We start from the raw sequence: 57671 nt of genomic DNA on the forward strand, positions 1-57671 counted from the left end.
TTATAACTGGATTTCACGGATTTCACGTATTCTCTGGAGTTATTATAAACATTATTATTTTCTTTAATGTTGTTTTAGGAACTTATGAAAGACGTGGAAGTTATGAAATGGTTGAAAAAGTTGGTCTTTACTGGCACTTTGTAGATTTAGTTTGGGTATTTGTATTTACATTCTTCTACTTAGTTTAATTCAAAATAGATTTTTAAAATGGCACACGAACATAAATTAGCAATATTTCAAGGTTTAGTTAAGTTTAAATCTAATACGCAAAAAATTTGGGGGGTTTTAATTTTCCTAACTATTGTAACTATTATTGAAGTAGCATTAGGTATAGTTAAACCAGAGGCTTTAATGGCTAAGTTTTTAGGAATGAAAATGCTAAACTGGATTTTTATTATACTAACTATAGTTAAGGCTTATTATATTACATGGGATTTTATGCACATGCGTGATGAAACCAAAGCGTTGAGGCGTATGGTGGTATGGACAGCAATTTTCTTGATTTTATATTTAATATATATATTACTACAAGAAGGTGGATACGTTTTTGATGTATATGATAATGGTTATATTAAAAAAGATTTTTAACTATTTAAATTAGTTAAATACAGATATAAAGGCGGTTTTTAAACCGCCTTTTTTTATTTTTGCACAAGATTTAATACTGTGATTTAATGGATTATAAAAAGGTAAGTAGATATGTAGTTTTAGGAATTTTATTCTTTCTACCAGTAACTTTTTTATTATTCTTATATCCTGCCACACACTATTATACGCCGTTAGATATTGTTAATGAATCCGTTTTAGATTTAGATAACTTTACATCAAATTCTGAAGAAAAAATACTTTTAAAGGATCATATATCAGTACTTGGTTTTTTTGGAAACCAACCTTTAGAAAGTAATACGGTAGCTCTTAATTTAAAAGAGTTGGTGTATGATAAGTTTAAAGGGTTTAAGCGTTTTCAAGTTGTTGTTTTAGTTCCAAAAGGTACTGAAGAGGCAGTTAAAAAGTTAAAAGCAGAAATTAGTTCTTATCAAGATTTAAAATTTTGGCATTTTGTTTTTGGAGAACCAAGCGATATAAAGCGTGTGTTTTTTAGCTTAAAAGCAAAAGGGGATTTATTATCTATATCAGGTAGTAATCAGGTTTACATTATTGATAAAGATTTAAACCAACGTGGACGATTGGATGACAGAACAGATAATGAATTAGAAAAAGATAAACCCGTTTATGGCTTATATGGTTATGATTGTATTGAAGTTGCAGAAGTAAAAAATAAAATGAGTGATGATTTACGGATTTTGCTTACTGAATACAGACAAAAACGTAAAGGTGAATTTAATTCTGACACGAGACGCGCAAGTGATTTAAAATCTGAAAATAATGAGTAAAAAAACAAATTATTCATACATAGGAATTGCATTTATTATTCTTGTTTTTGGAATTATTTTTATTCCTAGAATTGTTGATAGAATATCAAATGATGACATCACAAGACAAGAAAGTAGAAGTAATTTAAAAGAAGAAGTTTCTAAAAAATCAGATTTAGTTTTTATTCCAAATGGTGATACGTTTCGTAAAGTGCCAGAGTTTTCATTTGTAAACCAAAATGGAAAAATAATAACTAATAAAGACTATGAAGGGAAAGTGTATGTTATTGAATTCTTTTTTACAACATGCCCGACTATTTGCCCTAGAATGAATAGAAACCTCATTCAAATACAAAATGAATTTGAAGGCTTTGAAGATTTTGGTGTAGCATCTTTTACTATAAATCCAGATTATGATACTTCAGAAATTTTAAAAGATTATGCTGAAAAATACGGCGTGACAAATCCGAATTGGCATTTAATGACTGGAGATAAAGATGCGATATACAAACTTTCAAACGAAGGGTTTTATATTTATGCCGCTGCAAATCCAGATATTGAAGGAGGCTTTGAACATTCTGGTAATTTTGCTTTAATAGATAAAAACGGTTTTATTAGATCGAGAGTAGAAAATGGAAACCCAATAATATACTACAACGGTATTACTTCTGAATCTGAGAAAACTGATGAAGATGGTAAAGCCGAAGAAATTAGTGCCTTAAAAGAAGATATAAAAAAGTTACTTAATGAGTAATTCACAAAACACCTTAGACGATAAAAAATACAATAAGCTAATAGTTATTCTATCTATTGTAATACCAGTAGCTGTTGCTGCACTTTTTGGAATTAAAATTGATGCTGAATTACCAGTATTTTTGCCACCAATTTATGCAACTGTTAATGCTATTACAGCATTTGTTTTAATATTAGCTTTTATAGCTATTCAAAACAAAAAAATAAAATTGCATGAGCGATTAATGAAATTTGCAATTATCCTGTCTGTGTTATTTTTATTAATGTATATCGCTTATCATATGACAAGTGATTCAACTAAGTTTGGAGGTGAAGGAATCGCTAAATATTTGTACTATTTTATTTTAATAACACATATACTACTTTCAATTGCAGTTATTCCATTTGTATTAATTACTTATGTAAGAGCCATTACTAATAACATTGAAAAACATAAAAAAATAGCAAAAATTACATTTCCTTTATGGCTGTATGTTGCTATAACAGGTGTAGTGGTTTATATTATGATTTCACCTTATTATGTATAGCAAATGAAATCTAAAATAATCTGTTTTCTTTTTTCTTTTTTCTTTTTTCTAAACAGCAATGCACAGTGTGCTATGTGTCGTGCAGTTCTTGAGAGCGAAGAAGGACAAACTGCAGCAGAAGGTATAAACGATGGTATTGTATATTTAATGGCTATACCTTATATACTAGTGGCGGGGATTGGATACTTTATTTATCGTAAATACAAGACGTTAAAAAAGTAATAAAAAGTTTTTTGTCTTTCTTTTGTAACATTTCTTTGCAAGAGTAGTCTAACTTAAAAGAGGAATCAATTTATCAATCAATCAAGGCATGCTTAAAATCCATCAATTGCACAAATCCTATGCTATAGGAGACTCCAGTTTACATGTTTTAAAAGGAATAGATCTTAATGTTGAAGAAGGCGAAATGGTAGCTATCATGGGATCTTCAGGTTCAGGTAAGTCAACATTGTTAAATATTATTGGCATGTTAGATGAAGCAGACTCTGGCGAATATATTCTAGATGGTCTTCCAATTAAAAATCTTACTGAAAAGAAAGCTGCGGTTTACAGAAATAAATTTTTAGGATTTATTTTTCAATCTTTTAACTTGATAAATTACAAAACGGCTCTTGAAAATGTAGCACTTCCTCTGTATTATCAAGGTTTAAAACGTAAAGAGCGTCAAGAGAAAGCATTATTTCATTTAGGAAAAGTAAGTTTAGCAGATTGGGCTAAGCATTTACCAAAAGAACTTTCTGGAGGTCAAAAACAACGTGTGGCCATCGCAAGAGCATTAGCTGCTAATCCAAAATTATTACTTGCTGATGAGCCTACTGGGGCTTTAGATACAAAAACATCTTATGATATTATGGCTTTTATTCAACAACTTAATGATGAAGGCAAAACCATATTGATGGTAACGCATGAAGAGGATATTGCTAATATGTGTAAGCGTATTGTGCGTCTCCGAGATGGTGTTATTATGGAAGATAAAAAAGTTAATCAAGTAAGAGCAGAACAGTATGTTTGATATTGATCTTTGGCGAGAAATATTTCAAAGTATAAATATGAACAGAACCAGAAGTTTATTGTCTGGTTTTACTGTAGCATTTGCTATTCTATTATTTACCATACTTTTTGGGATTGCCAATGGGTTGCAAAACACATTTGCCGAAGCATTTGTTGATGATGCTAACAATTCCATTTTTATAAGGTCAGGTAGAACAACAAAAGCTCATAAGGGCCTTCAAGCAGGAAGACAAATTCAACTTAAAAATGAAGATCTTGATTATGTGAAAAATGATTTTGACGATAAAGTTGAATTCATTACTGCAAGAATTTATAAAAACTTTCAGGTTTCATATAAAGGTGAGCAGAATAACTATAATCTTAGAGCAGTTCACCCCGATCATCAATTTCTAGAAAAAACAAAAATAAAAGAAGGACGCTATATTAACCAAAACGATTTAAACAACAGAACGAAAACAGTTGTCATTGGTCGTTTAGTTGAAGAAGATTTATTTTTAAAAACAAGAGCTTTGGGGAAGTATATAAATTTAGGAGGGATTCAATTTAAAGTTATTGGTGTTTTTACAGATGATGGAGGGGATAATGAAGAACGTTTAATATACATGCCAGTCTCTACGGCGCAATACCTTTATGGGAATAACGATTATGTAGACCAGATTAACTTAACCTATAATCCTGAAATGGATTATGACCAAGCATTAGGTTTCAGTACACTATTAACAAAAAAACTAAAAAACCGTTTTTCGGTAGCAAGAAGTGACCAAAGGGCTATTCGTGTTCGTAATATGGCAGAAGGAACAAAAGCCATAAGTCAAATGACTGTTGGTTTAACGTTTATAATTTTAGTGATTGGTTTTGGGACTTTAATTGCGGGAATTGTAGGTGTTAGTAACATCATGATTTTTATTGTTAAAGAACGTACTAAAGAAATTGGTATTCGAAAGGCTTTAGGTGCATCTCCTAAATCTATAGTATCAATTATCTTGATAGAATCTATTCTAATAACAGCAATTGCTGGTTATGTTGGCCTATTAATAGGTGTTGGTGTTTTAGAAGCAGTAGGACCGAGTTTGAAAGAATATTTTATTAAAGATCCAGGAGTAAGTAATGGTTTGGTTATAGGAGCTACACTTACTTTAATTATAGCGGGAGCCATTGCTGGTTATTTACCAGCAAAAAAAGCATCAAGAATTAAACCTATTATAGCACTAAGAAACGATTAAGCATGTTTAAATTTTTATTTGACAGAGATACATGGCAAGAAGTTTTTGATAGCTTTAGTAAAAACAAACTAAGGTCTATATTAACTATGGTAGGCGTTTGGTGGGGTATTTTACTGCTGATTGGACTTTTAGGTTCTGCTCGTGGTTTAGAAAATTCATTTAATCGTTTATTTGGGAGTTTTGCAACAAATAGTGTATTTGTTTGGGGGCAAAGTACTAGTAAACCATTTAAAGGCTTTCAAGAAGGAAGACAAGTTAGACTGTCATTAACAGATGCAAAAAAGGTTGAAGAAAATGTTGAAGGTATTGAATTTTTGGTACCAAGAAATCAAAATCAAGCTAGTGTAGTTAGAAATTTTCTTTCTGGTAATTTTGGAATTAATGGTGATTATCCATTGTTGGATCAAGTACAAAAGAAAAAACTCATTCATGGACGCTTTATCAATCAAAATGACATAGATGATAACAAAAAAGTAGTCGTTATTTCTGAAGATGCCTATAAACAGCTTTTCGAAAAAGATGAAATGCCTATTGGAGAATATATTGAAATAAATAAAATTAACTTCAAAGTTGTAGGTATGTTCGAAAATGGTAATGTAAATATGGGGCCTACTTCAGATATGCATATTCCGTTTACAACATTTCAACAAATATATAATCAAGGGGATCAAATAGGTTGGATGATGATTACAGGAAAACCTGAATATGACATCAAACAAATTGAAGAAGACGCTAAATTATTGCTTAAAAATCTAAATAAAATTCACCCTAAAGATAAACGCGCTTTTGGAAGTTTTAATTTAGGAAATGAGTTTTCTAAAATAACTGGCTTCTTAATAGGTATGCAATTTTTAACATGGTTTGTAGGTATAGCAACATTAATTGCAGGTGTGTTTGCCATTGGGAATATTTTGCTAATTACAGTAAAAGAGCGTACCAAAGAAATAGGTGTTCGAAGAGCTTTAGGTGCTACACCATTTGAAATTAAAAGACAAATAGTAGTTGAAGCGGTTTTTCTAACCATAGTAGCAGGAATATTTGGGATTATATCTGGTGGCTGGATTTTAATAGGATTAGATGCTGCGTTTGGACAAGGAGATGATGCCACTATAGTTAACGCCTCTGTATCCATAGGAGTAGTATTTATAGCGCTAGTCATCCTAGTTGTTTTAGGGACATTAATAGGTTTAATACCAGCCTTTAAAGCTACTAGCGTAAAACCAATTGAAGCATTAAGAGAAGAATAAACAATCAAAAAAATGAATAAAACAGTAAAAATTATTTTAGTATTAGTTGCTATCATAGCATTAGCATTCGTGTTAAAGTATTTTAAAGATGCCAACTCAAAAGATGTTGTAGATTATAAGGTAGAAGAACCATTTTATAGTTCTATAAATACCAAGGCAGTTGCAACAGGGAAATTAAACCCAGAAGAAGAGATCGAATTAAAACCTCAAATTTCAGGTATCGTAGATAAGATTCTTGTTGAAGAAGGCGATAAAGTTAAAAAAGGAGATTTAATTGCTACGATTCGAGTAGTACCAAATGAGCAAAACTTAGTAGCTTCAAAGGGTAGAATATCTACAGCAAGATTATCTTATGATAATGCCAAAATTTTGTATGACAGAAATAAAACCTTATTTGAGAAAGGAGTTATTTCTCAGCAAGATTTTGAGAACAGTGAGTTATCTTTTAATCAAGCTAAAGAATCGTTAGGACAAGCACAAAACGATTATCAGATAATAAAAAGGGGTTCTATTTCTGGAGGAAGTTCTGCAAACACAAATATTATTGCACAAATACCTGGAACTATTTTAGAAATTCCTGTTCGTGAAGGTGATCAGGTAATTCAAAGTAACAACTTTAACGCAGGAACTACTATTGCTACTATTGCAGATATGAGTTTAATGATTTTTGAAGGAAAACTTGATGAAGCTGAAGTTGGAAAAGTTCAAGAAGGAAAAGAAATCAAAGTTATTTTAGGAGCTATAAATGATAAAGAATTCCCTGCTAAATTAACGTTTGTTGCACCTAAAGGCATTGAAGAAAATGGTGCAGTACAATTTACTATTAAAGCAGATGTTACCATTGATTCTGAAACTAATATTAGAGCTGGTTATAGTGCCAATGCTGAGATTGATATTGCAGCAAAAGATAGTGTTCTAGTAATAAGAGAAGCATTACTTCAATATAATAGAATTACAGAAAAACCTTTTGTTGAAATTATGACAGAAGATAATAAGTTTGAAAAAGAGAATGTAGAGTTAGGACTTTCTGATGGAATTAATGTAGAAATCACAGAGGGTGTTGAAGAAGGCGATAAAATAAAAGTGTGGAATAAAGCATCAAAAGATAACGAAGATGAAGAAGATTAATATGAAACTAGCTAGCTTATATTTAGTTCTATTTTGTTCTACATTGGCTTTTGCACAACAAAAAACATGGACATTACAGGAATGTGTAAACCATGCTTTGGAAAATAATATTACTGTAAGACAAAGCCAAAACACGTTATTAAGTAATGAGCAAGATATAATTGCAGCTAAAGGACAATTTTTACCTTCCATTAATGGTAGTTTAAGTCATAATCTATCACTTGGTAATGCAGAGTTATTTCAAGGTCAATTTGTAGACAGAACTGCCAATAGTTCAAATATTGGAGTTGGAGCAAATCAAACTATTTTTGATGGATTTAGACTAACTAATTTGTATAAACAGTCTCAATTAAGATTAGAAACTAATCAATTGGAGTTGCAAAGAATTAAAGATGATATTTCTTTAAATGTAGTTAATTCATACTTAAATGTACTTTTTAATAAAGAACAATTGCAAACGGCCTCAGCTCAGTATGCGTTTAGTAAAAAGCAGTTAGAGCAAGTGCAAGAATTAGTTGATGCCGGTGTTCAACCTAAAGCTAATATTTATGATGCTGAAGCTACTCTAAGTAGAGATGCACAACAAGTTACTTTAGCAGAAAATAACTATAATTTAGCGCTTTTAACATTATCTCAACTATTACAAATACCTTATGTTGGATTTGATGTTGAAATAATTGATATAGAGACCCCTTCTGAAGCTTTACTTTATAAAGATATTGGCCCAATTTTGAGTTATGCATTGGTAAACAGAAACGAAATTAAAGTTGCAGAAAAAAATGTTGAGAATGCTTCTGTAGGAACTGAAATATCTAAAAGTGGTTTTTATCCAACTGTAACTGCTGGTTACTCATATGGTACTAGTGCTTTTTTTACTAACTTAACAGATACCGAAAGTTCGTTTTTTACACAATTGAATGATCAAAGAGCTCATAATATTAGAATTAATGTAAACATTCCTATATTTTCTAGGTTTGGAAATAAGACAGCAGTTGCAAAGTCTAAGATTCAAGAAGAAAACAGCTTGCTGAATTTAGAACAAGCCAAATTAGATTTAGAATCTAATATTCAAAGAGCTTATACAGATGCACAGGCTGCTTTAAAAGCATATATTGCAGCTAAAAAGTCATTAGAATCTCAAACTTTAGCCTTTAACAATTCTAAAGAACGTTATGATATTGGAGCTATGACAGCTTTTGATTTAGAGCAAGCTAGAGTTCAATTAATAAATGCTGAATCATCATTGATTAATGCTAAATACGACTTTGTGTTTAAAACTAAAGTTTTAGATTTCTATATGGGGAAATCTCTAACTAATTAATAAGTAAATATAATTCTTAAAAAACCTGTTTGAATTTTAATATTCTTACAGGTTTTTTTATTTATCAAATTCAAAAAGAATGCATAATATCAAGATAAAACAATAGTTTTGTTTTTTATATGATTTATTACAAATGAGTATTTACATTTTAAACATAGAAACCGCAACAACTAATTGCTCAGTATCACTTTCTAAAGATGGAGAACTCATCGTTTTAAAAGAAGATAATGATAAAAGTTATTCGCATGCTGAAAGGCTTCATGTTTACATCGATGACGTTTTAAAAGAAGCCAAAATAAATGCTTCTGATATAGATGCTATTGCAGTGAGTAAAGGACCTGGTTCATATACAGGTTTAAGAATAGGGGTGTCTGCTGCTAAAGGTTTATGTTTCGCATTAAATAAACCATTAATTTCAATTCCAACTTTGGATGTTCTGGCTAATCAAGTTAAATCTGATGGTCTTATAGTTTCTATGCTTGATGCTAGACGCATGGAAGTGTACTCTGCTATTTACAATTCAAACTACAATCAAATACGAGACACTCAAGCTCAAATTTTGGATGAGACATCTTTTAGTGATTATTTAGATAGTGGGAAAGTCTATTTTATTGGTAATGGTGTAGAGAAAACGAAAGCCTTAATCAATCATGAAAATGCCGTTTTTGTAGAAGATAAATTGCCTTCCGCCAGAGAAATGTGTGCATTAGCATTTAATAAATATAAAATAAGCGACACCGAAGATGTCGCTTATTTTGAACCTTATTATTTAAAAGATTTTGTGGCTTTAAAACCTAAAAAATCTTAAGCATCTTTATGTATTTCTACACTGTGTGGGTAAGGAATCTCAATACCTGCAGCGTCAAGAGCTAATTTACATTTTTCGATAGTACCAAAGTAAACATCCCAATAATCAGCAACTGTTGCAAAAGGTCTTACTGCAAAATTAACAGAACTATCTGCAAGTTCAGATACGTTTACTGATGGTGCAGGATCTTTTAAAACTTGAGGGTTATCTGTTAATACTTTCATTAAAACATCTTTTGTCTTTTTAATATCAGCATCATAACTAACTCCGATAGTTAAATCTACACGAAGTTTTCCTTCCGTTGAATAATTAGTAATGTTACCGTTTGAAAGTGCACCGTTAGGTATAATAATCTCTTTATTAGTTGGCGAAACTATTTTAGTAGTGAAAATTTCTATTTCTTTAACAACACCAAGTTCTCCTTGAGCTTCAATTAAGTCACCAATTTTAATTGGTTTAAAAATCATGATTAAAACACCTCCGGCAAAATTACCAAGAGATCCTTGTAAAGCCATACCAATAGCTAAACCAGCTGCTGCTAAAATTGCAGCAAATGAAGTTGTTTCAACACCTAATTGTGATAAAATAGCTAAGAATAAAAGAATTTTTAAAATCCAACCAATTAAGTTAAGTAAAAACTTTTGTAAGCTTTCATCATAATTTTTCTTAGTCATTACTTTCGCAATGCCTTTATTAACTTTTTTGATTATCCATGAACCGATAATCCAAATAACTATTGCTCCAACTATTTTTAAGCCATAGTCAACTACAAACCCTTGAGCGATATCAACCCATTTGTCTAAATTCTCCATAATTTTTTTTGTGTTTTAATTTGTGCAAACTTAAAAACTAAAGGTTAGTTTTTAAGTTTTTAAATGATTAATTAATTTGTGAAAAAGCAAAAAATTAGTGCAATAATTGCAGGAACTGCTTGAAAATAAAACAATTTTATTTGCTTTGTAGAGTAAGACCCATAAATACCTGCTATAGTCACACAAACTAAAAAGAAAATAGCAAAATCCATATCTTTTTGAATAATTGAGAATATAAGACCTGCAGCTAAAAATCCATTATATAATCCTTGATTAGCAGCAAGTACCTTAGTGTCTTCAGCAAATTGTTCTGATTTTAAACCGAAAGCTTTGATACCTTTAGGCTTTGTCCATAAAAACATTTCTAGATATAAAAAGTATAAATGTTCAAGAGCTACAAAGGCTATTAATATAATCGTTAATAAACTCATTCTTTTAAAAATTTAATAGCATCCTTTACTTCCGAAACAGGAAGCTTACATGCTTTATTTACACACACATAAATAAGTGTGCTGTTAGGGTTATATCTACTTTCTAATAAAGGCATATTATTTTCGGAAGTACTTCCGGCAATAAGTTTATTAGGGATGTAAGTTTTATTTAAGTTGTTAATCTTTTGTTTTGCATCCTTACCAACAATTGCTACTTCATAATAAGGTTGAGCATAATTCAACATTAAATCAAACCAATTAGAATATCCAGAGGGGTATTCTTTCATTTCTGGTTTTATGTTGTTTAACATAGTCATTGCTGTTTTACTGAAATGTTCATTATCAAAATAATGCGATAGCTTAAACAGATTTTTTGCCATAATAGAATTACTTGCTGGTATTACGTTATCACGGTATTCAATACTTCTTGATACTAATGATGCATCTTCATTTGATGTAAAATAAAACATGATACTTGATTCGTCAAAGAAATGATCAAAAGCATAGTTTGCTAAATCTCTAGCTGTTGTTAACCATTTTTCATTTAAAGTGTTTTCATAAAGTGTTATAAATGCATCAATTGTAGTAGCATAATCCTCTAAATAGCCATTGATGCTACTTTTTCCATCTTTGTAATTATGATTTAAGCCACCATCTTCTCTTAATTGATTATTCAAAATGAAGTTTGCACTCTTTTCCGCTGAAGCAATGTAATCATCATTTCCAAAAACCCGATAAGCATCAGCATAACCTTTAAGCATTAATGCATTCCAAGAGGTTAAGGTTTTATCATCTAATCTAGGTTTTGCTCTTTTGTTACGTTCTTTTATTAAGATAGATTCCCATTTATTTTTCTTTTCAGTTAAAACACTTTCAGTGATGTTATGCTTTTTGATAATAGTATTGTCATCATCTTTTCTAATGAGTACATAATTGTCATGTTCCCAAAACCCGTAATTGTTTACATTGTAATAATCTGAAAATAAATCAAAATCATCTTTTAAAATCAATTTTAACTCATCTTTTGTCCATACGTAAAACGCACCTTCTTCAAGTTCGCCTTCTGGAGTATTACTATCTGCATCAAGCGAAGAATAAAAAGCACCATTGCTAGTTGTCATTTCTTTTTTAATATAATTTAAAGTTTGATGAACAACATCTTCATATAACTTATTTTTTGAAACGAGGTAAGCATCAGCATATAAACTAACTAATTGTCCATTATCATAAAGCATTTTTTCAAAGTGAGGGACATGCCATTTGGCATCAACTGAATATCTTGAAAATCCACCTCCAATCTGATCAAAAACACCACCGTAAGCCATCTTTTTAAGTGTCAAATTAACAAAGTCTAATAACTTAGCATCATTATTTTGATAGGCATATCTTAGTAGGAAATGATAGTTGTTTGGCATCATGAATTTTGGTGCTTGATTCATACCACCTTTATTATTATCAAATTGTTTAGACCAATTATTAATAGCTTCTTGAATGAATGGTTTTTCAAAAATGGGTTCGTCAGTATTCAATTGGACAACATCTAATGATTTAATGCCTTCTTCTAATTTAGTTGCATAATCTTGAAGTTTTTCAGGGTCTTCTGTATAGAGTTTAGAAATCTGATCTAAAGCATCCATCCACTGCTCTTTTTTAAAATATGTACCACCCCAAACTGGTCTTCCGTCTGGTAAAGTAATAACATTTAAAGGCCAACCACCACTGCCAGTCATAAGTTGTACGGCATTCATGTATACTTGGTCTACATCTGGTCGTTCTTCTCTATCTACCTTAATATTGATAAAATTTTTATTCATCACTTGTGCTACAAGGCTGTCTTCAAAACTTTCATGCTCCATAACATGACACCAATGGCAAGCGGCATAACCAACACTAATTAAGATGAGTTTGTTCTCCGTTTTTGCTTTCTCTAAAGTGGTTTTATTCCAAGGGTTCCAATCTACTGGATTGTGCGCGTGTTGTAATAGGTAAGGACTAGTTTCGTTAATAAGAGCATTTGTATATTGATGTTTCATGGTTTCAGAATTCTGACCTTTACATCCTATAATAAGAATAATAAGTATAAGTGGTAATAGTTGCTTCATGTCTCAAAGTTAGCGATTTTTAGGCATAAAAAAAGCATTCAAAAGTTGAATGCTTTTTAAAGTATTTTAAAGGTAGATTTATTCTACTTCAAAAGTTATTTTTAAGTTTACTCTAAAATCTGAAACTTCACCATCTTTTACACTTGCGCTTTGATCTTGAACGTATACAGAACGAATATTTTTAAGACTTTTTGAAGCGTGTTTTACTGCTTTTTTAGTTGCATCTTCCCAACTTTTATCTGAATTTGCTAAAACTTCAATTACTTTTAATACTGCCATGGTTTTATATTTTTTAATTAATAATTATAAAAACCTCAACTGAGGTATGATGTTTCTTAGACACTATTAAATTTGAAAAGTCACAGACAATTAGCCATTTATAGCCTCAACAGTTTCAACTTTTCCAGGAAGCATTTCTTTAAGCATATTTTCAATACCACTTTTTAAAGTATATGTTGATGATGGACAACCACTACAAGCTCCTTGTAATAGAACACTAACATTTTTATCGGCAGAATCATAAGAAATAAATTGAATGTTTCCTCCATCACTTGCAACAGCCGGCTTAACATACTCTTCTAAAATATTTACAATTTCTTTTGAAGTATCATCTAAAGCTTCAAAATTACTGTCTTTTTGAGCAGATGTTTTTTGCAATGTTTCAGCAGCTTCAGGTGTTACAACTTCTTTACCATTTTCAATATATTGTTTTATAAACTCTCTAATTTGAATGGTAATATCTTGCCACTCAGTAATATCATATTTTGTGATAGACACATAGTTTTCATCAATAAATACACTTTTTACAAAAGGGAAATGAAAAAGCTCAGTAGCAAGAGGAGAAAATTTAGCTTCCTCTATTGAAGTAAACTCATATAAAGCAGTAACTAATTTTTTATTAGAAACAAATTTCATTACTGAAGGGTTAGGAGTACTTTCGGCATAAACCGTTACCGCAACTTTTTTAGGCGCAGCAGTTTCTTCAACAACTATTCCGCCTTCATTTAAATAGCTTTCAATCTGTTCAGCTACTTCGTCTTGTACATCATTCCACTCTACAATATCATAACGTTCTACCGCTATAAAATTTCCAGAGATATAAACTTTTTTTACAAATGGTAAATAGAACAATTGTTGTGTTATGGGAGATGATTTTGCTTCATCAATATTATTAAATTCGAAACTTTGGTGTTTAGTGATAAACTGATTTACTTCGAATTTTACTATAGAATTATTGGATGTTTCTTGCACAGAAACCTTGAAAGTGTTCATTTCAGCTAATTTTTTACAAAAATACTAAAAGAAAACTTTAGATATCCATATATTTGAGTATTGTTGGCTTTATGGATAAGCCAGAAAGATAAAGTTTAACTTTATCTTTTTTATGTGTAATTTTTTAAGAATCAAGACGTTTGTATTAAAACCAAACCTACTTGGGAGAAAAGTTTATGAAATTAAAAAATATCATTTTAGTGGCAATTACGGTAGTATTCTCAAATATAGCTACTTCTCAAGAAGGATTGCCAATATATACAGATTACCTTACGGATAATTATTATTTAATTCATCCGTCAATGGCTGGAGTTGCAAATTGTGCAAAAATTAGAATGACTGGAAGGCAACAATGGTTTGGGCAAGATGATGCACCAAAGCTATTGACTATGAGTGTTAATGGGCGAGTAGGTGATTCCCAATCTGGTATTGGAGGTATACTTTATGCTGATAAAAATGGGTATCACTCTCAAAAAGGAGCTTATTTTACATATGCACATCACCTTATGTTTTCAAGAAGTGAAGTGGATTTGAATATGCTTTCTTTTGGTTTAAGTGCTGGTTTTGTTCAATATCAATTAGATGAGACTACTTTTTTAAATGGTGCTCCTATTCCAGATCCTATTATTAATGGAACAGTTCAAAATCAAACAAATTTTAATGTAGACTTAGGTTTTTCTTATCATTATCTAGATTTTTATGCGCATGTTACTGTTAAAAACCTTTTAGAGAACGCAGGAATTAATAGAGATACTCAAATAACAAGTAACTTAAGACGCTTTTTAATTTCTACAGGTTACGTTTTTAGTAAGTTTGGAAGTGAATGGAGTTATGAGCCTTCATTAATGTTTCAATACAGAGATTTAACAAAAGAATCTGCTATTGATGTTAATGCTAAAGTCTATAAGCAGATGGATTTTGGTAAAGTTTGGGGTGGATTGTCTTACAGGCAAAGTTTAGATGGTGCTGAGTTTTTAACAAGTTCAAATGCTGTAAGTAGCCAAAAACTACAACAAATAACACCTATTTTAGGAGTTAATTACAATAATTTTATGTTTGCTTATAATTACACATATCAAATGAATGATGTCGTGTTTACAAGTGGAGGTTTTCATCAAATTACATTAGGCTATAACTTTAATTGTAGGCGAGAGAAGTATGCTTGTAATTGTCCTGCAGTAAATTAAATATAAAAAAAGAGGCTCTATTTAGAGCCTCTTTTTTGTTTTACTCCCAAGTGTATTTTTTCTTTTTGGCTTGTTCTTTTATGGCTTTAGTCATAGCGTTTTCTAAATTATTGCTATGTACGCTTTTCTGTTTTGAAAGATAAGATTTGCGTTTAGTATTCAAAGCTGCAATCTCATTCTGAATTGCTTCACGTTCCTTACTTTTTTTAGTAACATAAGTTTTAATTTCAGTTTTGGTTTTGCCCTTTAACTCCATAGGTAGCGCCTCATCATCTATATCTTCAATAACAACTTCTTCTTGCTCCACAGCATCCACTAAGTCCCAACTCTTATTTTTATAAAGGTGAGAACTTTTACTAATTGTTCTTTTTACAGCATTTGCTTTACTATAGTCACTAGCATTCATATCTTGTTCTGCTTGCATTGCCATTTTTCGACTGCCACTTGACCCATAAGCAATGTAAGTTTTGTTTAATTTTTGATTTAAAATTAAGATTTCATCATCATATGGAGATGCAATGTGTACTGTTGCACGATTTTGGTTTATGGCCATATAATCTCCATTGGTTAATTTAGCACCATCTTTCCAATATGATGATATACCTTGATTGTAATCACCACAAAAAATGGTATTAACAGTCACATCTTTTTCATTTGCGTTTGATGAAGCATCTTTGTAATTAATTTCACCTTGAGTAAAAGGCTCGTTTCCAGCAATGAAAATAAGTTTTAAATCATCTGGATTTTTGCCCCAATTCAATTGATTTAATGAGGTTTGAATAACTTGACCACAGTATTCATTACCACCATTTGTTGTTAATGAAAAAAGTTCTTTAGAGATGTCATCTAAATCCTCGCTAAAAGCTAAAACTTGCCTAATAAAACCTTCACTTCCGTTTAATCTATCATTACCATATTCATATAAAGCAATTTGAAGATTAGGTTTTTTAGTACCACATTTTGCATAAGATAGTTCGTTTACAATGTCCCAGAGTTGTGCTTTGGCTTGGTCTATTAATCCATCCATACTATTACTAGTGTCTAGAAGTAAGGCAACTTTAATAAATTGTTTACTAGGTTCATGGTTAATAGTTTTAACTTCATTTAAAGCTAGATTCTGCTTTTTGTTTTTAGCATTGCAGGATATAAATCCAATTAAAGCAAAACTTAATAAGAGTGTTTTAAAATACGTTTTCATTAGATTTTTGTTTTTAGATTAATGATAATTTCATCAAATGCTATTAACTGCTTTTGATTAATACAGTAAAACTATAATCAACTTAATTCTTAAAAAAAGCAGAATGAGTGAAAAGATGCTTTTATTGAGTAAACAAACCTTTTAAATATGTGAAGTCGGTTTTTTTACATCAAAAATCAATGTTTTTATGAAATCATCATTTTAATAAACCAAGTAAAGTGCGTAAGTTTATCTACATAAAATAAAAATGAAGATAGTTATCAAATATTTACTTATGTTTTGCCTCTTTATAAGTGGTATGCTATTGGTTGCTCAAAACGATGATAACTTTATAAACCAAGATCCAAAATTTACCATTAGAGGCTCAGTCAAAGAAAGTGATACTAGAAACCCAATTCAAAATGTAAATATTGAGGTTAGCGGTGGGGGTTACACAACTACGGATATTTTTGGTAATTTTAAAATTGAAGTAAGGAAAGGTGATGAACTTATAATACGCCATAAGGATTTTGAAACAGTTTATCATATTATTCAGAATGATGATGACATTCAAGTAGAAGTAGAGCCTAATGAGGAAGAAAATTTCAAGCTTTCAAAATCTAAAAAAATATCTAATACCAGAAAACCGGAAACATTTAATGCTCTGATGGATTCCGCTAAAGCTTACTTAAGAAAAGATGCGAAAAAGAGTATTCAATTTATAGCTGATGCGCTTTCAGAAAGTAAATCTTCAAAAGAAAATAGTGGAGCTTATCAAGTTTTAGGAGATATTTATTCATACTGGAAACAACATGATTTAGCAGTTTCAAATTATAGAATTAGTCTTCAGAATTCTAACTCAAGTTCAGTTAAGTTAAAACTTGCTGATGCTTATATGAAAAACAAGAATTACCAAGAAAGTATCGAAACTTATAAAGATATTAATAGGAGAGATTTATCTAATTGGCAATTAACAGATTTATATGAAGGTTTAGGAGATGTTTATCTTTTGACCAAATCTTATAACCTTTCGATAGGCGCTTACGAAGATGGATTGAAAGTAGCCCAAAAGCATTTAATTACACCTAAAATTACCGATTTAAATTCAAAATTAGCTCAAGTTTATAATGCAAAAGGAGAACCTCAAAAGGCAGGAGCTTTTTTTAATAAATCTATGAGGTTAGCCAATACTGAAAATAAAAAACGAGCGGTTGAAGAGAAAATTAAAGTGGCCGATTTTGAAAGTGAAAAGAACAACTATGATGATGAAATTGAATTACGAAAAGAGGCATTAAATACTATTAATGAAATTGAAACTACTGATGCGAATATAGAAAATGAAAGCCCTTTAACGCCACAAAAACAAAATTACAAAATTGGTAATGCCTATGCATCTCAAAGAGATTATGGAAATGCGATTCCGTATTTGCAAAAGAGTATTGAAGAGGCAGATAGTAAGGAAGACTTAATCGTCCAAAAAGACGCTACCAGAAAGTTATCAGAAGTTTACAGGGATGCTGGACAGTTTGATAAAGCTTTATTGGCGTATCAGGATTATGTGGATTTGGTAGATAAATTGTATTCTAGAAAAGAACAAGAAATATCTCAAGCTGCACGATTTAGTAAAGATATTACCAGTAAGCAAAATCGTATTTTAAGTTTAGAAAGTGATAGAGCATTATCAGAAAGCAAATATCAACTATCAGAAGAACAAGCTAAGCGTCAAAAACTTATTATTTATTCGCTTATAGGAGGCTTATTTTTATTGTTGGTTGGTGCTTTTTTAATGTTTAAATACATCAAACAACAACGATTAGCAAATAACTTGTTGGCTCTAAAATCTTTAAGAAGTCAAATGAATCCGCATTTTATATTTAATGCACTTAATTCTGTAAATAGTTTTATAGCGTCAAATGATGAAAGAACAGCAAACAAATATTTAACAGATTTTTCATTGTTAATGCGTGCTGTTTTAGAGAATAGTGAAGAGGATTTTATTCCTTTAGAAAAAGAAATTAAACTTCTAGAACTGTATACTAAATTAGAACATTTTAGATTTCAAGATAAATTTGATTACACAATTAATGTAGATGAAAACATAAAGGTTGAAGATTTTGTAATACCACCAATGTTATTGCAACCTTATATTGAAAACGCTGTTTGGCATGGGTTACGTTATAAGAAAACCAAAGGGCATTTAGAGATAGGAATTGCCCAAACGAAACAGGATGAAATAAAAATAACGATTACTGATGATGGTATTGGACGAAAAAAATCAAAGTCTTTAAAAACTGAAAATCAGCAAAAGCAAAACTCAAAAGGTATGGGTAATATTAAAAAACGAGTATCTATTTTGAATGCTATGTACAAAGATAAGGTTGATGTTTTTATTGATGATTTTCAAGATGAAGAAGATACTGGTACAAAAGTGGTCGTAACGCTTAAAAAAGATTAAAAAATGAAGCTCCAAGCAATAATAGTCGAAGACGAAGAAACAAGTAGAGAAATCCTCAAAAATTATCTCAAAAAATATTGCCCTAATGTAACTGTTTTAGGCGAAGCATCAAATGTTGAAGAAGCTTTAGTTTTAATTAGAAATAACGATTTAGATCTTGTTTTTCTAGATGTAGAAATGCCTTATGGAAACGCTTTCGATTTATTAGATAAAGTTGGAGATATCAATTTTGAAACCATTTTTGTAACCGCTTACAATCATTATGCAATAGATGCGCTAAATGCTCATGCATCCTATTATCTAATGAAACCTATTTCTATAGACGAACTTATTAAAGCGGTAGATTATGTAACAGAAATAAAAACCAAAGAAGATATCCTTCAAGATCAAGTGCTAGTGCCTAAAACTAATCATGTTGAAGGTAAAATTACTATTCCGCAATTAGATGGTTTTGAGGTATTAAACACATCAGACATTTTATATTGTAAAGCCGACGATAATTATACAGAAATTTATTTAAACAATAATAAAAAGAAAATAGTTAGTAAAACTCTTAAATATTTTGAGGAAGCCTTAACACATTCTGGATTTGCTAGAATCCATAAATCTTATTTAGTGAATGTAAATGAAGTGGTTAAATATGTAAAAGGAAAAGGTGGAAGCGTCGTATTAAGTAACGGAAAACAAGTTATGGTTTCCGCTTCCAAAAAATCAGACTTATTATCCTATTTTAAATAAAAAAACATGCCAGTAATAAAACCAGTAAGAGGGAAATCCCCAGTAATTCCAGAAGATTGTTTCATAGCCGAAAATGCGACTATAGTAGGAGAGGTTACTATGGGAAACCAATGTAGTGTTTGGTTTAGTGCCGTAGTTCGTGGCGATGTAAACTTTATCAAAATGGGTAATAAAGTTAATGTACAAGATGGAGCCGTCATACATGGTACTTATCAAAAATCAGCTACTACCATTGGTAATAATGTGTCTATTGGGCACAATGCCTTGGTTCATGGATGCACAATTCACGATAATGTTTTGGTGGGTATGGGTAGCATCATTATGGATGGTAGCGTTGTAGAGAGCAATAGTATTATCGCTGCAGGTGCTGTAATTACTCAAAATACAGTAGTAAAATCTGGTAGTATTTATGCTGGTGTTCCTGCAAAAAAAGTAAAGGATATAAGTAAAGATCTCATTTCAGGAGAAATCAATCGTATTGCCGATGCTTATATTAAGTATTCAAGTTGGTTTAAAGAGTAGTATTTGGGCGCCTGCCTGCTGGCAGGCAGGTTTTCCTCTGCAATCCCTAACGCAAAGGCTAACAACTATTAAAAGTCCAAATAATTAACAGTAAACTTGTCTCCTAGAAGAGATGTCATAATCTCAGGATTTCCATTAGTAAAAAATCGAGAATTAGGCTTTGTCATTAAAGAGTTTGATAAATCATGTTTCTCTAAAACAGCTTTAGTTTGTCTCGCTACGGCTTCACCAGAATCTATAATTTTCACATGCTTTGGTAATAATTCCAAAAGTATAGGAATCAAATACGGATAGTGTGTACAACCTAAAACTAAATAATCAATATTAGCATCAATCATAGGCTTTAAATACACTTTTAAAAGCGATTTCATTTCATCTGAATATAATTTACCACTCTCAATCAATTCTACTATACCATTCCCAATTTGCTCAACAACATTAACGTCACTAGCAAAAAGATTTGATGTTTTAGAAAACAATTCACTACTCAGAGTCCCTTTTGTTGCTAAAATACCAATGGCGTTTGTTTTGGTTTGTAAAGCAGCAGGTTTAATAGCAGGTTCAATACCTATAAACGGAATATTGTAGTTTGCTCTTAAATAATCAATTGCATTGGTGGTAGCTGTGTTACAAGCCACAACAATAAGTTTGCAGTCTTTTTCTAGTAAGTATTCAGTGTTTTTAATGCTTAAATCTATAATAGCTTGTTTACCTTTTGGTCCATAAGGCGCATTTATACTATCAGCCAAATAAATAGTGTTTTCAGAAGGCATTAAACTATGGATTTCTTTCCATATAGATGTGCCTCCAACACCAGAATCAAAAATACCAATTGGTTGTTTACTCATAGAAGCACAATGTAGCTTTTAAATTGATTTTATAAAAATAAAAAAGCTGCCTTAAAAAAGACAGCTTTAAATATTTTAATGTAATTTTTTTATTAGATGCCTAATTGAGCTTTTACATCAGCTAAAATATCAGTTCCGTTAGCAACAATTAAAGTTGCTCTGTCTAAAACATACTCGTAACCTTTAGCTTTTGCTACTTCATTTATAGCATTCATTGCTGCTTCTTGAATTGGCTTAAATAATTCAGCTTCTTTTGCAGCTAAATCTTTTTGAGCATCAGCTCTAAATTGTTGAATACGTTGTTGTTTTTCTTGTAACTCAACCATTCTTTTTTGATTTTCTTCTGCTGTTTTTGTACTAGCTTCAGCATCATATTGTTTTACTGTATTTTGATATTCAGTAATTGAAGCTTCAATATCTGTTTGGTACGTTTTACCAAGTGCTTCAATATCAGCTTGAGCTTTTTTAGCTGCTGGCATTGCTGCAATTAATTCTTGTGTATTTATATGTGCAACTTTACTTTGTGCTTGTGTAAAGCTTACTGTTGCAATACATAGTACAGTTGCTAATAAGAGAGTTTTAAATTGTTTCATTTTAAATTGTATTAAGTGTGTTATAAATTATTAATTGTTTTTGTTTATACTGTCTTTCGCCTTTTGACGATCTTCTAAAATTTTCTTTTTCCTATCTTCTAAGGCCTTTTTTCTTGCGGCTCTTTCAGCTAATTTTTTTTGTCTGTTTTCTTCAATCAGTTGCGCTTTTGTTTTTGTTTCACCTTCAACTTTAGTTTCTGTTGGCTCTGAAGTGTTATCTTCACTTTTAGCTGCATCTGTTGTTTTATTTCTTTCGTCTAATTTGGCTTGTTTAGCCTTTTCTCTGTCTTCTATTATTTTTGCACGTCTTGCTTCTGCTTCTTTTTTCTTTGCTTCTCGTGCTGCTAAAATTTCTGCTCTACGTTTTTCAACGGCACTTTCTCTTGCTGCTTTCTTTTCTTCTAAAGCTTTTTCTCTAGCTTCTTGTTCTTCATTTATTTCTGGAAGTAACTCTTCCTCTTTTGCTGCTTTACGCTCAGCTTTTGTGCTAGCTTGTTTTCTTTTTGATGACCTTGTGATACTCCTCAATATTTGCTCACTAATATCTAGTGATTTATTAGAGTAAAGCATGGTAGTTTCTGTCTTGTCTAAAATAAGATCATACTTTCTACCTTCTGCCATATCTTGAACTGCTGCAAATATTTGATCTTGTATAGGCTGCATTAGTTGCTTCTTTTGGATAAATAAATCTCCATTTGGCCCAAAACGTTTTTGCTGATAATCTAGAATTTCGTTTTCTTCAAAAGTGATATCCTCTTCACGCTCATCAATTAACTCCTTTGTTAAAAGCGGTTTTTCATTATTTAAATCTTGTCGCTTTTGTTCAATAGCTGTTAGTTTAGATTGAATCTCATTTTTCCATTTTTGAGCTTTATCTTCTAACTGTGTAGTGGCTTCTTGATATTCAGGAACATTCTCTAAAATATATTCGGTATCAATGTAAGCAATTCTAACACCACGTTGAGCGTGCGAATAGAAACTTAGCATGAAAACTAGTGTCAATAAAAAAAGAACGTTATTCTTCATCTGTTTAATATTTTATAATTTATGACTCATAAATTCTAAAAACGACAGATGATTTTTTCTGCCTTTTTGAATTGTATCTTCAAAATTAACGAATTTTAATCTTAAAAATTTCAATTCTTGTGCAAATCATCAATGTGTTATTAGAAAATATCGTGCCAAAGTATTTTTTTTATCTAAAACTGTTGTCCAATTATGAAGTGTGTTTCCCAACCATGTTTAACAGTTTCTCCTGGTAAAGGATCAAAACCATGACCAAAATCAATACCTAATAAACCAAAGGCAGGCATAAAAATACGAATACCTAAACCTGCAGAACGATTAATATTGAATGGATTAAAATCTCTAAAACTTTCATAAGATGAACCACCTTCAATAAAACCTAAAGCATAAATTTTTGCTGAAGCTTTTAAAGTGATTGGATAACGAAGTTCTAAAGAAAATTTATTGTAAATACTTGAACCATCTTGTGAGGCTCTACCAGTAGTTTCGTCTAAGTGTGTAAGTGATTGATTAGGATAACCACGTAATTGAATAACTTCTCTACCATCTAAAGAGAAATTACCTAAACCATCACCACCCAAATAAAAACGTTCAAAAGGGATAACACCTCTAGCATTATTATATGCGCCTAAGAAACCAAATTCAATTTTAGGTCTTAAAACCAAGTTTTTTGTAATTTCGGTATACCACTCTCCAGAAAATTTTACCTTATAAAATTCTAACCAACTAAATCTTTGTTGGTCAGCATTTGCTAATTCTTCACTTTCTTCTTGTGTCCTCAACTGTCTTGGAATAGCATTGATTCTGTCGCTAATTTCTTTTAAAGGTTTGTAGTCAACACCATTTACTAATGAATATGGAAAAGAAAACTTAGCTGTAATTCCGAAATTAGAACCTCCAGTAGGGAAGATTGGATCTACACTTGTATTATTTCTACTTAAACCAAATGTGTATGATAAATTATTTGAGAATCCATCACCAAAATTAAATAAGCCCGTATTGTAATTGTTTAAATCATAACGTTGGTAACTTATAGCCTGAGATAAGGTAAAATAATCATCAGGAACAGATAATCGTTTTGCTAAACCAAACGTAATTCCAGTAATATTGAAACTTCTACTTTTATCAGCATTACGAGTAAGAGGGTTAAATAAAAACTGTTTTGTGTGTGATAAAGATGTTGAAAATTGTACTGGACGTTTTCCTCCTAGCCAAGGCTCAGAGAACGAAAAGCTATATGTTTGGAAAAAACGACTAGCTTGTAAGCGTAATGAAAGTTTTTGACCATCACCCATTGGAATAGGCTTATATGCTTCTTTATTAAATATATTTTTAATAGAGAAGTTATTAAAAGACAAACCTAGTGTACCAATGAATCCACCACCACCATAACCACCTTGAAGTTCAATTTGACTTGATCCAGTTTCTTTAACTGAATACTCCATGTCAATAGTTCCTTCAACAGGATTTGGATTATTAAAGTTAGGCGATATTTCTTGAGCATCAAAGAAACCTAATTGACCAAGTTCTCTAACAGTACGTACTACGTTTGCTTTACTATAGAGTTGTCCTGGTCTAGTACGAAGCTCTCTGTAAATAACGTGATCGTTTGTTTTATCATTTCCAACTACAGATACGGTGTTGAAATAAGCAGGTTTTCCTTCAGATATTCTAACTTCAATATCAATTATGTTATTATCAGCACTAACTTCTACTGGGTTAATACTTGAAAATAAATAGCCATTGTTTTGATATTGGTTTGTAATATCAACAGCATCAGGTTTAGTGTCATCAGCAATACGTTTTTGCAATAAAATACCATTATATGTATCTCCTTTTCTAATACGTAAAAGTCTACTTAATTGATCATTAGTATAAACTGTATTACCAATAAATTTTATATCTCCAAAAGTATATGGTTCTCCTTCATTTACACCTATAATTAATGAGATGGTTTTATCATCATTATAAATTACGCTGTCTGATAGTATTCGGGCATCTCTATAACCATTTTCTTTATATGCATCTACAACATGTCCTAAATCTGCTTGGTAAGCAGAATCTATGAATTTAGAACGTTTAAGTATTCTAATACGGTTTATTTTCTTGGTGCCTTTCATACTTTTTCTAAGCTTTTTATCACTCAGAACAGTATTTCCCTCGAAGGTTATGTCTTTAATTTTTACTTTTTCGCCTTTATCTATATTAAGAACCATATTAACCCTTGCAGCATCTATAGAATCTTGTACTTCAATAGTATTAATATGTACTTTGGTATTTAAAAAGCCTTGTTTCTTATATTTTTTAGTAAGAAAGTTTTTGGTAGTAGTTATTAAGTTTTCAGTAACCTTAGTACCTTTCTTTAATTTATTATCATTAATTATTCCTTCTTTCTTCCCTTTCTTTACACCGTTAATTTTAAGCTCGTTAAGTTGAGGTAAGTCAGCTAGTTTTATTTGTAAATGCGCCACATTACCTTCTATTTTGGTAACATAAACTTCAATATCACTAAACAATTTTGAGTTCCAGAGTTTTTTAATAGCATTACCAATATCTTCACCAGGTATTGTTATTTCTTTTCCTTTTCTTAATCCAGAATAGGTAATGATAGTTTGCTCGCTAAATGCAGTATTACCAGCAACTGATATTTCTGCTAAAGTGTATTTTTTGCCTTTACTAAAATCTGAATTTTGAGCATTAATATTTAGGCAACCAACAAAAAACAATATGGTTAGGCAATATTTTAAAAATGTAGATGTAGATGTATTTTTAACTAAGTTGTTCACTTGTTTTCCCAAATCGTCGTTCTCTTTTTTGATATTCAATAATAGCTTCATACAAATGTTGCTTGGTAAAATCAGGCCATAAAACACTTGTAAAGTATAATTCGGCATAAGCAATTTGCCATAGTAAAAAATTGCTTATCCGTTGTTCCCCACTGGTTCTAATAAGCAAATCTACATCTGGTAAATTTTGCGTGTAAAGATGCTCATTTATAATTGATTCTTCAATATTTTCGGGCGAAATTATATTATTTTTAACTTTAATACTAATTTCTTTAACAGTGTTTATGATTTCCTCTCTTGAACCATAGCTTAGTGCAAGGGTTAAAGTCATTCTTGAATTGTTCTTTGTGCTTTCTATGACCTCAAAAAGCTCTTTGTAAACTTTTTTTGGTAATGTATTTAAAGACCCAATTGCAGCTAATTTTATGTTGTTATCTTGAAGTGTTTTTATTTCTTTTTTTAATGAAGAAACTAAAAGTTTCATTAATGTTTGTACTTCTAGTTTAGGTCTGTTCCAATTTTCAGTTGAAAATGCATAGAGTGTTAAATTTTCTATACCTAATTCAGCACAAGCCTCAACAGTTTGTCGTACAGATTTAGTGCCATTCTCATGTCCAAAAGCACGTAGCATCCCTTTTTGTTTTGCCCAACGCCCATTACCATCCATGATAATGGCAATGTGTTTTGGTAATCTATCCGTAAGAATACTATTTTTTAAATCCATTTTATTCAACGCAATAGCACGGGTTTTCTCCAAAGGTATATGTTAATGTAATGCCCGAAAACACATACCAATCATTATTGTTTATATTTCCAAAACGTAGTGGTTGCAGTGATTCTCTTTCTGGGACACTTCCATCTAACTCATCTGAAAACGTATATCGTGCACCTATTTCGAAGCCTAAGATAAAGTTTTCCATGAAATTAGTTTTAAAACCTAACGTCATAGGTATACCGTAAGCCCAACTTGATGTGTTTTCTGGCGTTTGTACGTCGTTGGCAAAATAATGATTATCGTGATAAGCCACTGTTATACCTGTATGTAAGTAAGGTGTTCCTAATTTTTCGCCTGTATGTAAATTAAAATCAAGAAACGTAAATTCCATACCCAACGAAAACTCTGTTATTTTACTAGAAAACTCGTAGCCTCTTTGTATGCGTCTTGGATCGTCTGAATTAGCATCAATACCTTCTAGTTCACTAAATATTAGTGATGCTCTGTAAGAATGTCTTTTACTTCTGTTCCATCTATAAAGGCCACCAATGGCTAATTGATTTGGTGAAATATAATCTGTAGCACCAACATCTCCAATAAAATTACTACCACCTAAATAAACGCCTATTTCGTTAATTTGAGCAGTGCTTAATTGAAAGCTTAAAATGCTTAATATCAATATGGTTAAATGCCTCATAAATATTCAAAAGTTTGCAAATATAATAAATAAGATTTCTCAAAAGTAGTTTGAGCTGAATTGTATTAGTGTAAAACAGAAATTCTTTCGAAATATTGTTGGTTTGAGCTTACAAAACATACATTAATGCTTTGTTTATGATAAGGTTTTGCATATTTGCTCGCGTTAGGGATTGCAGTGGAAAGCCCACAGCCCAATCCCGATAGCTATCGGGAGTGGTGCGAGGACTTGTAGCGAAACATTTATGTTCATGAATTCAAAAATTTAAAATAAAAATGCATGAATAAAAGCCCGACCCTTGTGGTAACGCCCAAAAATTATTTATTACGCTTGTCTTCTCCCCAGAGCAACTTTTTTCTGAGGGTGTCTAAAAAACTTTCGTTTAGAAGATCAATCATTTTAATTTTGAAATTGGCTTTTTTGATTTTAATGATTGTACCATTATCTAAGGTAGCAATTCTGGAATCAAGTGATATAAGGTGTTGTTTTTCTCGTCCGTTTACACTAAGTTGAATCTCTGTGTTATCAGGAATCACAAGTGGACGTGCACTTAGATTATGTGGTGCGATTGGTGTTAGTACAAAACTATTTGCTCCAGGTGTAATTACAGGTCCACCACAACTTAATGAATAACCTGTAGAGCCTGTAGGTGTAGAAACGATTAGTCCATCGCTCCAGTACGAATTTAGAAATTCATCGTTTAGGTAGGTATCTATAGTAATCATTGCTGTGGTGTTTTTTCGGCTCACAGTAATTTCGTTTAACGCGAAATTCATTGATTCTATATCTTTATTTTTTGAAGATGTTTCTACAGTTAAAATGCTACGTTCTGATATTCTATATTTTCCGTCTATAATATCTTGAACAGCTTTTTCGATAGCATTTACTTGAATTGTGGCTAGAAAACCTAGTCTGCCTGTATTGATGCCAATGATTGGGATGCCTAAATCTTTTACAAACATAGTGGCTCTTAGAATGGTACCATCACCACCTATACTAACTAGAAAATCAAAACTACTATCTAACTCTGTGAAGGTTTTATAGTTGTGATAGTCTTTTATGTTGTGAGATTCTTGATCTATCAGTTTATGAAATTCAGTTTCAATATAGGCTTCAATATCCTGATTTTCAAGATATTTGAAAAGTGTTTCAACTGATTTTGGTGTTGTTGTATTATAATATCTTCCAAAAATGGCAACTTTCATGCGTTACATGTTTAAGTATTTTTTTAAATAATCTGATCGATCTTTTAAGCTTTCAATATAACTATCTTCTTCATGCCCAGATACGATGTTGTAACTGTATCTGCGGAACGTTTGGATGATTTCGTTTAGTCCCGTATTGCCAATTTTTAAAGTTACTTGAACTAAATCGGTATTCATTCTAGATACAAATGCTCCTAAAAGTTTTCCGTCATTGGATTCTACAATCTGACTTATCTCGCTAAATGTATAATCATTTATACCTTTTTCAACAACTAGAATACCACCTGGTTCTGAAAAAAATGGAGATTCGCTAAATAAACTAATAACATCGTTTAATTCATAATAGCCTAAATACCTGTTTTCTTCATTTAAAACGGGCATAATGTTGGTAGAATTAACAGCAAAAGCTTCTAATATGTCTAACCAAACGGTTTTGTTTCTAACAAAAAAATCTTCTAATGAATATAGATATTCACTTAAAGGGTTATCACTATCAAAACAATGCGCATCGGTTTCAGAAAAACACCCTAAATAGTCACCTTGTTCATTTTTAACAGGAATATGAGAAAATGTAAGTTGATTAAAAAGGTGTTGTAAATCACTTATTTTATTCTTGGTATCTAAGGGTTTTATGTCGTTTATTATAAGTTCTGAAAGTTTCATTTGTAGGTTCTATTTTATTAGTTCTGTCAAATGTTGTTCGTTTATTAATTTTTATAAATTCAAATTTAATTTATAGTTAAGTTCGATTCATTTGTTCAAATCTATAGAACTGCAAATTAATCAAAAAAATAGTACCAATGCCTGTTCTACTTTGTATTTTTGTCTTTTTAAAATCGATTGTATGACAAAGTTAAGTGTTAATATTAATAAGATTGCAACGTTAAGAAATTCAAGAGGCGGAGATGTACCTAATGTGGTTGAATTTGCTAAAGACGTACAACGTTTTGGTGCTGAAGGTGTAACAATTCATCCCAGACCAGATGAAAGGCATATTCGTTATCAAGATGCAAGAGATTTAAAATCTGAAGTCTACACTGAATTTAATATAGAAGGAAACCCAATAGAATCATTTGTAAACTTAGTTTTAGAAGTAAAACCTACGCAAGTTACTTTAGTTCCTGATGCTGTTGATGCTATAACAAGTAATGCCGGTTGGGATACTATTAAAAACAAAGATTTTTTGGTTGATGTTATAAAGGAATTTCAAAACAATGATATTAGAACGTCTATATTCGTTGATCCCGTTTTAGAGCAAATTGAAGGCGCAAAAGAAACGGGGACAGATAGGATTGAATTATACACTGAAGCATTTGCACATCAGTACAGTTTGGGAAATAAAGATGCTGTTAAACCGTATACAAAAAGTGCTGAATTAGCAAATAGTTTAGGTTTAGGCATAAATGCAGGACACGATTTATCTTTAGATAATATTAAGTATTTTAAAGATAATATTCCAGAGTTACTGGAGGTATCTATTGGACACGCATTGGTAGCTGAAAGCTTATATATGGGCGTTGAAAATGTTGTACAAATGTATTTACACAGACTGAAATAATGATATTACATTCAAATATTTTAGGTGAAGGAAAACCATTTGTGATTCTTCATGGCTTTTTAGGAATGAGTGATAATTGGAAAACACTTGGTAGTCAATTTAGTGAATATGGGTTTCAGGTTCATTTAGTAGATCAACGTAATCATGGACGAAGTTTTCATGATGCTGCTTTTAATTATGAAGTGTTGGCAGAAGATTTAAAGCTTTATTGTGACGAACATAGTTTGTCTGATATCGTTTTACTGGGGCATTCTATGGGTGGAAAAACTGCGATGTTATTTGCTACGGAATATCCAGAATTGGTTTCAAAATTGCTAGTAGCAGATATTTCACCACGGTTTTATCCAATTCATCATGATGACATTTTAAATGGATTGAGCGAATTAGATTTTGACACCATAAAGTCTAGAGGTGAAGCAGATAAAATATTAAGTAATTATGTGTCTGATGTTGGAACACGTATGTTTTTGCTTAAAAATTTATACTGGGTTGAAAAAGGGCAGCTAGGTTTGCGAATAAATTTAGAGGTTTTAAAAGATGAAGTTGCTGAAGTTGGTGAGGCTTTACCAAGTTATGTAGCATTTGAAAAAGAGACATTGTTTTTAAGAGGAGATCGTTCAGAATATATTGGTGTTGGAGATGAAGTCATAATTAAAAATCATTTTCCAAAGGCTGAAATTGTTACTATTTCTAATGCTGGACATTGGTTGCATGCTGAAAATCCGAAAGATTTTTTTGAAGCTGCTATTTCTTTTGTAAATTCATAATCAAAATATAAAACTATGAACTTAATTTTAAGACTATTATTAAATGCCGTAGCAGTTTTTGCATTAGCAAATATTCTAACAGGTGTAGATGTGGATGATTATGTATCTGCAATAATTGTAGCATTGGTATTATCTGTTTTAAATCTTTTTGTGAAACCACTTTTAGTTATTTTTACCTTACCAGTAACCATTCTTACTTTAGGTTTGTTTTTATTAGTAATTAATGGATTAATAATTATGCTAGCTGATAAATTTATTGATGGTTTTTCAGTGGATAATATTTGGTGGGCAATCTTATTTAGCATCCTGCTATCTATACTGCAATCACTTTTACAGTCGTTCTTAAAAACCGATAAAAAATAGATAATCGGCTATTGTAAATCAAGTAATTAAAAACTTTGTCAGGATGTAAAAATATATTATTTTTGCATCCCGATTTTGGTTACAAAAATTTAAGGTTTTTTAAAGAAACCTTTATTGTTAAATGCCTGATTTAAGGCTTTATATCATTAAAATGAATATTACAAGAGAAAACGTTGATGCATTAAATGCTGTAGTAAAAGTAGATATCGCTAAAGAAGACTATAGCGATAAAGTTGAAAAAATCTTAACTGATTACAGAAAAACAGCAAACATTCCTGGTTTTAGAAAAGGGCATGTGCCAATGGGAATGGTTAAAAAACAATACGGAAAAGCGGTATTAGTTGATGAAGTGAATAAACTTTTACAAGACGCTTTAAACAAATATCTAACTGAAGAAAAGCTTGATGTTCTTGGACAACCATTACCAAAAACTCAAGATGAGATTGATTGGAATGCAGATAAATTTTCTTTTGAATTTGAACTAGGTCTTGCACCAGAATTTGATGTTCAGTTAAAAAGTAAAAAAGCTATCACGCAGTACAATATTGTAGCTGATGATAAAATGATTGATGAGCAAATTGAGCGTATTCAAAAACAATATGGGAAATTAGTATCTCAAGATACTGTTGAAAAAGACAGCGAAATTACAGGAGCATATACCAACGAAGAAAAAGAAATTGACAACACAGTAACGTTAACTCTAGATAAGTTTAAAGGAAAAGCAACTGCAAAACAATTTATTGGTGCTAAAGCTGGAGATGTAATTACACTAAAAACTAAAGGTCTTTTTGATGATGAGCATGATTTAATGCATGCCTTAAAATTAGGTCATGATGATGTTCATGGTTTAGATATTGAAGTAAATTTCACCATTTCAGAAATCAACAAACGTGAATTGGCAGATTTAGACCAAGATCTATTTGATAAACTTTTTGGCCCAAAAGCAGTAACATCTGTAACTGAATTAAAAGCAAAAATAAAAGAAGATGCTGAAAAGCAATTTGTTCAACAAGCAGATCAAAAACTACTTAATGACGTTACTGAATATTTAGTAGAGAACACAAAGTTTGATTTACCTGCTGAATTTTTAACTAAGTGGATGCAAACTGCTGGTGAAAAAGAAATGGATGAGGCGCAAGCTAAAGAAGAATATGAAAAATCTGAAAAAAGCTTACGTTACCAATTAATTGAAGGTAAATTAATTGAAGAGAATAACGTTCAAGTAACTATGGACGATATTAAAAACCATGCAAGAGAGATGATAAAAGGTCAAATGGCTCAATTTGGTCAAATGAATCCTTCAGATAAAGAACTTGACGATATTGCCGCTAGAGTATTATCAAATCAAGATGAAGCTCGTAGAATTTCTGAGCAATTAATTAGCCAAAAACTGTTAGAAGTTTATAAAGAAAAAGCAAATCTTAAGGTTAAAGAATTGAGTTACGAAAAGTTTGTTAAAGAAGTTTACGGTGATAAATAAATAAAGAATAATTGTTTATCTTTAAGCGCTTAAATCAATCAGATTTAAGCGCTTTTTTTATTCAAAAAATACCTTAACATATACATTTTTAAACTCATCTTTATGTAAGTCAGGAGTTTAATAAAAAGAAAGACAATAAAAGATTATGGATTACGCAAAAGAATTTGAAAAATTCGCGATTAAAGATCAAGGAATAAGCAGTACTTACTACAACAAAATAATTAGTAGCATGTACCCTACCAATCTAACGCCAAATATAATAGAGGAGCGTCAAATGAATATTGCAGTTTTTGATGTGTTTTCTCGTTTAATGATGGATAGAATCATTTTTCTAGGAACAGGAATCAATGATCAAGTAGCTAATATTGTTCAAGCACAACTTTTATTTTTGGAGAGTACAGATGCTAATAAAGATATTCAAATCTATATCAATTCACCAGGAGGTAGTGTTTATGCAGGTTTAGGTATTTATGATACTATGCAATTTATCAAACCAGATGTAGCTACAATTTGTACAGGTATGGCAGCATCAATGGGTGCTGTACTATTGTGTGCAGGAGAGAAAGGTAAACGTAGTGGATTAACTCATTCTCGTGTTATGATTCACCAACCATTAGGAGGTGCTCAAGGACAAGCTAGTGATATTGAGATTACTGCAAGAGAAATTTTAATCCTAAAAGAAGAGCTTTACAAGATTATTAGTAAGCATTCAGGACAGGATTACGACAAAGTATACGAAGATAGTGATAGAGACTACTGGATGAAGGCTGATAAAGCTAAAGAATACGGTATGATTGACGAGATTTTGGCTCGCAAATAAATTATTTGTAATTTTAAAGAATTGTTATAGAGGGATTTATAATAACTCAACTCCCAAAATAAATAAGATTAATGGCAAAAGAAGAACTTGAATGTTCGTTTTGTGGTCGTAAAAAACCTGAAACAAACTTATTGATAGCAGGCTTAGATGCTCACATCTGCGACAGGTGTATAGAGCAAGCACATGGTATTGTGTTAGAAGAATCTAAGCAAAGTGATAGCAGTGATTTATCTGCGGAGTTGAAACTTCGTAAACCCCAACAAATAAAAGCTTTTCTTGATGAATACATTATAGGGCAAGGTGCAACTAAAAAAGTTATGTCTGTTGCTGTGTACAATCATTATAAGAGATTATTACAACCACCTTCTAAAGATGATATTGATATTCAAAAGAGTAATATCATCATGGTTGGTCAAACAGGAACTGGTAAAACATTAATGGCTAAAACCATTGCTAGAATGTTAAATGTACCTTTAGCAATTGTTGATGCAACCGTTCTAACTGAAGCTGGTTATGTAGGTGAAGATGTAGAAAGTATTCTAACGCGCTTGTTACAAGCTGCAGATTATAATCTTGAAAAAGCAGAAAAAGGAATCGTTTTTATTGATGAAATTGATAAAATTGCTCGTAAGAGTGATAACCCATCTATAACGCGTGATGTTTCTGGTGAAGGTGTGCAACAAGCCTTATTAAAACTTCTTGAAGGTACTGTTGTTAATGTGCCACCAAAAGGAGGGCGTAAACATCCAGACCAAAAATTTATAGAAGTTAATACAGAGAATATTTTATTCATAGCAGGTGGTGCTTTTGATGGTATAGAGCGTGTTATTTCTAAGCGTTTAAATATGCAAGCCGTTGGATATAGTGCATCTATGTCAGATGAGGTTGTAGATCAAGATCATTTGCTGCAGTATATTATACCAAAGGATTTAAAAGATTTTGGTCTAATCCCAGAAATTATTGGGCGTTTACCTGTCTTGACATATATGGATCCGTTAGATGCAGATACATTAAGAGCTATTTTAACAGAACCTAAAAATGCCATTATCAAACAATATCGAAAATTGTTTGAAATGGATGAAATAGATTTTACCATTACAGATGGAGCGTTAGGTTTTATTGTAAATAAAGCCATCGAGTACAAACTAGGAGCTAGAGGATTACGTTCTCTTTGCGAAGAAATTTTAACCGATGCCATGTTCGAGCTTCCAAGTAGCAATGATAAAAAACTGAATGTAACAAAGGCTTACGCAGAAGAAAAGTTAACCAAAACTACTTTAAAGAAACTTAAAGCGGTTTCATAAAATTTTAATAATTGTGGCGTTACCTATATCCTGAATTTAGTTCAGGACCTAGGTCGGGCTTTACACTATATCTTTTAAATAGAAAAAACTGCTTTTGGGCAGTTTTTTCTATTTAAAAGGATGTCGTTTCAATCCCTAACGCATGTGTTTGCTAACTTGTTTTTAAAATTGGAAGGTGTTTTATTTTTTGGAAAGGTTCGTTTAACGTTGTTGTGCGTTCGTTTTTTTACATTACTTCAATCAGTTTGTCAGTCCATTCATTAATCTGATTTTCGTCTTCTGCAATTTTATTGATTAAAATTGAATAATACTCTTCAAGTTCTACTGTTGTAAATATTAATTCTTCATTTTTATATTCCCATTTTCCATTGTTCATTTTAAGAAATTCAACTATCTCTGTCAAATGATTACTGTAATCAATATGCGACTTAATAAACGGTTTAAAGATTGGTTTTTGGATTGAATCTTTACTATTTATTCCTGACATAACTCCTTTGAGTGTTAGATTGCCTTTTGGAATATTTTTATTTAAGTCTGCAAGTAATAATTTCCTTTTCTCAAAATGGCTTTTGTATAATTCGGATTGTTTCTTATAATGTTTTAAGACTCCAATTTGATATTCAAACTCTGCTTGATTGTTTAAGACTGAATAATCCAAAATCCTTGGTTGAGCAACTGAATCAAAGGATTTTTGCCAATCTATCATAACAGAACTGTTAATAGAAGTAAATTTTTGAAGATTTTTATATACCTCTTGTTCATTTCCAGTACTATTTCTAATCATTTTGGATATTCCGTCATCTACATTAGAAATATGTTCTTGATAAGCAGAAATTCCGTCTTCTTCGTTATTTATTTTTTCTTTGTATTCAGAAACAGATTTTGTCATAGCATCAATACTATCAGTTTGTTCCTGGCTTTGGATTCCAATCTCTTTTATCATTCCAAAACACATAAGAACCAGAACTATGTTAAATGTGTAAGTTCCAGCATATGGTTTCTTTCCTTTGATTAGCCAAACTATAAAAGCAAGAAACAAAATTATTATCGCTGATGTCACTATTGAGCCAAAAAGATAGCCAAGACTAAATCCGTTTATTCCATCTCTTTTTAAAAAAATTAATGCTGAAATTCCGATTAAGATTAAAGATAAAATCCAATTAACTTTCGATAATCTAAATCCAATTTTCTTTTCTTCCATAGGGTTTGTTTAAATGACGCACAAATGATTCTCTGATAAAAAATCGTTTCAATGTTTTTTATCAAGAGTTAAACTAAGTTATCATTTTTTTCTGACAAAGTCAAGTAATACACTAAGTCAACTTTACCAATTCAAATCAGATTAAAACAATAAGAATATTTTAATTAAAAGCTAAGAGTAAGCCCAATTTGCCCTGGAGCAAAATTTAAATCCCAGCTTACTTTTTTGCTGTCGTTATTATATTTTTGACTGTATCTATAATCCAAATATTTATCAATAGACTCTACAATTAAAATACTCATTAATGTTCCAAATGCAACATCAGAAAGCCAATGCTTTCTAATTACAATTCTTGTAAAACCTGGAATCATACCAACAGTATAAATTCCAGCTTTTATCCAAGGATTCTTAAACTGTTTTGCAATAGCATAAGCATTAGTAAACGATAAAATGGTATGGCCTGAGAAAAAAGAATCATAACGTTTAACCTCTTTAAATAAAAAAGGGTCAAAACTATCTGCAGATTCTCCAGTTAGTGGTCTTGCTCTACCAATAAAACGAACGGTTAGTTGTTGCAATAATCCGCCAGTAATAGTAGAAGCCATCATTAAAACTCCAGTTCTACGAAGCCTTTCATCTTTAATAAATAAGCCAGTAAAATATACAGCTCCAGTAAGTCCGTAGTTGCCTTCTGGTCTTGTGTGTCTGTGTCCAAAGTCTAGAATACTGGTTGGTACTTTCCCTCTAATACCATCAGTCCAATCATCAAATTCATCATCTACAAAAGTTAGTAATGTTGTACCCGCAGCAACTCCTGCAAAGTTAAGCCATTGCTTTCCTTTCCAATGCAGAGGTCTACTATAGGAATGTCCAATACCTTTAAAAACACTACCCATGTCATATTTAAACGTTTGCCACGTTGTTAGATCTTCAAAAGATTTTGGAATAGTTTGACTATTTGTAAAAGTCGAGTAGAAAAATATAAATACTATGAGTATTCGTTTCATAAAAAAATAATTACTTCAAATATAAACCAAAAAGAATACTTTTTTTAATTTGATAGACATTGTAGCAGCTAATTTTAAGGCATAAAAAAACCACGCTATTTAGCGTGGTTTTTTATTTATATGGATATTAATTAATAATGGATATACTATTTAAAACTATTGTTCTTCTTTCAGAACTTTGATAAAAGTATACCTTATTACTAGTTAAGCAAAATCTCTTTATTGTGTTTTAGACTATAAGACGAAATACTCGTTTAAAAACTTTTTGTTTTGTAGCTCATCGATTTCGTTACACTTAATCGATGTAATTTACTTTAATCTACAATTACAAATTCTACACGTCTATTTGCTTGTAAGTCATCATCAGAACAATTGTTCTTACAATCAACCAATGGTTTAGATTCACCAAAACCTTTTGATACTAATCTATCTTTAGAGATACCATTTTTTATAATATACTTAACCGCTGATGCAGCACGTTTATCTGATAAGTTTAAGTTATAAGAATCTCTACCTTTATTATCTGTGTGCGCATTAATGGCAAGTTTCATCTCTGGGTGTTCTTTTAAAACTTTAATCACTTTGTTTAAAGAGATTGTCGATTCTTCTTTAACACTCCACTTATTAAAGTCGAAATAAATATTTTCTAAAACAATGCGCATTTCATCTTCAACTTTAGTAATCACAGGTGCAGTTGTAAGAAGCTCAATATCTTTTTTATAAGTGGTTTCACTTCCACTATTAGCAAAGAATTCTACTGAAGCATCTTTAAATCCATCTTTAGAAGTTGCAATTGTATAAGTTTCAAACGGAACAACATCTAAACTGTACGTTGCATGTTCATCAGTTAGTGTTCTAGCTATTTCAACACCATCTTCATCCTTCAAAATAACTACTGCGTTTGGTAATTTTATTTTAGTTTCTTTATCTAAGATTTGACCTTCTATAACTTGACTAATTTCGTCATTTGTTGCTGTATATATATCGTATCCACCTTTTCCATTTGGTCTGTTAGAAGAGACATAACCTTTATTCTTAGCTGCTAAAAAATAACCAATTTCATCATAAACGGTATTAATGGTATTACCCATATTTCTTACAGCTTTGAATCCAGAGTTAGATACTTTACTAGTAAAAAGATCATAACCACCCATATTTTGATGTCCTTTAGAAGCAAAGTAAAAATATTTGTCATCTAAAGAAAGTGCTGGGTATTTTTCGTCAAAAGCTGAATTAATAGCTTTTCCTAAATTTTTTGGTATTCCTACAGTACCATCAGCTTTAATGTCAGAAACATATAAATCAAAACCACCAACGGCATCAGAATAATTTGCAGAGAAATATAATTTAGTACCAGCATGATTTACAAATGGTGTTTCAATAGAAACATTATTTTTATTAATACTTAGCAACTCATTATTTATCCAATTACCATGTGAATCTTCTTCTAGTACAGCTTTATAAAGTTTGAATTCTAAAGAGTTTTCTTTACTGCTTCTTGTATAGTAAACTGTTTTTTCATCTGGAGAAAATGCTAATTGATCTTCACTAGAATTAGTGTTTAATATTCTACTAAATAATAAAGGAGAGCTTAACGCACCATTTCTATCTATATCTAAACAGAATAACTCTTTGTATGCTTCATTTGTATTAGGGTCAATTTTAGCAAAACCTCCTAATTTCTTAGAAGATACCATGATAAGCTTATCCTTAAAAAAGCCTGAGCCAATTTCAGAATAAAATGTATTTACACCAGCATCTAAAAGTTCAAAATCAAAACCATTAGCACTAATATCAACAGTTTTATTTGTTTTTAAAACAGAATTTGGACTTGTGCTATAAGAAAGGTTATTTGATGCTATTAAATTTGAAGGCCCTTGAGCTATTATAATATTGCTAATAAGGAACACTAGAAAACATAGTTTTGCTTTCATCTTTTTTGGTTTAGGATTAATTACCAGTAAAAGTAGTGTGTAAGTTGTTTTCTTTTGAATTTCTTAGACCAAATAACTTTAAAAATCGTTAACTCTCTGTTTTAGAGAGTATTCTGACAAAAATAATTAAGTATTTAATTTAAGTAAGTCATCTAAGTAATCACGTGTGTTAGATAGACGCGGTACTTTATGTTGCCCCCCCAATTTGTTATTTTGTTTTAACCAGTCATGAAAAAGATGTTCACGCGCTATATTGACCTTGGGTTTGTTTAGAGTAATATTATTATAGCGTTTGGCTTCATAATCAGAGTTTAATGATTTTAAAGCATTGTCAAACAGTTCATTAAAATAGTTGATGTCTTTAGGAGGTGTTTTAAATTCTATTAGCCATTCATGCGCTCCTTTTTCTTTACCCTTCATAAAAACAGGGGCTGCAGTAAAGTCTACTATTTCGGCTTTGGTACGTTTACAAACTTTTTTTAATGCATGTTCTGCATTTTCAATAATTAATTCTTCCCCAAATACATTAATATGATGCCTTGTCCTACCTGAAATTTTAATACGATACGGATTCAATGAAGTAAATCTAACAGTATCTCCAATTTTATAACGCCATAAACCGGCATTGGTAGTAATGATAACAGCATAGTTTTTATTGAGTTCAACTTCACTTAAAGGAATTGCAGCTTCATTTGAAGTTGCATAAACATCCATGGGTATAAACTCATAGAAAATCCCATAATCTAGCATTAACAATAATTCAGAAGAGTTGTTTTGATCTTGAATAGCAAAAAAACCTTCAGATGCATTATATGTTTCGTAATATCTAAAATTGGATTTAGGCAAGATTTTTTTGTACTGATCTACATAAGGTGTAAAACTAACCCCGCCATGAAAATAGGCTTCTAAATTTGGCCAAACATCATGTAAATTTTCTTTTCCTGTAGTTTCTAGAACATTATTAAGTAATACAAGCATCCATGATGGTACACCAGCTAAACTTGTAACATTTTCATTAATTGTTTCATCAACAATGGCTTGCATTTTATGCTCCCAATCACTCATTAAGGACACTTTACTACTTGGTGTACTACTGAATTCTGCCCAAAAAGGCATGTTGTCAATTAGGATAGCTGATAAATCTCCAAAAATAGTCCCGTTTTCTTTGTATAATTCTTTACTTCCGCCAAGGCGTAAACTTTTGCCTGTAAATAGCTGAGAATCTTCATTATTATTCAAATACATGCATAACAAATCTTTACTTGCCGCATAGTGGCAGTCTTCTAATGATTCTTCGCTTACTGGAATGAATTTACTTTTTGCGCTTGTTGTGCCACTTGATTTGGCAAACCATCTAATTGGTGTTGGCCAAAAAATATTGTTTTCACCTCTTCTGGAACGTTCAATGGTATCTTGCCAACCTTCGTAATTTTTAATAGGAACACGTTCAGCAAATGTTTTATAATCTTTAATTGAAGCAAAATCAAATTGCTTACCAACTTCAGTATGTTTAGCAAAATCTATCAAACTTAAAAGTAGTTCATTTTGCACCTCATTTGGGTATTTTAAAAACAATTCAATTTGATGAAATCGCTTTTTTAAAAACCAAGATGCAATAGAATTTACTAAGGGAATTGCCATATTTATTCTATCTTTAAGATTCTAAAAATAATACTTTTTTTTATGACCTACCAAGGTGTTTTAAGGAAAATGGAAACGGAGCTAGCAAGCCCAATTCAATATTACTTAGTTTTTGAAAATGATTTTTTAAACATAAATCAATTGATTGGTAAACAGATTACGATGCAATTTATTAAATACCAGTGTTTAAATTGTGGATTAGATAAACCCATATACAGGCAAGGTTTTGATAAACAGTGTTTTTATGAAACTGCCCGAGCAGGAGACTGGATTATGCGTCCAGAACTGAGTACAGCACACTTAGGTAAAGAAGATCGTGATTTAGAATATGAGAAGCGCGCGCAACTCCAACCGCATATCGTGTATTTGGCTAATTCTAGTAATGTAAAAGTAGGAGTAACAAGAAAAAGCCAAGTGCCAACGCGTTGGATAGACCAAGGTGCACACGAAGCTATTGAAATTGTTGAAGTTCCAAATAGATATTTAGCAGGAATTACAGAAGTTGCTTTAAAAGATTATGTGGCAGATAAAACCAACTGGAGAAAAATGCTAAAAAATGATATTGAGGATGAAAACCTTGTAGAGTGGCGAGAGAAATTAAAATCATATATTCCAGATGAGGCATTAGAATATTTTATTGAAAATAACACGGAAACCAATTTGGAATTCCCTGTAAATAAGTACCCAGAAAAACCGAAAAGTTTAAACATTAAAAAAGAGCAGTCTTACATCGGTAAATTGGTTGGTGTAAAAGGGCAGTATTTAATTTTTGAAGATGAAACTGTTTTTAATGTTCGTGCTAATGAAGGTTTGGTTGTGAATATTTCAGTAAGCTAAACGATGTAAAGTTTTGCGGCTTGAGCAAAACCAATAACAATTAACAAAACGCCAGTTACTTTATTAACTATTAAAGATATATCCTTTACTTTATTTTTTATAACAGCACTTAGTTTACTATAAAAATAGAGCGTTAACACTTTTCCTAAATATACTCCTAAGAAAAATAAAAACAACACAGAAGCTGAAGATTTTAAGGATAACATAATATCATTATTATGCAATACTCCAAAAGCAATTACCCAATAAATTAAAACAGGAGGGTTTACAATACCAAGTAAAAAACCAGTAGCATATTTTGATTGAGTTAGCTTTCTTGTTTTTGGTTTTGGTTCAGATTGTTTTTTAAAAAATAAATAAGAACCAACTAAAAAGAGAATACCCACAATTAGTAGTTGCACCCATAAATTATCATTAAAAAATTTTTGAATTACTTGATTGCAATCTAAAGCATAATAAGATAGTATCACTTCTGCAATACCAGCGGTAATAGCAATCTTGAAAGCTTGTTTAGCATTTTGTTTTAATGTGGTGTTAATTACTGCAATATTTGAAGCACCTAAAGGTAAAGCACTTAAAATAGATGCTATAACTCCAATAAAAAGATATACTAAAATCATAATGCTTTTGTAGTAAAGCATTGTAAAAGCTTACAAAAAAAAATCCCATTCACAAAAAGTAAATGGGATTCAATTTATAAGGTAATTAAAGATTTATATATCCTCTTGGTCTCTTAAATTTTGGATGTAAGCAGCTTTCTGTACTTCACGACGTCTTTTAACAGAAGGCTTAGTAAAAAACTGACCGTCTCTTAAATTTTGCATTACTTTAATGTTTCTATGCTTTCTTTTGTAGCGTTTTAAAGCTCTCTCGATGTTTTCACCATCTTTAACTATAATCTTTAACATATATACTTTATTATTTCGTTTTCAATATTTTCCTAAAAAGGGATGCAAAGTTGAGGTTTTTTATCAAAAAATCCTAATTTATAGTGTCTTGTTTCTTCTTTTTATTCCCTAAAAGTCCGCCTAATACATTTTTAACCGTTTCTTCTGTAGAATTAGTTTTGGTTGAATCGGTTGTTTTTTTATTACCAATGATGTCTTTAAGCACGTTTTCAACTGTATTATTTTGTTCTTTTTTAATAGAATCACTTTTTGTTTTATTATCGCCAATTACATCTCCAATTAAGTCTTTAACCTTGTCTTTGCCTTGGTTAAGCAGCTTTTGCTTTTGGATTTCTATAAGTTGATTCGTCAAGTTTTTAATACCGCTAGTTAAATCGGTTTTTACGTTCGGGCTTGTAAATAAACCGGTAATATTTGCAGTAATGGGTACGGTAATATTGTTTACTTCGTCATCGTTTATCTTACCTATAAGTTGGTTAACTTCGCTGCCTAAATATTTTGCAGGTACGTTAAAAACGGCATTGTAATCTATGGTTTTATCAAAACCATGCGACCCAGAAACTTCAATATCAATATCTTTATAACTAATATCATAAGGTTTAACAGCTACTTTTCCATCTGCAAATTCTAGCTTTGTTTTAAGGTCTTTTAAATTCAACTCAGAAAAATCTATGAAGTTTAATGAGCTTTCTAGTTTGCTTAAAAGGCCATCATTGGTGTTAATTTGTGTGGTTAATAATTCTGCTAATGCATTACCAGAAACCGAATTCATTACAGGTGAAAATTCTTCATCTAAACTTCCAGAAAGTTTAATATTGGTGTTAAGCTTTCCTTGTAATAATTTTGCAATAGGCGCTAAGTTTTGAAGCAATTCTAGATCTTTAAAAGACTTTGAAATATCAAAATCATTGGCGCCTAAATTCAAATTAAAAACAGGTGTTTTGTCTTTTGTAGACACATCTCCAGAAATAGTTAAAGCACCATCAAAAATGTTTGATTTCATATCTTGAAGTGTTGCTTTTTGGTCTTTTATATAAAGTTTTCCTGTTACGTTTTTTAAATTCAAGTTATCATAAACTACCGTTTTTGCATTGGCATTAATAGAGCAATCTAAAAACGCAGGGATTTTTAAAGATTCTGAACCACTAGTCGTTTTGTTTTCTGCCGAAGTTTCATCCTCAGTCATAAAATCACTCACTTTAAACAGGTTTGAGTTTACGTTAAAGTTTCCTTTTAAGGTATTGTCACTCAATAGAAATCCTAATAAATTATTTATAGTTCCGGTAGCGTCTAAATCGCTGTCACCAGTTTTTGCTTTAAAGTTATTTAGAGAAACTGTAACAGGATTAAACGTCAAATTAGCTTGAGAAATATGAATAGGATTCACAATATCTTCTGAAGAAAACACAAAATCAGAAATACTAGCTGAACCACTATTTTTAATGCGCTCATAAGCATTAGCTTCAATAGCATTCATATCAAAAGCCGTATTTATCTTTCCTTTTAAAATACCAGTTAGCGTATTTTCTAAATCTACAGGATATGCTTTTGTAATGTTGGCTAAATTTAAAACTCCATCAATATTGGCGTTAACCAACATGTTTTTGGTTATATTTTTTAAAGTAGCTGATGATTTAAAAACATCATCATCAATTTTAAAGTTTAGCGTTTTAATATCAATATAAGTATCATCAGTTTTACCAGTTTCATTTTTTATACGTGTGTCTATAGAAATATTGCTTACACGTTTTGGTAAATCAGGATATTTAAATGATGCATTATTAGAAGTAATACTAATATCAAGATTAGGAATAGTTTCGTCAGAACTCAATCCTTTTATCAACCCTTTTACTTTAAAATCTCCTGTGGTTTGAACATTTTCAATACTTTTTGAGTAATCTTTAGGTATAACAGCTAAGAAATTTTTAAAATCAGATTCTGGATTTTCAAAAGATATATCAATGTCTTGTCCGTTTTCAAGTTGTTGTACATAACCTTGAAATTCTAATGGTAAATCATTTATAAAACCTTTGTTTTCCTTGAATGTGTATTTGCTGTTGTTTAAATCTAAACCAATAAGAGCATCAAGTTTTACAGGGTTATTTGATAAATACTTTGTACTATCAAGAGTCATACTAACATTAGCTCTACTTTTTGTATCTAATTCTGAAGCTTCTGCTGAAAATGTACCGTGGCCTTCATGATTGAATTCAGTAAGGTGAATTAAAATATCCGAACCTTCATCTATATACGTTAATGCACTGTTTTTTATATTGTAATCTTCAATACTAAATGCGAAACTACCTGATTCGTTTTCCGCGGAAGCGTTAGTTTTATCTTCTTTAGTTATGTCGTAATTATTGTTGCCAAACTTATCGGTTTTCAACGTTAAAAGCACTTCATCCAAATTAATTGAGTTAACTACAATCGGGTCTTCATCTGCATTTTTGAATAACTCATTAATAGCCATGGTGAATGAAATATCCTTTGCTGTTGCGAAAGTTTCATCCTTAAAAGGTTCAAAATTGGTAATTACCAAATCGTTTACATTTACATGGGCTTGCGGAAAGCTTTTTATAAAACTCAAAGAAACATCGCTAAACTCTACTTGAGCATTTAAATTTTGATTGATAAAACGTTTTACCATATCCTTAATTTGCCCTTGGAAAGCAAATGGTATTGCTATTAAAAGTGCGATGATTATAAGTAAAGTAATTCCAATAATTTTAAATGCTTTTTTCATTGGTAAGCTGTATTAGATTTTCATTTGAGTGAGGTAAACCATATTCACTAAAGATATATACGCAAAAATGATGCTAAAAGATGAAATTCACTTTTTAATTAGTGTTAATTCTTTCAGAAATATTAAAGCAAATCAATTTCTTCATTCACTTTTAAATTGAATCGTTTTCTGAATAAATACACGCCTAAATATAGAAAAGGTGTGTCACAAGCGGCAACAATAACTTTAAATAGAAAACCGCTTATCAGAAGCCCTTGAAAACTACTCCAAGGTAAAACTTTAAAAGAGCAAAGTAAAAATACTACTGAAAAAGTGTCGACAAATTGCGATAACCAAGTTGAGAAATTATTTCTGAGCCACAAATGTTTTCCTTTAGTAAGTTGTTTCCAAAAATGATATATTCGAATATCTACAAACTGAGCAAATAAATAAGCAAACATACTTGCTCCAACAGCTAAAATGGTTCTTCCAAAGACATTTGAAAAAACATCATCTTTAATTGGAGAAGTCGTTAATGCTGGAACTATATCTGCTACATAAATAATTATAACTGAAAATATAGAAGCGAAAATCCCAACTACAACAACATCATTAGCACGCTTTTTACCATAAATTTCACTTATTAAATCAGTGATTAGGAATGTAATAGGGTAAGGTAAAATACCGACTGAAATCTCAAAAAGCTTACTTCCAAAAATCTCTACATCAAAAGGATACCAATAAAAGAATTTCTGGAAAATAAGATTTGAAACCACCAATGATGTAATGAATAAACCTCCTAAAAGGAAGTAAATGCGTTGGGCAGTTAGCTTGTCTTTTAATGTCATTTACAATTGTGAATAAATAGCTTCTGTAAATATAACCCAATTCCGTTTACTTTTTATTATTTTGCTCTTCTATGACAAAACCTAAAACGTTTCATATTGCATTAGGTAGTAACAAAGGTGATAAGTTGAAGAACTTACAAGGTGCCGTTGATGCTATTTATAAACGTATTGGAAATATAAAGTTGATTTCTAAGATTTATAAATCGCCTGCTTTTGGTTTTGAAGGAGAGGACTTTTTTAATTGCTGCTTGGTTTTGGAAAGTTATTTAAAACCACAAAACGTATTAAAAACACTATTAAAAATTGAAACGGACTTAGGAAGAGCTCGAACTAAATCAAAAGGATATGAAGCTCGAACCATAGATTTAGATATTGTTTTTGCTGAAGATGCAATCATCAATAGAAAAACGCTACAAGTACCGCATCCAGAAATGAGTAAGCGTAAGTTTGTATTGTTACCACTTAACGATATTGCTTCAAAAGTGATGCATCCAAAATTGGATAAAGAAGTGTATGTTTTGTTAGAAGAATGTAAAGATGATTCTGTGTTAGAACCTATAAAAATTTGGCTAAAAAACCCAAGTAAACAATACGATTTTTCAAAATTCAATTACATCGCTATAGAAGGGAATATTGGAGCTGGAAAAACCAGTTTAGCAACTAAAATTTCAAATGATTTTAATGCGAAATTAATTTTAGAACGCTTTGCAGATAATCCATTTTTACCTAAGTTTTATGAAGACGCTAATAGATATGCATTTACTTTAGAGATGAGTTTTTTAGCAGATCGTTACCAACAAATTTCGGACGATTTATCGCAACTTGACTTATTTAAAGATTTTATTGTGAGTGATTATGATGTGTTTAAATCGCTTATTTTTTCTAAAATTACTTTACAAGACGATGAATTTAAGCTTTACAGAAAGCTATTCTATTTAATGTATAAAGATATAGCGAAGCCTGAATTATACATTTATTTATACCAAAATACCGAGCGTTTACAACAAAATATTAAAAAACGCGGACGCGATTATGAGCAAAATATTGCTGATGACTACTTAGAAAAAATTAATACGGGATATCTAGAATTTTTGAAAACACAAAAAGATTTTAACGTTAAAATTATTGATGTTTCTGATAGAGACTTTGTTGAAAATCGTGAAGATTATTTGTGGGTTTTATCTGAAATTTGTAGGGATTAACTTGGGGGTTACGCTTATCGGTTATGTATAAGAATAGTTGCGGATTTGCGTGCGAGGAATTTCCGAAGGAAATTCAGATGTAGCAAATACGCAACTACCTTTGTTTTAGCAGTAAATCGCAATTATTTTTATACGATGTTAGGCACAGTTATTATTTCAATTTTCTTTTTTATTGTTCGGTCATTATGAGTTTCCCAAGTGCAATATTCAGTCAAATTTTCATTCAATCCGATTATAAAATATCGACTTCCAGAAAACCAAGTTTCGGTTTTTTCGGTTTCGAGCCATTTCCGCAAAAGTGGAATTCCGATTTCAATTAGAAACTTTTTAACCTGCTTGTTTTTTCCGCTTTCTATTGCTTTTAAATTGATTGTCCATTTATCTAAATTCTTTGAATAATTTACAGATATAATTCTCCAAAAATTCAATAGGTCCTTAGATTCTCCTTTCATAGTACGACCAGACCATCCTGGAACAAAAAGTCCCATTCTGTGTCCTTTTTCTTTGTCAAATGAAATAGACAGTTCATCATACAATTCAATTCCGCTCAACAATTCCGAAACTTGCTTTGTTCCGATTGAGTGAGTAAATCCGCTTATTGGTTTCGATTTGTAACTTGTCTTTATCAATGTTGCTCTAATTGTGCCTAACTTTAAGATATGGTTGCGTTATAATTAACTATATCGTTAGATAAGCGAAGTTAGATTTTTTTAAGTTTAGAATCAAGTTAAATTGTACAGAAAAACTTTCAAAATACTGCTGTAATTGCTGTATAAGTTAGCTTAAAACACTTTAAATAATGTTGTAACAATTTGTCCATTCCCATTTTTCAAAATATGTTCATCAATTCTTTTCTGTTCTTTAATTTTAAAATTGAAAGGTGGTTCTAATATATCAACACCGCTATTTTGTTTTAACCGAATGCCTTGACCAGAAATGATGTCTTTGTTTGGAGTAAAATAACCAAAAGGGATATGCTCCGTTAGAATTACATATTTATAATTCTTTAATTTTTTCACAACACTTAGTATTTCTGTATTGGATAAATGCTGTAAAACTTGTCTCAGGATTATACAATCTGCAGCTGGTAATTCATCTTTTACAATGTCTAAGCAATGAAACTCTAGATTGTCTTCTTTATATAGTTTTTTGTTTCTTTCAATAAGTGTTTCAACAATATCAATAGCAATATATTTTTTGGAGTATTTAGTTAGATGTTTACCAATATTAAAATCACCGGAACCTAAATCGCAAACGGTAATGGGCTCACTAAAAGATTCTAAAAAAGAAATAACTTGTTTTAAATAAGGATTTATGATTTCTGGATTATGAGAGCCTTCACCAGAATAAAAATCAAATTCTTTTCCGCCCCAAAGATTCATGTCATAAATCTGGGTCATAACATCTTTGGTTGGCCAAGGTTTTTTAGTTTTTTTATTAATATTAAAGTTTTTTATTCGTCTTTTGTGTTATGCGTTTTCAACCATTCTTCACCATCTTTATCAATAAAGAAATCCATCCAAACATAATACATTTTATTATCTGCTTTTACACTTACAGAATGGCTAGATCCAAGTGGAATATGAAGCAATGAGTATTCTGGAAAATTAATTTGTGCATTATCTGCATAAACAATGGTTTGATTATCAGTAAGTCCTAAAAATAATTGCTCTAACATTGCATGTTCATGCGCGCCAACTTTATCTGGTCCAATAGTTTTAACAGTTCCCATTGCTACTCTTGGAATGTACTTATTTGGTAGAATAGTTCTACTTGTTGTTTGTGGGCTTTTTATTGGTTCTGTATAAGATTTACAGTCTGTAAACTTCTTAAAATAAATATTATTTATATTTTCTTTTGGAAACGTTTTTATGTCTTGTTTATCTAATTCTGTTTGTAAAACAGAAATTTTAATATAATCAAGTGTATTATTTTCATGAGGTTTAAAGGAAATGTCCTTGACTGTATTCGGAAGCATAATAGTTTCTGGAACAATATCGTATGTTTTTTCACCAGATAATAGTGTGCCGTAACCCTTTATAAATAAATAAATGGTTTTGTGCGCATTATCAACTTCTACCTTTTTTGTAATATCATTAGAAATTGTAATATGTTCGCTAGTTACACCTTCAATTTCGTTGTTTAAAATGGTTTTCTTTTTTTCTTTTTGGTTTGTTTTTAATTCCATTGAAAGAAATTCAATTGGGATTTCTTGTTTTTTTTCACAAGCAATGGTTATTAGCGAAGCTGTAAAAAGTAGAAATAGATATCGTAGTTTCATAATTAAAATATTTAATGATTTAATTTACTAAATAAATCCCATGTTACAACGCCACAACTTACAGAAATATTCAAAGAGTGTTTAGTTCCAAATTGTGGAATTTCTATAATCACATCACTTGCTGAAACTACTTCTTGTGAAACACCTTTTACCTCATTCCCAAAAATTAAAGCATATTTAGTATCTGGTTCTACTTTAAAATCGTTGAGCATAGTGGCGTTTTCGGCTTGTTCAATAGAACACACTTTAACGTTTTTAGTTTGCAAATGTTTAACCAAATCTAGAGTATTTTCAACATGCTCCCAATCAACAGTATCTGTGCTTCCTAATGCTGTTTTATGGATGTCTTTATGTGGTGGTTTTGCTGTGATGCCACAGAGATAAATTTTTTCAATTAAAAAAGCATCACTTGTTCTAAATACCGAACCAATGTTGTTTAAACTTCTAATATTATCAAGAATTATTATAATTGGCGTTTTTTTTGCGTCCTTAAATCCTTCAATACTTAATCTGTCTAATTCGCTATTTTTAAGTTTTCTCACTTTATTAATTTTTATGTCATGCTGAGCGCAGTCGAAGTATCTTTATTCTCAAGATTCTTTATTTTATTCTGAATGACAAGATAAATATTGTTGAAATCTCGTTCTAATTGTAGATAACTTATAGAAAATCAAGTTCAAAAAACATGAAATTAATAGTACATTGCATGCTACAATTTTGTCAAAAGTAATACTTAAAAATTAAACTTCCATTGGCTAAAAAAGCAAAAAAAGTAACACCGTTAATGAAACAATATAATGCCATCAAGGTTAAATATCCTGATGCGTTATTGTTGTTCCGTGTGGGCGATTTTTATGAAACTTTTGGCAGCGATGCGGTTAAAGCTGCTGGTATTTTAGGTATTATTTTAACCAAACGTGGGGCAGGAAGCGAAAGTGAAACTGAATTGGCAGGATTTCCACACCACTCGTTAAATACCTATTTACCAAAGTTGGTTAAAGCTGGAGAACGTGTTGCAATTTGCGACCAGTTGGAAGATCCTAAACAAACTAAAACCATTGTTAAACGTGGTGTAACTGAGTTGGTAACTCCTGGTGTTGCTTTAAATGATGAGGTTTTAGTTTCCAAATCGAATAATTTTTTATGTTCAGTTTATTTTGATAAAAAATATATAGGGATATCTTTTTTAGATATTTCAACTGGAGAGTTTTTAACCTCTCAAGGAAATGCTGAGTATATTGATAAGTTACTTCAAAACTTTAGCCCAAGTGAAGTATTGGTGTCTAAGCAAAAGCGCACACTTTTCAATGATACTTTTGGTGATGATTTCCATACGTTTTATTTGGAAGACTGGGTTTATCAAACCGATTATGCATATGAAACTTTAACCAAACATTTTGACACAAAAACATTAAAAGGTTTTGGTGTAGAAGATTTATATGAAGGTATTATTGCTTCAGGTTCTATTCTTCACTATTTAGGGGAAACACAGCATCATAAATTACAGCACATAACTTCTATTTCTAGAATTTCTGAGGATGACTATGTGTGGATGGATAAATTCACAATTAGGAATTTAGAGCTTTACAATTCTACAAATAATAATGCAGTTACACTTTTAAATGTTATTGATAAAACCATTTCGCCAATGGGTGGAAGGTTGTTAAAACGCTGGTTGGCACTACCTTTAAAAAACGTTAAAAAAATAAAGCAACGTCATGAAGTGGTTAGTTTCTTAACTAAGGAAAATACCGTGCTTCAAAAGATTCAAAATCATATTAAGCATATTGGTGATTTAGAACGTTTAATTTCAAAAACAGCAACAGGCAAGGTAAATCCTCGTGAGGTTATTCAGCTTAAAAATTCTTTAGAAGCTATTGTTCCTATTAAGTCATTGGCTTCAAATTGCAATAACGAATCACTCAAAATTATTGGTGATACCCTTCAAAATTGTGATGTGCTTCGTGAGAAAATAAAAGAAACTTTAAACGAAGAAGCACCAGTAAATGTGCTTAAAGGAAATAGTATTGCGGCTGGTTTTTCTTCAGAATTAGATGAATTAAGAGGGTTATCTAAATCTGGAAAAGATTATCTCGATAATATGTTAGAAAGAGAAAGTGAGCGTACTGGTATTACGTCTCTTAAAATTGCTTCTAACAATGTGTTCGGGTATTATATAGAAGTACGAAATGCGCATAAAGATAAGGTTCCTGAAGAATGGATACGTAAACAGACTTTAGTTAATGCTGAGCGTTATATTACAGAAGAGCTTAAAGAATACGAAGCCAAAATCTTAGGCGCTGAAGATAGAATTCAAGCTATAGAGCAACAACTGTTTGCAGAATTAGTAAGCTGGTTAAATCAATATATAAAACCAGTACAACAAAATGCTTATTTAGTTGGTCAGATTGATTGTCTGTGTGGTTTTGCTCAATTGGCAAAAGATAATAAATACATTTATCCAACAATTGATGATTCTTTTGATTTAGAAATAAAAGATGGTCGCCATCCAGTCATTGAAAAGCAATTACCAATTGGAGAAGCATATATTGCTAATGATGTATTTTTAGACAGAACAAGTCAACAAATTATTATGATTACTGGACCAAATATGTCTGGTAAATCAGCTATTTTGCGTCAAACAGCTTTAATAGTTCTACTGGCTCAAATAGGAAGTTTTGTGCCAGCCAAAGAAGCTAGAATTGGATTGGTTGATAAAATATTTACTAGAGTTGGAGCCAGTGATAATATATCTATGGGTGAATCTACCTTTATGGTTGAGATGAATGAAACTGCTTCTATTTTGAATAATATTTCTGATAGAAGTTTAGTGTTGTTGGATGAAATTGGGCGTGGAACAAGTACCTATGATGGGATTTCCATTGCTTGGGCAATCAGTGAATATTTACATGAACATCCTGCAAAACCAAAAACATTGTTTGCCACCCATTATCATGAGCTTAATGAAATGAGTGAAACGTTTGGGCGCATAAAAAACTTTAATGTGTCTGTAAAAGAGTTAAAAGATAATGTGCTATTCTTAAGAAAACTAGTTGAAGGTGGTAGTGCGCATAGTTTTGGTATTCACGTTGCTAAAATGGCTGGTATGCCACAGCAAGTATTACGACGTGCAAATAAGATTCTAGAGAAGTTAGAAAAATCACATTCTAGTGAAGAGCTTACTGATAAAGTGAAATCCTTAAATGATGAGATGCAATTGAGTTTTTTCAATCTTGATGATCCACTTCTTGAAAATATCAAAGATGAAATATTACATACTGATATTGATACACTTACACCAGTAGAAGCGCTTATGAAATTGAATGAAATTAAGCGTATGTTGGTTAAGAAAAAACAAGCCTAAAAATATTTTTATTTATTTTAGGAAAAGGCTTTGCAATTCCTAGAAATATTTTAAATTTGCATCCGCAATAGCAATATTGTACGTTCATTAAAATGACTGCGAAAGTAGCTCAGGGGTAGAGCATCACCTTGCCAAGGTGGGGGTCGCGGGTTCAAATCCCGTCTTTCGCTCTGAAACTTTCTTAAAATATACCAATGCTGAAGTGGTGGAATTGGTAGACACGTTGGACTTAAAATCCAATGTCCATTAGGACGTACGGGTTCAAGTCCCGTCTTCAGTACTAAAGCCTTATCAAAATTTTGATAAGGCTTTTTTTATATCTAAAATTTAAATTTTAAGTACAAAAAAACCGCCAGAAAGGCGGTTTTTAATCTTTAAAGAATAATCTCAATTAGTGACCAGTCTTTAATTTATCTGCTTCTTTTTTAACTGCATCAGCAGCTTTGTCTACAGTTTCTCCTGCAGCATCTACAGCAGAATCAACAGCTTCTCCAGCTTTATCTGCAGCGTTTTCTACAGCATCACCTGCAGCATCTACGGCAGAATCAACAGCGTCACCTGCAGCATCTACAGCGTTTTCAACAGCATCACCAGTTGCTTCAGCAGCATTTTCTACAGCATCACCTGCAGCTTCAGCAGCATTCTCAACAGCTTCTTCTACTGAATCCGCTTTTTTTGTGTCTCTACAAGATGTGAAACTTAAACTTAAAGCTAACAATAAGATTGAACTTAATACTAATTTTTTCATCGGTTTTTGTTTTAGTGTTAATTATTTTTTAGTCAATGCCAATTTAATGACTTTTTATCAGAATTACGAATTTTATATAATTCTTAGATTAAAACATACCTATATACGTAGATAATCGAGTATTTGGACGACGGATCCACGATTATTTTCTATAAATACTTTGTTTTTAGACCCAATTTCTTCAGATAAGTCACTATTCTTAATCAATTTATTGAGTAACTCATCAAATTGAGTTTGACTTGAAATAGAGAACATACCACCATTTTTAATCAAAGCTTCAGCCTCAGGAAATTTATGATGGTTTGGGCCAATAATAATTGGAACACCAAATACAGCAGGCTCTAGAGTATTATGCAATCCAGTATTTCCCATTGCTCCTCCGACATAAGTAATATCTGCATAACTATAAATTTTCGAAAGTATTCCAATAGTGTCAATTATAAAAACATCTTTATCAGACAATTGATTTTTGTCTTTTTCAGAAAATAAAACACTTTTTTTATTTATTTTTTCTTGAAAGCTTTTTAACTGAGAAGATTTAATATTATGAGGAGCTATTATAAATTTTACATTTTTTGATGATGCTGAGTTAATAAAATTTATAAACAAAGCTTCGTCTTCTGGCCATGTACTTCCTGCTACAACACATATTTTGTTGTTTTTGAACTCTTTTATAAAATCTAAATTATTATCTAACTTTAATTGACTGAAAACACGATCAAAACGTGTGTCTCCTGAAACGGTAACTTGGTTGTAATTTATGGATTCAAGTAATTTCTTTGAAATATCATTTTGAGTAAAAATATGTTCAAAAGCAAACAGTGCTTTCCTAAAAGGTGTGTTGTAACTTTTAAAATAAAGTTGATTTTTTCTAAATGAAGCAGAAATGAGTATTGCCTTTAATTGTCTTCGTTTTAATTCGATTAAAAAATTTGGCCAAATATCATACTTAACAAAAATGGTAAGTTCTGGGTTCACAATATTAAAAAATCTTTTCGCATTGGTTTTGGTATCTAAAGAGAGATAAACAACCACATCAGCAACTGGTGAATTTTTTCTAATTTCATATCCTGATGGAGAAAAAAAACTAAGTACTATTTTATGATTTTTATAGTGTTTTCGTAGTTCCGAAAAAACAGGGAAACCTTGCTCATATTCACCTAAAGATGCACAATGAAACCAGAGCGTTTTGTCATGTTTGGCTATATTTCTTTTTAGAATATTAAAAGACGCTCTCCTGCCATCAACGCCTTTTTTTAGTTTTTGGTTAAATAAACCTCCAAGCTTTAAAGCAAAACTACTTAAGTATATTACTATGTTATAAAAAAAGTGCAATATTATTTCTTTTAATGCTAAAATACATTTCTTTAAAATAAATTCATTGGTTAACGACTATCATTTTTGTAATTTTGTTATTGGCTAGTCTATTTGGATTAGCCAATAAAATTAGTCTTTTATTATACTTTAAAATACAGGCTACAATTTTTTTTAGATGAAAAAAATTCAAATGGTTGACCTTAAAGGTCAGTATAGCGATATAAAAGATATCGTTAATTCTTCTATCCAAGAAGTAATTGAAAATACAGCATTTATAAATGGACCTAAAGTTCATGAATTTCAAGAGCATTTGGAAGAATACTTGGGTGTAAAGCACGTTATTCCTTGTGGAAATGGAACTGACGCTTTACAAATAGCTATGATGGGGTTAGGTTTAAAACCTGGAGATGAAGTTATTACTGCTGATTTTACTTTTGCGGCTACTGTTGAAGTTATAGCATTACTTAATTTAACACCTGTGTTAGTTGATGTAAATGAAGATGATTTCAATATTAACATTGAAGCGGTGAAAAAAGCGATTACTCCAAAAACTAAGGCTATTGTTCCTGTGCATTTATTTGGACAATGTGCTGATATGGAGGCTATTATGAAAATAGCTAAAGAGCATAATCTATTTGTTATTGAAGATAATGCACAAGCCATTGGTGCTAATTACACCTACAGTGATGGTACTAAAGTAAAAGCAGGAACTATTGGTGATGTTGGGGCAACATCATTTTTTCCATCTAAAAATTTAGGTTGTTATGGTGATGGTGGAGCTATTTTTACAAATGATGACGATTTAGCACATACTATCAGAGGTATAGTAAATCATGGTATGTATGAACGGTACCATCATGATGTTGTTGGTGTAAATTCTAGATTAGATAGTATTCAAGCGGCAGTTTTAGATGCTAAATTACCCCGATTAGACAGTTATAACAAAGCAAGACAAACTGCTGCAAAAAAGTATAGTACAGCTTTAGAAGGTATAGTGAGTATTACAACACCAAAAACGGTTAGTAAAAGTTGTGATGGTATTTGTGATGCTTGTGATTGTCATGTATTTCATCAATATACATTAAGAATAAAAGGTATAGATAGAGATGCTTTAGTAAAATATTTAAATGATAATGGTATCCCTTGTGGTGTTTATTATCCAATTCCTTTACATAAACAAAAAGCATATCAAGATTCTAGATATAACGAAGCGGATTTTAAAGTTACAAATCAATTAGTTAAAGATGTAATTTCATTACCTATGCACACAGAGTTAGATGATGAACAAATAGGATATATTACATCAACAATTATAAAATTTGTTAATGGTTAAAATATTAGTCACAGGAGGGTTAGGCTTTATTGGCTCACACACAGTAGTAGAGTTGCAAAATGAAGGCTACGAAGTTGTTATTATAGATGATTTGTCAAATTCTTCAGAAAAAGTATTAGATGGAATTACTGCTATTACAGGGAAAACACCACTTTTCGAAAAATTAGATTTAAAAGATAAAGCTGGTGTTGAAGCTTTTTTTGCGAAACACAGTGATGTAAAAGGTGTTATCCATTTTGCTGCTAGTAAAGCTGTTGGTGAGAGTGTAAAAGAACCATTGTTATATTATGAAAACAATATTTCAACTTTGGTTTATATTCTTAAAGAATTAAAGAAGTTGCCTTCTGCTGCTTTTATTTTTAGTTCGTCTTGTACAGTTTATGGACAAGCTGATGAGTTGCCAATTACTGAGAACGCTCCAGTAAAACAGGCTGAATCTCCTTATGGGAATACAAAACAAATTGGAGAAGAGATTATCCAAGATACTTGCAAGGTAGTACCAACTTTAAAAGCTATTGCATTACGTTACTTCAATCCAATTGGTGCGCATGAGTCAGTTGAAATTGGAGAATTGCCTATTGGTGTACCACAAAATTTAGTGCCATTTATTACTCAGACGGCAATAGGACTACGTCAAGAATTATCAGTTTTTGGAGATGATTATCCAACTCCTGATGGAACTTGTATCCGTGATTATATTCATGTTGTTGATCTAGCTAAAGCTCACGTTATTGCTTTAGGTAGATTATTACAAGGTAAAAATAAATCAAACTACGAGACTTTTAACCTAGGAACAGGAAAAGGAAGTTCGGTTTTAGAAGTAGTTAAATCTTTTGAGAAAGTTTCAGGAAAAAGCTTAAATTATAAAATTGTTGATAGAAGAGAAGGGGATATTATCTCAGCTTATGCTGATACTAACAAAGCCAATGACGAATTAGGATGGAAAACAAAATTATCACTCGATGACGCTATGAGTTCTGCATGGAAATGGGAACAGAAAGTAAGATTTAACGAATATTAATATTATGTTTTTTTTAATTTAAGGTCGCTATTTTAGTGGCCTTTTTTTGTTGAATGAACACCAATTTATGGTTTTCATTTTTCTTTATTTTAAGGTGTATTATTATCGGGATTTACCTTTTTAAGAAAGTTTTAAGACTAATAAGGAACTTTATGTCTAATTTCATTTTAAGTTAGTCTTAACATTTTAAAGCAACTAACCTGCCGATGTCTATCACCTTTAGAATATTGTATTTAGTTTATCTGTTTGCTATTCCAATTGGAGTAAATGCTATTGAAATACCTATGCAATCTATTCAAATTGATAGTTTAATTAAAGAGAAGAATATTAATAGTGATATGACTCAGCTAGAGTTGTTAATTTTATATAGTGATGCTCTTGAAGGAAAGCCCAAAGATTCAATTCAAATTTTCAAGCATTTAGCAATTCTTAACGCAGATTTAGATCAACCTAAAGATGCTTATGTTTTTACGGAAAAATATATTTCAAATACTTTAGATATTTCTATTCTTGATAATGGTGCATATAGTTTTATTGAGTATTCAGATGAATATAAAAAATTAGAAAATAAATATTTGCCAAAAATAGATACACTTTCCTTTCTGTATTTTTATGTTGCTTTAATTGGATTCTTTTTTACTATAATATTGAATTTTACAAAAAATGGAAATAGAAAAGCTAAAATATTTATTGGATGTTTTATTGGTGCACATTCATTATTTATTTTGGACTTTGTTATATTCTCTTCTAATTTTCAATTTAGATTTCCACATGCTTATCGTATGTCATCATCTATAGCTTTATTATTAGGGCCTTTATTGTATTTTTATTTTAAGAGTGTCACTCAAAACTTTAAGTTTAAAAAAAATGATTTAGTTCATTTTATACCTACACTTGTTCTTATTCTGTCATTGATTCCTGTCTACAATCAAACAGCATTGGATAAAATAGGATTAATGCTTCAATCTACAAATACTCAGAAAAGTTATGATTATATAATTTTTGTTTTAAAAACAATTTCACTTGTATTTTATGCATTTTGTATTTGGAAGCTACAA

General features: G+C 31.0%; 56 protein-coding genes and 2 tRNA genes (2 of these 58 only partly in view). 30 read left to right on the forward strand and 28 right to left on the reverse strand.

All coding sequences use genetic code 11. The features are described 5' to 3' along the window. From DIS18_RS06675 to tsaB, 12 genes are all read left to right on the forward strand, one after another. Window positions 1–188 carry the 3' portion of a cytochrome c oxidase subunit 3 gene (locus DIS18_RS06675; RefSeq protein WP_109352220.1) on the forward strand. It extends 781 nt beyond the left edge of the window, so only the last 188 of its 969 coding nucleotides appear in the window; its start codon lies off the left edge, out of view; the stop codon is at window positions 186–188. Between the two features lie 19 nt (window positions 189–207). Continuing rightward, complete coding sequence (locus tag DIS18_RS06680) at window positions 208–588, forward strand: cytochrome C oxidase subunit IV family protein (RefSeq protein WP_109352221.1); 381 nt, start codon at window positions 208–210, stop codon at window positions 586–588. Between the two features lie 86 nt (window positions 589–674). Then, window positions 675–1394, forward strand: coding sequence for a hypothetical protein (locus DIS18_RS06685; protein ID WP_109352222.1), 720 nt, complete (start codon window positions 675–677; stop codon window positions 1392–1394). Further along, the gene (locus DIS18_RS06690) at window positions 1387–2127 is read left to right on the forward strand and encodes an SCO family protein (RefSeq protein WP_109352223.1); all 741 of its coding nucleotides are present in this window, start codon (window positions 1387–1389) and stop codon (window positions 2125–2127) included. Before DIS18_RS06685 ends, DIS18_RS06690 begins: the two co-directional genes overlap by 8 nt. Further along, a complete protein-coding gene (locus DIS18_RS06695; protein ID WP_109352224.1) occupies window positions 2120–2653 on the forward strand; it encodes a DUF420 domain-containing protein in 534 nt (177 codons plus the stop codon). The genes DIS18_RS06690 and DIS18_RS06695 overlap by 8 nt, the downstream gene beginning before the upstream one ends. Window positions 2654–2656: 3 nt before the next feature. Next, window positions 2657–2875: a hypothetical protein gene (locus DIS18_RS06700; protein WP_109352225.1), complete on the forward strand. Its 219-nt coding sequence runs from the start codon at window positions 2657–2659 to the stop codon at window positions 2873–2875. An 88-nt stretch (window positions 2876–2963) separates the two neighbouring features. Further along, entirely contained in the window at window positions 2964–3665 is a 702-nt protein-coding gene (locus tag DIS18_RS06705) for an ABC transporter ATP-binding protein (RefSeq protein WP_109352226.1), read from the forward strand. Continuing rightward, a complete protein-coding gene (locus DIS18_RS06710) occupies window positions 3658–4887 on the forward strand; it encodes an ABC transporter permease (RefSeq protein ID WP_109352227.1) in 1230 nt (409 codons plus the stop codon). Before DIS18_RS06705 ends, DIS18_RS06710 begins: the two co-directional genes overlap by 8 nt. A 2-nt stretch (window positions 4888–4889) precedes the next feature. Then, window positions 4890–6134, forward strand: a complete 1245-nt coding sequence (locus tag DIS18_RS06715; protein WP_109352228.1) for an ABC transporter permease — start codon at window positions 4890–4892, stop codon at window positions 6132–6134. 12 nt (window positions 6135–6146) lie between these two features. Further along, window positions 6147–7262 carry an efflux RND transporter periplasmic adaptor subunit gene (locus tag DIS18_RS06720; RefSeq protein WP_109352229.1) on the forward strand — a complete coding sequence of 372 codons (1116 nt, stop codon included), beginning with the start codon at window positions 6147–6149 and terminating at the stop codon, window positions 7260–7262. Continuing rightward, window positions 7249–8583, forward strand: coding sequence for a TolC family protein (locus DIS18_RS06725; RefSeq protein ID WP_109352230.1), 1335 nt, complete (start codon window positions 7249–7251; stop codon window positions 8581–8583). The genes DIS18_RS06720 and DIS18_RS06725 overlap by 14 nt, the downstream gene beginning before the upstream one ends. A gap of 133 nt (window positions 8584–8716) precedes the next feature. After that, window positions 8717–9391 (forward strand): tRNA (adenosine(37)-N6)-threonylcarbamoyltransferase complex dimerization subunit type 1 TsaB, encoded by a 675-nt coding sequence (tsaB, locus tag DIS18_RS06730; protein ID WP_109352231.1) that lies wholly within the window; start codon window positions 8717–8719, stop codon window positions 9389–9391. Here tsaB and DIS18_RS06735 read toward each other — a convergent pair. The 5 genes from DIS18_RS06735 to DIS18_RS06755 all read right to left on the reverse strand — a co-directional run bounded on the left by DIS18_RS06735 (window position 9388) and on the right by DIS18_RS06755 (window position 14008). Further along, window positions 9388–10203 (reverse strand): mechanosensitive ion channel family protein, encoded by an 816-nt coding sequence (locus DIS18_RS06735; protein ID WP_109352232.1) that lies wholly within the window; start codon window positions 10201–10203, stop codon window positions 9388–9390. The two genes, tsaB and DIS18_RS06735, sit on opposite strands and share 4 nt — an antisense overlap. A 71-nt stretch (window positions 10204–10274) precedes the next feature. Next, the gene (locus DIS18_RS06740; RefSeq protein ID WP_109352233.1) at window positions 10275–10634 is read right to left on the reverse strand and encodes a DUF1304 domain-containing protein; all 360 of its coding nucleotides are present in this window, start codon (window positions 10632–10634) and stop codon (window positions 10275–10277) included. Continuing rightward, complete coding sequence (locus DIS18_RS06745; RefSeq protein ID WP_425428169.1) at window positions 10631–12736, reverse strand: thioredoxin domain-containing protein; 2106 nt, start codon at window positions 12734–12736, stop codon at window positions 10631–10633. The genes DIS18_RS06740 and DIS18_RS06745 overlap by 4 nt, the downstream gene beginning before the upstream one ends. Window positions 12737–12814: 78 nt before the next feature. After that, the gene (locus DIS18_RS06750; RefSeq protein WP_109352234.1) at window positions 12815–13015 is read right to left on the reverse strand and encodes a dodecin family protein; all 201 of its coding nucleotides are present in this window, start codon (window positions 13013–13015) and stop codon (window positions 12815–12817) included. A gap of 90 nt (window positions 13016–13105) precedes the next feature. After that, window positions 13106–14008 (reverse strand): NifU family protein, encoded by a 903-nt coding sequence (locus DIS18_RS06755; RefSeq protein WP_109352235.1) that lies wholly within the window; start codon window positions 14006–14008, stop codon window positions 13106–13108. A 176-nt stretch (window positions 14009–14184) separates the two neighbouring features. Here DIS18_RS06755 and DIS18_RS06760 point away from each other — a divergent pair, with 176 nt between their 5' ends. Continuing rightward, window positions 14185–15195, forward strand: coding sequence for a PorP/SprF family type IX secretion system membrane protein (locus tag DIS18_RS06760; protein WP_109352614.1), 1011 nt, complete (start codon window positions 14185–14187; stop codon window positions 15193–15195). 40 nt (window positions 15196–15235) lie between these two features. On the opposite strand, the gene DIS18_RS06765 is transcribed toward DIS18_RS06760, so the two are convergent. Then, entirely contained in the window at window positions 15236–16393 is a 1158-nt protein-coding gene (locus DIS18_RS06765; RefSeq protein WP_109352236.1) for a vWA domain-containing protein, read from the reverse strand. Between the two features lie 274 nt (window positions 16394–16667). On the opposite strand from DIS18_RS06765, the gene DIS18_RS06770 reads away from it, so the two are divergent. From DIS18_RS06770 to DIS18_RS06780, 3 genes are read left to right on the forward strand one after another with little or no spacing between them, the layout of a single operon-like run. Beyond that, entirely contained in the window at window positions 16668–18827 is a 2160-nt protein-coding gene (locus tag DIS18_RS06770) for a tetratricopeptide repeat-containing sensor histidine kinase (protein ID WP_245925600.1), read from the forward strand. 3 nt (window positions 18828–18830) lie between these two features. Further along, entirely contained in the window at window positions 18831–19565 is a 735-nt protein-coding gene (locus tag DIS18_RS06775; RefSeq protein ID WP_109352238.1) for a LytR/AlgR family response regulator transcription factor, read from the forward strand. A 6-nt stretch (window positions 19566–19571) separates the two neighbouring features. Continuing rightward, window positions 19572–20087, forward strand: a complete 516-nt coding sequence (locus tag DIS18_RS06780) for a gamma carbonic anhydrase family protein (RefSeq protein WP_109352239.1) — start codon at window positions 19572–19574, stop codon at window positions 20085–20087. 68 nt (window positions 20088–20155) lie between these two features. Here DIS18_RS06780 and murI read toward each other — a convergent pair whose 3' ends face one another. From murI to DIS18_RS06820, 8 genes are all read right to left on the reverse strand, one after another. After that, window positions 20156–20935, reverse strand: a complete 780-nt coding sequence (gene murI / locus DIS18_RS06785; RefSeq protein WP_109352240.1) for a glutamate racemase — start codon at window positions 20933–20935, stop codon at window positions 20156–20158. A 92-nt stretch (window positions 20936–21027) separates the two neighbouring features. Next, a complete protein-coding gene (locus tag DIS18_RS06790) occupies window positions 21028–21528 on the reverse strand; it encodes an OmpH/Skp family outer membrane protein (RefSeq protein ID WP_109352241.1) in 501 nt (166 codons plus the stop codon). 30 nt (window positions 21529–21558) lie between these two features. Continuing rightward, a complete protein-coding gene (locus DIS18_RS06795) occupies window positions 21559–22554 on the reverse strand; it encodes an OmpH family outer membrane protein (RefSeq protein WP_109352242.1) in 996 nt (331 codons plus the stop codon). A gap of 173 nt (window positions 22555–22727) precedes the next feature. After that, window positions 22728–25391: a BamA/OMP85 family outer membrane protein gene (locus DIS18_RS06800; RefSeq protein ID WP_109352243.1), complete on the reverse strand. Its 2664-nt coding sequence runs from the start codon at window positions 25389–25391 to the stop codon at window positions 22728–22730. Beyond that, entirely contained in the window at window positions 25324–26064 is a 741-nt protein-coding gene (locus tag DIS18_RS06805) for an undecaprenyl pyrophosphate synthase (RefSeq protein ID WP_109352244.1), read from the reverse strand. Before DIS18_RS06805 ends, DIS18_RS06800 begins: the two co-directional genes overlap by 68 nt. 1 nt (window position 26065) lies before the next feature. Then, window positions 26066–26752, reverse strand: coding sequence for a type IX secretion system protein PorG (porG, locus tag DIS18_RS06810; protein ID WP_109352245.1), 687 nt, complete (start codon window positions 26750–26752; stop codon window positions 26066–26068). Window positions 26753–27069: 317 nt separating this feature from the next. After that, the gene (locus DIS18_RS06815) at window positions 27070–27957 is read right to left on the reverse strand and encodes an NAD kinase (RefSeq protein WP_109352246.1); all 888 of its coding nucleotides are present in this window, start codon (window positions 27955–27957) and stop codon (window positions 27070–27072) included. A gap of 3 nt (window positions 27958–27960) precedes the next feature. Beyond that, window positions 27961–28620, reverse strand: coding sequence for a CBS domain-containing protein (locus DIS18_RS06820; protein WP_109352247.1), 660 nt, complete (start codon window positions 28618–28620; stop codon window positions 27961–27963). Window positions 28621–28801: 181 nt separating this feature from the next. Between DIS18_RS06820 and DIS18_RS06825 the strand changes: the two genes are divergently transcribed. The 6 genes from DIS18_RS06825 (at window position 28802) to clpX (ending at window position 34249) form a co-directional block, all read left to right on the forward strand. Beyond that, on the forward strand, window positions 28802–29515 hold the full coding sequence (locus DIS18_RS06825) for a pyridoxine 5'-phosphate synthase (protein WP_109352248.1): 714 nt from the start codon (window positions 28802–28804) through the stop codon (window positions 29513–29515). Further along, window positions 29515–30282 carry an alpha/beta fold hydrolase gene (locus DIS18_RS06830; protein WP_109352249.1) on the forward strand — a complete coding sequence of 256 codons (768 nt, stop codon included), beginning with the start codon at window positions 29515–29517 and terminating at the stop codon, window positions 30280–30282. The genes DIS18_RS06825 and DIS18_RS06830 overlap by 1 nt, the downstream gene beginning before the upstream one ends. A 15-nt stretch (window positions 30283–30297) precedes the next feature. Then, entirely contained in the window at window positions 30298–30645 is a 348-nt protein-coding gene (locus DIS18_RS06835; protein ID WP_109352250.1) for a phage holin family protein, read from the forward strand. Window positions 30646–30796: 151 nt separating this feature from the next. Further along, window positions 30797–32125: a trigger factor gene (gene tig, locus DIS18_RS06840; protein WP_109352615.1), complete on the forward strand. Its 1329-nt coding sequence runs from the start codon at window positions 30797–30799 to the stop codon at window positions 32123–32125. A gap of 145 nt (window positions 32126–32270) precedes the next feature. Further along, a complete protein-coding gene (gene clpP / locus DIS18_RS06845) occupies window positions 32271–32945 on the forward strand; it encodes an ATP-dependent Clp endopeptidase proteolytic subunit ClpP (protein ID WP_109352251.1) in 675 nt (224 codons plus the stop codon). Window positions 32946–33016: 71 nt separating this feature from the next. Continuing rightward, window positions 33017–34249: an ATP-dependent Clp protease ATP-binding subunit ClpX gene (gene clpX, locus DIS18_RS06850; RefSeq protein ID WP_109352252.1), complete on the forward strand. Its 1233-nt coding sequence runs from the start codon at window positions 33017–33019 to the stop codon at window positions 34247–34249. Between the two features lie 226 nt (window positions 34250–34475). On the opposite strand, the gene DIS18_RS06855 is transcribed toward clpX, so the two are convergent. The 4 genes from DIS18_RS06855 to DIS18_RS06870 all read right to left on the reverse strand — a co-directional run bounded on the left by DIS18_RS06855 (window position 34476) and on the right by DIS18_RS06870 (window position 40032). Further along, window positions 34476–35450 (reverse strand): stage II sporulation protein M, encoded by a 975-nt coding sequence (locus tag DIS18_RS06855; RefSeq protein ID WP_109352253.1) that lies wholly within the window; start codon window positions 35448–35450, stop codon window positions 34476–34478. A 164-nt stretch (window positions 35451–35614) separates the two neighbouring features. Then, the gene (locus DIS18_RS06860; RefSeq protein ID WP_109352254.1) at window positions 35615–36457 is read right to left on the reverse strand and encodes a phosphatase PAP2 family protein; all 843 of its coding nucleotides are present in this window, start codon (window positions 36455–36457) and stop codon (window positions 35615–35617) included. A 314-nt stretch (window positions 36458–36771) separates the two neighbouring features. Then, window positions 36772–38391 (reverse strand): OmpA family protein, encoded by a 1620-nt coding sequence (locus tag DIS18_RS06865; protein WP_109352255.1) that lies wholly within the window; start codon window positions 38389–38391, stop codon window positions 36772–36774. A gap of 126 nt (window positions 38392–38517) precedes the next feature. Then, window positions 38518–40032, reverse strand: a complete 1515-nt coding sequence (locus DIS18_RS06870) for a GH3 auxin-responsive promoter family protein (protein WP_109352256.1) — start codon at window positions 40030–40032, stop codon at window positions 38518–38520. A gap of 42 nt (window positions 40033–40074) precedes the next feature. Here DIS18_RS06870 and DIS18_RS06875 point away from each other — a divergent pair, with 42 nt between their 5' ends. Next, the gene (locus DIS18_RS06875) at window positions 40075–40869 is read left to right on the forward strand and encodes a DUF2797 domain-containing protein (RefSeq protein ID WP_109352257.1); all 795 of its coding nucleotides are present in this window, start codon (window positions 40075–40077) and stop codon (window positions 40867–40869) included. On the opposite strand, the gene DIS18_RS06880 is transcribed toward DIS18_RS06875, so the two are convergent. From DIS18_RS06880 to DIS18_RS06895, 4 genes are all read right to left on the reverse strand, one after another. Further along, complete coding sequence (locus DIS18_RS06880; RefSeq protein WP_181363994.1) at window positions 40866–41489, reverse strand: LysE family transporter; 624 nt, start codon at window positions 41487–41489, stop codon at window positions 40866–40868. The two genes, DIS18_RS06875 and DIS18_RS06880, sit on opposite strands and share 4 nt — an antisense overlap. A 93-nt stretch (window positions 41490–41582) precedes the next feature. Further along, the gene (gene rpsU, locus DIS18_RS06885; protein WP_019387676.1) at window positions 41583–41777 is read right to left on the reverse strand and encodes a 30S ribosomal protein S21; all 195 of its coding nucleotides are present in this window, start codon (window positions 41775–41777) and stop codon (window positions 41583–41585) included. Window positions 41778–41850: 73 nt separating this feature from the next. Beyond that, window positions 41851–44520 carry an AsmA-like C-terminal region-containing protein gene (locus tag DIS18_RS06890; protein WP_109352259.1) on the reverse strand — a complete coding sequence of 890 codons (2670 nt, stop codon included), beginning with the start codon at window positions 44518–44520 and terminating at the stop codon, window positions 41851–41853. A gap of 122 nt (window positions 44521–44642) precedes the next feature. Further along, on the reverse strand, window positions 44643–45347 hold the full coding sequence (locus DIS18_RS06895; RefSeq protein ID WP_109352260.1) for a queuosine precursor transporter: 705 nt from the start codon (window positions 45345–45347) through the stop codon (window positions 44643–44645). A 71-nt stretch (window positions 45348–45418) separates the two neighbouring features. On the opposite strand from DIS18_RS06895, the gene folK reads away from it, so the two are divergent. Beyond that, the gene (gene folK / locus DIS18_RS06900) at window positions 45419–46549 is read left to right on the forward strand and encodes a 2-amino-4-hydroxy-6-hydroxymethyldihydropteridine diphosphokinase (RefSeq protein WP_109352261.1); all 1131 of its coding nucleotides are present in this window, start codon (window positions 45419–45421) and stop codon (window positions 46547–46549) included. A gap of 128 nt (window positions 46550–46677) precedes the next feature. Here folK and DIS18_RS06905 read toward each other — a convergent pair whose 3' ends face one another. The 4 genes from DIS18_RS06905 to DIS18_RS06920 form a co-directional block, all read right to left on the reverse strand. Further along, a complete protein-coding gene (locus DIS18_RS06905) occupies window positions 46678–47178 on the reverse strand; it encodes a hypothetical protein (RefSeq protein ID WP_146191808.1) in 501 nt (166 codons plus the stop codon). Between the two features lie 153 nt (window positions 47179–47331). After that, complete coding sequence (locus DIS18_RS06910) at window positions 47332–47949, reverse strand: class I SAM-dependent methyltransferase (RefSeq protein WP_109352263.1); 618 nt, start codon at window positions 47947–47949, stop codon at window positions 47332–47334. Window positions 47950–48002: 53 nt separating this feature from the next. Further along, the gene (locus DIS18_RS06915; RefSeq protein ID WP_109352264.1) at window positions 48003–48830 is read right to left on the reverse strand and encodes a hypothetical protein; all 828 of its coding nucleotides are present in this window, start codon (window positions 48828–48830) and stop codon (window positions 48003–48005) included. 11 nt (window positions 48831–48841) lie between these two features. Beyond that, window positions 48842–49372 (reverse strand): RNA methyltransferase, encoded by a 531-nt coding sequence (locus DIS18_RS06920; protein WP_109352265.1) that lies wholly within the window; start codon window positions 49370–49372, stop codon window positions 48842–48844. Between the two features lie 209 nt (window positions 49373–49581). On the opposite strand from DIS18_RS06920, the gene mutS reads away from it, so the two are divergent. The 3 genes from mutS (at window position 49582) to DIS18_RS06935 (ending at window position 52474) form a co-directional block, all read left to right on the forward strand. Further along, the gene (gene mutS / locus DIS18_RS06925; protein WP_109352266.1) at window positions 49582–52194 is read left to right on the forward strand and encodes a DNA mismatch repair protein MutS; all 2613 of its coding nucleotides are present in this window, start codon (window positions 49582–49584) and stop codon (window positions 52192–52194) included. Between the two features lie 98 nt (window positions 52195–52292). After that, window positions 52293–52364 (forward strand) — tRNA-Gly (locus DIS18_RS06930). Window positions 52365–52390: 26 nt separating this feature from the next. After that, window positions 52391–52474: transfer RNA gene (locus tag DIS18_RS06935), tRNA-Leu, on the forward strand. 111 nt (window positions 52475–52585) lie between these two features. Here the strand turns inward: DIS18_RS06935 and DIS18_RS06940 are convergent. Beyond that, window positions 52586–52942, reverse strand: a complete 357-nt coding sequence (locus DIS18_RS06940; RefSeq protein ID WP_109352267.1) for a hypothetical protein — start codon at window positions 52940–52942, stop codon at window positions 52586–52588. A 99-nt stretch (window positions 52943–53041) separates the two neighbouring features. Next, on the reverse strand, window positions 53042–54277 hold the full coding sequence (locus DIS18_RS06945; RefSeq protein ID WP_109352268.1) for a 3-deoxy-D-manno-octulosonic acid transferase: 1236 nt from the start codon (window positions 54275–54277) through the stop codon (window positions 53042–53044). Between the two features lie 157 nt (window positions 54278–54434). Here DIS18_RS06945 and DIS18_RS06950 point away from each other — a divergent pair, with 157 nt between their 5' ends. The 3 genes from DIS18_RS06950 to DIS18_RS06960 all read left to right on the forward strand — a co-directional run. After that, a complete protein-coding gene (locus DIS18_RS06950; RefSeq protein ID WP_109352269.1) occupies window positions 54435–55592 on the forward strand; it encodes a DegT/DnrJ/EryC1/StrS family aminotransferase in 1158 nt (385 codons plus the stop codon). Next, a complete protein-coding gene (gene galE / locus DIS18_RS06955) occupies window positions 55585–56613 on the forward strand; it encodes a UDP-glucose 4-epimerase GalE (RefSeq protein ID WP_109352270.1) in 1029 nt (342 codons plus the stop codon). The genes DIS18_RS06950 and galE overlap by 8 nt, the downstream gene beginning before the upstream one ends. 206 nt (window positions 56614–56819) lie before the next feature. After that, window positions 56820–57671 carry the 5' portion of a helix-turn-helix domain-containing protein gene (locus DIS18_RS06960; protein WP_109352271.1) on the forward strand. It continues 660 nt past the right edge of the window, so 852 of the gene's 1512 nt are visible here — the first part of the coding sequence; its start codon is at window positions 56820–56822; its stop codon lies beyond the right edge, outside the window.

Source organism: Algibacter marinivivus, assembly GCF_003143755.1.
GTDB lineage: Bacteria > Bacteroidota > Bacteroidia > Flavobacteriales > Flavobacteriaceae > Algibacter_B > Algibacter_B marinivivus.

Bases quoted from the DNA above. Each gene is read 5' to 3' on its own strand.
- DIS18_RS06890 (WP_109352259.1), bottom strand. From the start codon at position 44,520: ATGAAAAAAGCATTTAAAATTATTGGAATTACTTTACTTATAATCATC.
- DIS18_RS06700 (WP_109352225.1), top strand. From the start codon at position 2,657: ATGAAATCTAAAATAATCTGTTTTCTTTTTTCTTTTTTCTTTTTTCTA.
- DIS18_RS06760 (WP_109352614.1), top strand. From the start codon at position 14,185: ATGAAATTAAAAAATATCATTTTAGTGGCAATTACGGTAGTATTCTCA.
- DIS18_RS06940 (WP_109352267.1), bottom strand. From the start codon at position 52,942: ATGAAAAAATTAGTATTAAGTTCAATCTTATTGTTAGCTTTAAGTTTA.
- DIS18_RS06910 (WP_109352263.1), bottom strand. From the start codon at position 47,949: ATGACCCAGATTTATGACATGAATCTTTGGGGCGGAAAAGAATTTGAT.
- DIS18_RS06915 (WP_109352264.1), bottom strand. From the start codon at position 48,830: ATGAAACTACGATATCTATTTCTACTTTTTACAGCTTCGCTAATAACC.
- DIS18_RS06695 (WP_109352224.1), top strand. From the start codon at position 2,120: ATGAGTAATTCACAAAACACCTTAGACGATAAAAAATACAATAAGCTA.
- DIS18_RS06720 (WP_109352229.1), top strand. From the start codon at position 6,147: ATGAATAAAACAGTAAAAATTATTTTAGTATTAGTTGCTATCATAGCA.
- clpX (WP_109352252.1), top strand. From the start codon at position 33,017: ATGGCAAAAGAAGAACTTGAATGTTCGTTTTGTGGTCGTAAAAAACCT.
- DIS18_RS06740 (WP_109352233.1), bottom strand. From the start codon at position 10,634: ATGAGTTTATTAACGATTATATTAATAGCCTTTGTAGCTCTTGAACAT.
- DIS18_RS06950 (WP_109352269.1), top strand. From the start codon at position 54,435: ATGAAAAAAATTCAAATGGTTGACCTTAAAGGTCAGTATAGCGATATA.
- DIS18_RS06745 (WP_425428169.1), bottom strand. From the start codon at position 12,736: ATGAAGCAACTATTACCACTTATACTTATTATTCTTATTATAGGATGT.
- galE (WP_109352270.1), top strand. From the start codon at position 55,585: ATGGTTAAAATATTAGTCACAGGAGGGTTAGGCTTTATTGGCTCACAC.
- DIS18_RS06770 (WP_245925600.1), top strand. From the start codon at position 16,668: ATGTTTTGCCTCTTTATAAGTGGTATGCTATTGGTTGCTCAAAACGAT.
- DIS18_RS06775 (WP_109352238.1), top strand. From the start codon at position 18,831: ATGAAGCTCCAAGCAATAATAGTCGAAGACGAAGAAACAAGTAGAGAA.
- murI (WP_109352240.1), bottom strand. From the start codon at position 20,935: ATGAGTAAACAACCAATTGGTATTTTTGATTCTGGTGTTGGAGGCACA.
- DIS18_RS06765 (WP_109352236.1), bottom strand. From the start codon at position 16,393: ATGAAAACGTATTTTAAAACACTCTTATTAAGTTTTGCTTTAATTGGA.
- DIS18_RS06865 (WP_109352255.1), bottom strand. From the start codon at position 38,391: ATGAAAGCAAAACTATGTTTTCTAGTGTTCCTTATTAGCAATATTATA.
- DIS18_RS06835 (WP_109352250.1), top strand. From the start codon at position 30,298: ATGAACTTAATTTTAAGACTATTATTAAATGCCGTAGCAGTTTTTGCA.
- DIS18_RS06830 (WP_109352249.1), top strand. From the start codon at position 29,515: ATGATATTACATTCAAATATTTTAGGTGAAGGAAAACCATTTGTGATT.
- DIS18_RS06705 (WP_109352226.1), top strand. From the start codon at position 2,964: ATGCTTAAAATCCATCAATTGCACAAATCCTATGCTATAGGAGACTCC.
- DIS18_RS06815 (WP_109352246.1), bottom strand. From the start codon at position 27,957: ATGAAAGTTGCCATTTTTGGAAGATATTATAATACAACAACACCAAAA.
- porG (WP_109352245.1), bottom strand. From the start codon at position 26,752: ATGAGGCATTTAACCATATTGATATTAAGCATTTTAAGCTTTCAATTA.
- DIS18_RS06855 (WP_109352253.1), bottom strand. From the start codon at position 35,450: ATGGAAGAAAAGAAAATTGGATTTAGATTATCGAAAGTTAATTGGATT.
- DIS18_RS06895 (WP_109352260.1), bottom strand. From the start codon at position 45,347: ATGACATTAAAAGACAAGCTAACTGCCCAACGCATTTACTTCCTTTTA.
- DIS18_RS06680 (WP_109352221.1), top strand. From the start codon at position 208: ATGGCACACGAACATAAATTAGCAATATTTCAAGGTTTAGTTAAGTTT.
- rpsU (WP_019387676.1), bottom strand. From the start codon at position 41,777: ATGTTAAAGATTATAGTTAAAGATGGTGAAAACATCGAGAGAGCTTTA.
- tig (WP_109352615.1), top strand. From the start codon at position 30,797: ATGAATATTACAAGAGAAAACGTTGATGCATTAAATGCTGTAGTAAAA.
- clpP (WP_109352251.1), top strand. From the start codon at position 32,271: ATGGATTACGCAAAAGAATTTGAAAAATTCGCGATTAAAGATCAAGGA.
- DIS18_RS06860 (WP_109352254.1), bottom strand. From the start codon at position 36,457: ATGAAACGAATACTCATAGTATTTATATTTTTCTACTCGACTTTTACA.
- DIS18_RS06725 (WP_109352230.1), top strand. From the start codon at position 7,249: ATGAAGAAGATTAATATGAAACTAGCTAGCTTATATTTAGTTCTATTT.
- DIS18_RS06870 (WP_109352256.1), bottom strand. From the start codon at position 40,032: ATGGCAATTCCCTTAGTAAATTCTATTGCATCTTGGTTTTTAAAAAAG.
- DIS18_RS06790 (WP_109352241.1), bottom strand. From the start codon at position 21,528: ATGAAACAATTTAAAACTCTCTTATTAGCAACTGTACTATGTATTGCA.
- DIS18_RS06710 (WP_109352227.1), top strand. From the start codon at position 3,658: ATGTTTGATATTGATCTTTGGCGAGAAATATTTCAAAGTATAAATATG.
- DIS18_RS06735 (WP_109352232.1), bottom strand. From the start codon at position 10,203: ATGGAGAATTTAGACAAATGGGTTGATATCGCTCAAGGGTTTGTAGTT.
- DIS18_RS06875 (WP_109352257.1), top strand. From the start codon at position 40,075: ATGACCTACCAAGGTGTTTTAAGGAAAATGGAAACGGAGCTAGCAAGC.
- DIS18_RS06820 (WP_109352247.1), bottom strand. From the start codon at position 28,620: ATGAAACTTTCAGAACTTATAATAAACGACATAAAACCCTTAGATACC.
- DIS18_RS06750 (WP_109352234.1), bottom strand. From the start codon at position 13,015: ATGGCAGTATTAAAAGTAATTGAAGTTTTAGCAAATTCAGATAAAAGT.
- DIS18_RS06825 (WP_109352248.1), top strand. From the start codon at position 28,802: ATGACAAAGTTAAGTGTTAATATTAATAAGATTGCAACGTTAAGAAAT.
- tsaB (WP_109352231.1), top strand. From the start codon at position 8,717: ATGAGTATTTACATTTTAAACATAGAAACCGCAACAACTAATTGCTCA.
- DIS18_RS06690 (WP_109352223.1), top strand. From the start codon at position 1,387: ATGAGTAAAAAAACAAATTATTCATACATAGGAATTGCATTTATTATT.
- DIS18_RS06795 (WP_109352242.1), bottom strand. From the start codon at position 22,554: ATGAAGAATAACGTTCTTTTTTTATTGACACTAGTTTTCATGCTAAGT.
- folK (WP_109352261.1), top strand. From the start codon at position 45,419: ATGACAAAACCTAAAACGTTTCATATTGCATTAGGTAGTAACAAAGGT.
- DIS18_RS06780 (WP_109352239.1), top strand. From the start codon at position 19,572: ATGCCAGTAATAAAACCAGTAAGAGGGAAATCCCCAGTAATTCCAGAA.
- DIS18_RS06685 (WP_109352222.1), top strand. From the start codon at position 675: ATGGATTATAAAAAGGTAAGTAGATATGTAGTTTTAGGAATTTTATTC.
- DIS18_RS06805 (WP_109352244.1), bottom strand. From the start codon at position 26,064: ATGGATTTAAAAAATAGTATTCTTACGGATAGATTACCAAAACACATT.
- DIS18_RS06715 (WP_109352228.1), top strand. From the start codon at position 4,890: ATGTTTAAATTTTTATTTGACAGAGATACATGGCAAGAAGTTTTTGAT.
- DIS18_RS06880 (WP_181363994.1), bottom strand. From the start codon at position 41,489: ATGATTTTAGTATATCTTTTTATTGGAGTTATAGCATCTATTTTAAGT.
- DIS18_RS06755 (WP_109352235.1), bottom strand. From the start codon at position 14,008: ATGAACACTTTCAAGGTTTCTGTGCAAGAAACATCCAATAATTCTATA.
- DIS18_RS06800 (WP_109352243.1), bottom strand. From the start codon at position 25,391: ATGAAGCTATTATTGAATATCAAAAAAGAGAACGACGATTTGGGAAAA.